The organism is Promicromonospora sp. NPDC023805 (genome assembly GCF_040639635.1).
Classification (GTDB): Bacteria; Actinomycetota; Actinomycetes; order Actinomycetales; family Cellulomonadaceae; genus Promicromonospora.
In genome coordinates, this window is sequence record NZ_JBFAAH010000030.1 from 1 (window position 1) to 55,415 (window position 55,415).

A 55,415-nucleotide genomic window follows, 5' to 3' on the forward strand; every position below is an offset into this window, starting at 1 on the left:
GAGGCGACGATCGGTGCTGGCTATTTGTGCCTTCCAGGGCCGGAAAGGCACAAATAGCCAGCACTCAACGAAGCGGGCGGGTCAGTATGTGCGGGTCGTCAGAGGGGTTCCCGTTGTCAGCGGGGCTACCGTGATCCTGTCGATGTCCGGGGCCCAGGCCGTCGGGTTGCCGAGCCTCAGCTCGCCGGTGCCCGTGGTCAGCGTGACCGGGATGGTCCGCTGCCAGAAGCTGTGCCACGAGTAGGTGTACCGGAAGTACGCGGAGCCGACGGGCGCCGCGTCGTCGCCCTCGGTGACCACCACCTGCCGGTCGACCACCTGCGGGTTGTAGTCGTGCTGACCGGAGGTCTCGGCGTTCGCGTAGTGGACCACCACGTCGTAATCGCCGGGAGTGTCGAACCCGGCGCCGCGCGGGACGGCGATGTGGTTGCCGTTCCCCTGGCCGACATATCCCACGTACCTGCCCCCGGAGGCGTTGGTGCCCGACGACGGGTCGAGGCTCGCCACCGCGGCGTCCCCGCGCAGGGTCAGCTCCTCGGCCTCGAACGTCGACGCCGCGGCGTCGCCCTCGGCGGCCCGGGTGACGGTCACCGACTTCACGCGGGCGCCGCGGCCCGACCGCAGCTCCAGCTCGTTGATCCCCTCGTTGAGATGGGCGCGGACGGTGGTGCGGCGGTGGCCGCCGTTCGGGACCCGCACGTCCGCGAGGACCCGGCCCCCGAGCTTCAGCCGCAGGTCCGACGCCCCGGCGGTGTGGTAGTCGACCGCGACGTCGTAGTAGCCCGTCTCCATGGCGGTGACGTACGCGTCGGCCCGCTGGCCCTTGCCCGCGACGGCGCCGAAGCCCCGCGTGCCGGACTGCCAGCTCAGGCCCGCCCCGCCGTAGTAGCGCAGGGTGCTGGCGGGGTACGTGGTCGGCTCACCGTCGGTGACGTCGGTCAGCACGAACTTGTCCAGCGTAATGTCCGAGTTCGGCAGGACCTGGCTGCCGTCCCGGCTCGCCCGGACGGACAGCACGTGGGTGCCCGCCGTGAGCTCCACCGCGACCTCCGTGCTGCCGCGGTACTGCCACCGGGCCGTGTCGGTGAGGGCCAGGTTGGCCGTGTACTGGATGTCGTCGCGGTGCGACCCGTCGACGAACAGCGCGTGCCTGCCGGGCTTGCCCGGCGTGGCACCGATGACCTGGAGCCGGTACGTGCCGGTGCGGGGCACGGTGACCGTCCAGTCGGCCTTCGAGGTCGGCTGGTTGAACGACCCGACGTCCTCCCCGCCCGAGGCGAGGAACTTCCAGCCGCCGGACCCCTGCGGGTCCTGGACGTACGTCTGGGCGCCGGTCAGCGCGGTGTCCTCGGCCTCGATGCTCGTCGTCCACACCTGGTCCACCGTGTCCGTACGGTCCTGCGCCGGGGTGACGACCACCTGGTAGGCGGCGTACCGGTCGTAGGTCGGCACGGTGAGGTCCAGCGTGCCGTTGCTCGCGACGCGCGCCGCGTCGACGGCGTGGACGACGCGCGGCGTGCCCGCCAGGCCCTCGGCGCCGGTGAGCGTGACCTCGCGGACCTCGACGTCGACCGACTTGCCGAAGACGGCGGGGGAGAGGCCCCGCAGGTCGAGGCGGACGTCGGAGTCGGTGCCGCCGTACAGGACCGTCGCCCGGCGGTTCGCCGCGTCGATCGCGCCGATGCCCTGCAGGGTGTCGGCGACGTCCAGCTCGGGCGGAGTCACCCGGACGGTCTGCGATCCGGCCAGGTCGCCGTACCACTTGAACATCCACCAGCCGCCGTTGGCGCCGTTGGGCCGGGCGCTGTTGTCGGAGAAGTTGCCGGCGTAGTTCCAGTAGGCGGTCTGCGAGTCGACCTTGGCGTCCTCGAACATGGAGAACCACTGGATGAGCTGGCCGGGCACGCCCATGTCGCGCAGCATGCCGTACTCGGTGATGTTGACGTGGATCGGCGCGACGCCGAGCTCACGCTCGAGCGCGCGGTAGTCCGCGAAGTGCGACCGGAACGTCGCGAGGTTCTCGATGCCGAGCTCGTGCCAGATGAAGACGTCGGGCAGCACGTCGTTCTGCTTCGCGAACGTGAGGAAGTCCCGCGACCGCTCGGGCTGCCAGCGCGCGTCGCCGGGGCCGCCGATCCGGGCGGGCGCCAGCCCGTGGCGGGCGTAGACCTCCTGGATCTTGTCGTGGACCGCCTTCCAGTCGGAGAGGAAGGTGTCCCTCAGGTTCGGCCAGTTCTGGTACCAGATGCCGTCCGGCTCGTTGAAGGGGATGAACAGGTACTCCTCGGGGTGGTCGGACTGCGTGGCGACCACCTCCACCATGAGCTCGACGACCTCGAGGTAGTCCCACACGCCGTTGGGCTCCTCGACGTACTCCCCGGTGGCCTGGTCATACGTGCGCACGTCACCCACGCGCACGCCCCGGTGGTACGGCCAGTCGGGGTAGTGGTCCTGGATGTAGATCGCGAGCTCCTCGCCGTGCTTGGCGAAGAAGCCGTCCTCGACCTTGAGGATGTCCCCGCTCGGGTGCTGCGTCCCGAACGGCGGCTTCTGCGAGGAGTTCGTGATGTGCGCGCCGTTGATGAGCGCCTGCGTGGGCGCGCCCTCGTCGCCGAACCCGTAGAGCGTGCCGGTGGCGCCGCCCCGGAAGGCTCCGGTCGTCTTCCCGAAGTCGACGGTGAGACTCTCGGGTTCGGCAGCCGCCGGCTGCGCGACCGTGAGTGTTGCCGCTATCAGAGCCGTCACCGCGATACCGCTCCATCCTCGTCGCTGTCGGGACCACTGCCATGATCGTTGACGGGACGACCGCCGCGATCGGTTCTGATCTGCGCTATCAGGAATGCTCACCTGTGTTCCACTCCTTCGTGGATCGGGACCGAGATCGCGTCAGAGACGCGGTGCCGGGACTATGAAAGCGCTAATCATCCGGGTTTGGCAAGGGCACCCTCCGGCAACTGCGAGGTTTGCACGTAGCCTGGCCCCGTGGAACCTGACCGCCCGATGAAGCCGCCTGTCATCGCCGACGTCGCGCGCGTCGCCGGCGTCTCCGTCCCCACCGTCTCCCGCGTGCTCAGCGGCTCGGTACCGGTGGGACCCGAACGCCGCGCACGCGTGCTGGCGGCGATCAAGGAGCTGGGCTTCCGGCCCAACGGGGCCGCCCGGGCGCTCGCGACGGGCGGACAGCCCATGATCGCCGTGTTCGCGGGCAACACGACGCGGTACGGCTACGCCTCGACGCTCCAGGGCATCGAGGAAGCCGCACGCCAGGCCGGGTACATGGTCGTCATCTCCGTGGTCGAGACCGACGACAAGCGCACGGTCGACGCCGCGATCGACCATGCGCTCGGCCAGCCGATGGCCGGCGCCATAGTGCTCGAGTACGACCCCCCGGGCGTCGCGGCGCTCGCCGCGATCCCGCCGTGGCTGCCCGTCGTCGCGGCGGCCTCGGGCCGGCCCGCGGACGAGCAGGTGGCGCATGCCTTCATGGACGACCGGTTCGCCGCCGCACGCGCGACCAAGCACCTCCTCGAGATCGGGCACCACACCGTGCACCACGTGGCGATCCCGTCCCCCGGCCGGCCGAGCGCCCGGCTGCTGGGGTGGCGCGACGCGCTCACCGAGGCGGGCGCCCCGGTCCCGCCAGTGCTGTACGCCGACTGGTCGCCGGACTCCGGCTACGACGCGGGCACCCGCCTCGCCCTCCAGCCCGACGTGACGGCGGTGCTCTGCGGCAACGACGAGCTCGCGATGGGCCTGACCAAGGGTCTGGCCGACGCCGGCCGGAGCGTACCCAGGGCGGTGAGCGTCATCGGGTTCGACGACCACCCGCTCAGCCACCTGTGGACGCCGCCGCTGACCACGGTGCGCCAGGACTTCGTCCGGCTCGGGCAGAAGGCGTTCCAGCTGCTCAACGCTCAGATCGACAGCGGGACCGTCCCGGCGTCGGTGCGTTTTGTCCCCGATCTGATCCTGCGTTCCTCGGCCGCGCCGCGCGCCGACCGAGTCCTCGACGTCGGCTGAAAGCGGTTGCGGCGCGCTAGCGCCTTGAAAACAGTCATGCCGGACGGAGTCTTGCGCTTGGTTCTGATATGCGCTTTCATAACGTCGTGCAAGGAAGCCAGCCGACTACGGCGAACCATCACTCAGCAGCGACGCGAGTAGCTCTCTGGTCCCGGGACGGGGCCGAGCTGGCGCTCGTCCTGCCCGCCGACGCCCCGGCGGCGCTGTCGACGGCAGGCCCGATCACGGACGCCGACGCCGACACGGCCGCGACAGCCGCCGGTGCCGGGACACCGACCCAGCCCCTGGTCGAGATCCTCGCGGTCGGGCACGGCCGGGCCAACGCCAACACCCGCAACACCGCAACGGCGATCGGCGCCCGGCTGCGGGTGCTGGGCCACGACGTGACGCAGGGCGACGGCTGGCGGACGGTCCGGGTCTTCCAGGGCGACGCCGTCACCTCGCTGCACGTCACCTCGCACCTCCGGATCCGCGAGGACGGCGCCTCGCTGCAGTCGTGGACGACGGTCCGGAACGACGGTTCGGCGCCCCTCGCGCTCCAGGCCGTGTCGTCGCTGGTGATCGGGCGCCCGGTCGGGATGGCACCCGTCGCCGAGACCCTGTCGCTGGAGGGCCACGGCGAGTGGGTGGGCGAGAACCGCTGGGCCTGGACGAGGCTCTCGGACCAGGCAGGGCTCGTCGGGCTCGACCTGCCCGCGCACCAGCACCAGGACGCCCGCGGCTCCCGCAGCCTGGTCAGCACGGGCTCGTGGTCGTCCGGCCGGTACAACCCGGCAGGCGTCGTCCTGGCCGACGGCGGGCCCGCGCTCGCCTGGCAGGTCGAGCACAACGGCGCGTGGCGCGCGGAGCTCGGCGTCCGCCTCGACGCCCGGGACGAGGAGGTGCTGGTGCTCGGCCTGTTCGGCCCGACCGACGACGACCACGCCTGGACCCGCGTCCTGCGGGCAGGCGAGTCGTTCGACACCGTGCCGGTATCCGTCGCGGCGTCGGCCGGCTGGCAGGAGTCGCTGGCCGAGCTGACGCGGCACCGCCGCGCGCTGCGCCGCAACCCACGCCGCCCCGTCATCGTCTTCAACGACTACATGAACACGCTCATGGGCGACCCGACGACCGCCAAGCTGTTGCCGCTCATCGACGCGGCGGGCCGGTCCGGGGCCGAGTACTTCTGCATAGACGCCGGCTGGTACGACGACGGCGGCGACTGGTGGGACTCGGTAGGCCTCTGGGAGCCCTCGGTCACGCGGTTCCCCGACGGCGGCCTGCGCCGCGTCGTCGACGCGGTCCGCGCCGCCGGCATGGTGCCGGGGCTCTGGCTCGAGCCCGAGGTCATGGGCGTGCGCAGCCCGCTGGCGGAGCGGCTGCCGGACGAGGCGTTCCTGCAGCGTCACGGTGTGCGGATCACCGAGCACGGCAGGCACCTGCTCGACCTGCGGCACCGCGACGTCGTCAAGCACCTGGACGAGGTGGTCGACCGCCTGGTCGAGTGCTTCGGCGTCGGCTACTTCAAGCTCGACTACAACGTCACGCCGGGGGCTGGCACCGACCTGGACGCCGACAGCCCGGGCGACGGCCTGCTCCAGCAGAACCGCGCGCACCTCGACTGGATCGACGGCGTGCTCGCGCGGCACCCCGACCTGGTGATCGAGAACTGCGCGTCCGGCGCCATGCGCTCGGACTACGCGCTGCTGTCCCGGCTCGACCTGCAGTCGACGTCGGACCAGCAGAACCCCCTGCTCTACCCGCCGATCGCCGCCGGCGCGCTGGTCGGCATAGTGCCCGAGCAGGCGGCGAACTGGGCCTACCCGCAGCCCGACATGACCGACGAGGAGATCGTCTTCACGCTCTCCACGGGCCTCGCGGGGCGGCTCTACCTCTCCGGGAAGCTGCACGACATGACGCCCGAGCAGGCGGCGCTCGTCGCCGACGGCGTGGACCTGGCGAAGCGGTGGACGTCCCAGCTGGTCGACGCCGTCCCGTTCTGGCCGCTCGGGCTGCCGGACTGGACCGCCCCGCTCGTGGCCTCCGGCCTGCGCGGCGGTGACGAGTCGCTGGTCGTCGTCTGGTGGCGGGGGACCGAGGGCACGGAGCTCGAGCTCGACCTGCCCGCAGGGGCCGTCGACGTCGCCTACGGGCCGCCCGCCGACGGGTGGCACGTCGTCCGCGACGGGGACGGTCCCGTCCGCGTGCGCATCCCCGCCGGCCCGCAGGCCCGCGTCCTCAGAGTCCGGCACACCGGCCTCGTCTGACCACCGGGGCCGCACGGCGGCCCCGCACGACCCGCAGTCGGTGATGACTGCGCAGATCCAAGGAGTCGATATGAAGAAGTATCTGACCATCCCGGCAGCGGCAGTCGCCGTCGGCCTCCTCGTCGCCGGATGCAGCGACCCGACGGCGGGTCCCGGCGGGGCCGAGCCGGGCGGCGCCACCGGGGCGGCCGAGTGGCCCGCGCAGGACACCGACCTGACCGGCACGAAGCTCACCATCTGGGCCGCCCAGAACTCCAACACCGCGCCCGACGCCGTCGTCGCCGGGTTCGAGGAGCTGACCGGCGCCGAGGTCGAGGTCGTCACGATCCCCGACCCGTACGAGCAGGGCGTGCAGACCAAGGTCGCCACGGGCGACCTGCCCGACCTGGCGTTCTGGCAGCCGACCGGCTCCATGCTCACCGCCCTCAACGCGCCGACCAACCTGCAGCCGCTCGACGGCGCACCGTGGGTCGACTCGTACGGCGAGGGGCTCGCCGACATCACCGGCATCCTCGACGACACCCGCTACGCGGCCCTCATCACGAGCCCCGCGGTGGAGGGCGTGTACTACAACAAGGAGGTCTTCGCGGAGCACGGGATCACCGAGACGCCCACCGACTGGGACAGCTTTCTCGAGACCGCCCGCACCCTGAAGTCCGAGGGCGAGACGCCGTTCTTCGAGATGGCCGCCGACCAGTGGGCCACGCAGTGGTGGGTCCAGGTCCAGCTCGCCGACGCCGCCAAGGACGGCCTGTGGGACCGCGTGAACACCGGCGAGGAGAAGTTCACCGACCCGACGATCCTGGGCGCCATCGAGACGTACAAGGGCCTGATCGACGAAGGCCTCTTCAACGAGGACATCAAGACCGCGACGTTCGAGGACCAGGCGGATGCCCTCCTCGCCGGCGACGCGGCGATGGCGGTCCAGGTCAACTCGTTCTTCGGCCAGCTCCAGGCCAAGGCGGACGCCGCGGAGCTCGACGAGAAGATCGGCTTCTTCCCGATCTCGCCCACCGGCAACGTCGGCACGTTCATCCCTGACCAGTCGAACGCCCTGGTCGCCTTCAAGACCGGCGACGCCGACCGCGAGGCGGCGGCACGTCAGCTCCTGTCGTACTGGCTGGGTGACGGCTACGCCGACTTCGTGGCGGACCGCGACACGATCTCGCTGCAGGACGGCGTCCCGACGCCGGACTCGGTGCCGCAGGCGCTCCTCGACGCGCACGCGTCGCTCGGCGAGTCCGTCGGGTCCATGCAGGCGCTCGCCGTGGCGAACCCCGACCTGTACATCTACCTCGCCGACATGATCCAGGGCACGACCACGCCCGAGGATGTCGCGCAGCAGACCCAGGACCAGTTCGCCCAGCTCGCCCGAGCCCAGGGCATCGAAGGCTTCTGACCAAGACCCGCTGGGTGCCGGGCTGCCGTGAGGCGGCCCGGCACCCACCGTCCGAGGACTGATCGTGACCGCACAGACCACCGCCATCCCGCCGATGCCACCCCCGCGACCCGCAGCGCCGCGCCGGGCGTCAGCGCGCACCAACCTGGGCCACCGCGCCAACCACCCGGCCGCCTTCCTCATCCCGGCGTTCGCGATCCTCGGGGTGTTCTTCTTCCTGCCGACGATCTTCAACTTCGTCTACGCGCTCACCGACTGGTCCAGCTTCAAGAGCGAGATCGGCTTCGTCGGGCTGCAGAACTTCCAGGACCTCATCTCGAGCGGCACGCTCCTGTCGTCCCTGCGGATCACGCTGATCTACGCGGTGCTGGTGGCGATCTTCCAGAACCTCTTCGGGCTGCTGCTCGCGCTCCTGCTCGAACGCGACACCCGGATCAACCGCTTCGCCCGGGTCATGTTCTTCATCCCGGTCGTCATGTCCGCGCTCGCGGCCGGCTACGTGTTCCAGGCGATCCTCAAGCCGGACGGCGCCGCCAACGCGATCCTCAGCGCCCTGACCGGCCAGCCGGTCACGATCCCCTGGCTGGGGGACACCACGTGGACGCTGGTCGTGGTCGCGCTGATCCACTCCTGGAAGTGGATGGGCCTGTCCATGCTCATCTACCTCGCGGGCCTGAAGACGATCAGCGAGGACGTGCTCGAGGCCGCCCGGCTCGACGGCGCCTCGGCCTGGACGGCCTTCCGGCACATCCGGTTCCCGCTGCTCGCACCCGCGCTGACCTTCAACGTCGCGACCGCGCTGCTGGGCTCGATGAACGGGTTCGACATCGTCCAGGCGACCACCGGCGGCGGCCCGGCCCGCACCACCGAACTGCTCAACATCTTTATCTTCCGCACGTTCGGACAGGGTCTGTTCGCCCAGGCCACGACCATGAGCCTCGTGCTCTTCGTGGTCGTCGTGGCCCTCGCGTTCCCCGTCATCCGGACCCTGCGCAAGCGAGAGGAAGTCCTGTGAGCTCCACACGGCACGTGAACAACAGGCACGGAGTCTGGCGGCGCGTCCAGCCGGTGGCGGCCCTCCTCGCCGTCGTCCTGCTGATCGGCATGCCGCTGTGGATAGTGGTGGTCACGGCGGGCAAGAGCCAGGGCGAGGCCCTGAACCCCGACCTGTCCCTGCCCACCACCTGGCAGTACGCCGAGAACTTCGCGGCGGTCTGGGAGGACGGCCGGGTGCCCGCCGCGTTCTTCGGGAGCCTGCTCGTCATGGTCCCCGCGGTCATCGGGGTGCTCGCGCTCGGGTCCCTCGCCTCGTGGGTGCTCGCCCGCCGCAGCTCCCGGCTCATGGCGGTGCTCTACGCGCTGGCGATCAGCGGCATAGTGCTGCCGCCCGCCGTCGTGACCGTCGTGCTGCTGCTGCGCCAGCTCGGCCTCGCGGGCACGGCGATCGGGATGATCGGCGTCTACATGGGCATGTACCTGTCGACGGTCATCTTCTTCGTCACCGGCTTCATCCGGACGATCCCGGTGGAGCTCGAGGAGGCGGCGCGGGTCGACGGCGCAGGTCCGCTGCGCGTGTTCGGCCGGATCATCCTGCCGCTGCTGGCACCCGTGCTGTCGACGGCGACGATCCTGATCTGCCTGTACGTCTGGAACGACGTGTTCTACGCGTTCTTCGTGGTCGGCGGGCGGCTGGACACGCTGCCGCTGAACCTGTTCCAGGTCGCCAGCGCGGGGCTGTACCTGGAGAACTGGCACCTGATCTTCGCCTACGTGGTGCTGATGAGCCTGCCGCTGCTGGCCGTCTTCGTCGTCGCCCAGCGCAAGATCATCTCGGGGATCACGTCGGGCGCGGTGAAGTAACGGCGCCGCCCCTTCGCTGGTCGAGACCTGCGGAGGGGGTGGTTCGACGGGCGAAGGTCAGGCGTAGCCGGCCTTGACCACGAGGACCGGCGCGGGGGAGTCGAGCAGCACCCGCTGCGTCGTCGACCCGACGAGGAACTTCCCGACCGTCGAGTGCTTGCGCGAGCCGATCACCACGAGGTCGGCCGAGACCGCCTCGGCCTGGTCGACTATCGCGTCGGCGACGTCGTCGTGCTCGGCGCGGAACACTATCGGCGCGACGGTGACGCTGCCGGGCACGGTGTCGAGCAGGTGTGCGAGCGCCGCGGGGACCTTGTCCTCCACCTGCGGAGTCAGCACGAGGACTGCCAGCTCCTGCTCACGTCGCGTCGCCTCGGTGACGGCGGCGCGCATCGCGGCCTCACCCTGGGGTGACTCGTTGTACGCCACGAGGACGGTCATCGGTCCTTGCACCTCCGGACAGTTTCGCCGGGTGTCACCCCTGCTGGTGAAACTCTCTCACATGTCCAGGTCACTGGCAGTCGTCCGCTGCCACGCGATACGACGTCGGCCAGAGAGCCGGTCGGTGAGTCGGTCGGTGAGTCGGGCAGTGAGTCGGCAGAAAATCAGCGGAAGAGGTCGAGCGGCACCGCGTCCGCCAGCGCCGACATCCCGGCGTCGTTCGGGTGGAGATGGTCGCCGCTGTCGTACTCGGCGCGCAGCGCCGTGGGTTCTGCCGGGTCGCGGACGGCGGCGTCGAAGTCGATCACGGCGTCACACTCACCGCTGGTCCGGATCCACTCGTTGAGCGCGTGGCGCGTGGCCTCGTTCCTCGGGGTGTCGTACCCGGGCGTTCCGCCGAACGGCAGGATCGTGCCGCAGTAGACGGCCAGCCCGGCGGTGCGGCCGCGGGCGACGATCTGGCGGTGGCCGTCGATCAGCTGCCGTGCGGTGACCGCCTTGTCGGCCGGCGAGGAACGGCCGCCGGCCTGCCCGATGTCGTTGACGCCCAGCAGGGTGATCACGTATCTCGCGCCGGGCTGAGCAAGCACGTCCCGGTCGAAGCGTCGCAGCCCGGAATCGCCGAGGTAGGCGGCGAACGACTCGCGCTCCTTGTCGGCGTCCGGGTTGGCGTGGAGCAGCCGGTTCCCGGAGATTCCCACGTTGAGCACCCCGCGGTCGGCGAGGCGGGGTGCGTCCCGCAGGCGATCGCTGAGCAGGTCCGGCCAGCGGTGGTTGGCGCCCACCTGGGTGGCCGCGCCGTCGGTGATGGAGTCGCCCAGCGCGACGACCGCCGCGGACCGGGTGGGGGCAGCGACGCTCACCCCGGACAGGAACAGCCACTGCTCCGGCTCCCGGACCGGGTTCACCGAGGTCTCCGCGGTCACGTTGCCCTGGGCGACGGCGTTCACCTGGAACGGGAAGTTGTGCACAGTGGTGACGGCCGTCGGCTCGGGCAGGTAGATGCTCACGACCAGATCGGCGTCGGGCGGGACCACCAGGTCCACGGGGTCGCTCACCAGCGGGGCGCCCGCCGGGACCGTCGCCGACGTCGCGCCGCCGAACGTGACGGTGCGGTCGGACGCCGGATCGATATCGGTCCCGTCCGCGCCGTCGCGCACCGCGACGTGCACCTCGCCGAGGACCAGCGGCTCCTCGCCGAACTCGTTGGTCAGGCGGAGCCGGACCTGGTCGCCGCCGATGCTGGTGTGCACCACCTGGCGCACCGTCACGTCCTCGAGCTGCTCGACGCCGGTCTCGGGTACCGCGGTCGGGGCCGTCGCCCAGCTGCCCACCCAGCTCGCCGCCGTGTCGGCCGGCGGCTGCGGCTGCTCCTGCGGCTCGGTGGTGGGTCCGGCGGCGGTAGGGCCGGCGCTGGGCGGTGCGGCAGGCCCGGGAGCCGCGGCGTCCAGGGACAGGATCCCGGCGGAGAGCGCCCCGCCCACCAGCAGCGTGGCCGCGACCACCACGGCGACGAGGCGGCGGGACGGACGACGGTCAGCAGACATCGTCGTCTCCCCGGTCGCTCGCACCGCGCCACCCGCAGCACACCCGTACGAAACTAGGCACGCCGGATCATGCAGGTCAAGACTTTCTTTCGTTCCCCGCGGCGCGCCGGACTTGTAGGGTCCGAGTGCTTGCAGCGTCCGGGCGAGCGTCCCGGGTAGGAGCAAAAGAGGAGCACGTCATGGGCCTGCTGGACAAGATCAAGGGCGAGCTGGTCGACATCGTCGAATGGCTCGACGACACGCGGGACACCATCGTGTGGCGGTTCCCTCGGTACGAGAACGAGATCAAGATGGGCGCGCGGCTCGTCGTGCGCGAGTCGCAGACCGCCGTCTTCGTCAACGAGGGCCTGATCGCCGACGTGTTCGAGCCCGGCACGTACACGCTCGAGACGCAGAACCTGCCGGTGCTCTCTACGCTGAAGGGCTGGAAGCACGGCTTCCACTCGCCGTTCAAGGCCGAGGTGTACTTCGTCAGCACCCGCCAGTTCACCGACATGAAGTGGGGCACCAAGAACCCCGTCATGATGCGGGACCCGGAGCTGGGCATGGTGCGCGTGCGTGCCTTCGGCGCGTTCTCGGCCCGCGTCGTCGACCCGCAGAAGCTGCTCCGCGAGCTGGTCGGCACCGACCCGCAGTTTCGCACCGACGAGGTGCACGAGTACCTGCGCCAGAACATGGTGAGCCACCTCGCGAGCGTGCTCGCCTCGTCCGGTATCCCCGTCATCGAGCTCGCCGCCCACCACGGCGACCTCGGCGACCAGCTCGCGGCCCGGCTCACCGACGAGCTCGCGGACCTGGGCATCTCCGTGCCCAAGTTCGTCATCGAGAACATCTCCCTGCCGCCCGAGGTCGAGCAGGCGCTCGACAAGCGTACCTCCATGGGCATCGTCTCGTCCGGGACGGTCGGCAGCATGGCCGCCTTCCAGCAGTTCCAGGCGGGCCAGGCGATGGAGGCGGCGGCCGAGGGCGGCGGCAGCGCCGGCGCGGTGATCGGCATGGGGCTCGGGCAGTCGGTCGGCAACGCGATAGTGCCGCCCACCCAGACGGCTCCTGCCCCCACCCAGACCGCTCCGGCCTCGGGCCCGCCGCCGATGCCCGGCTGGTACCTCGGCAACGGTGGCGCGCAGACCGGCCCGTTCGACGACGCCGCGCTCGCCGCCCAGGCCGCCGCCGGCACGCTGACGGCCGGCACGCTGATCTGGCGTGCGGGCATGGCCGGCTGGGAGCCGGCGTCGTCGGTGCCGGACGTGGCGAAGCACCTCGGCGCCACCCCGCCGCCCCTTCCGCAGGCCTGACGATGGCGGAGCTGACCGAGGGCGGCGTCACCGCGCACCGCTCCTACCCGTGCGAGCAGTGCGGGGCCAGCGTCGAGTTCGCCGCCGGGACCGGCGCGCTGACCTGCCCGTACTGCGGGCACGCACAGCAGGTGATGCCGACCGGCGGCCAGGTGCGCGAGCACGACTTCGCGTCCCTCGCCGCGATGCAGCGCCCCGCCGCGCCCGCCACCCACGAGTACCGGTGCGGCACGTGCGGGGCAATGACGACCAGCGACCACCTGTCGCAGAAGTGCGGGTTCTGCGGGTCGCCCATGGTCGCGGAGGTCGAGGGTCTGGGCCTGGTCGAGCCGGAGGCAGTGCTGCCCTTCGGGGTCGACCGGCCGGCCATGCAGGACGCGCTGCAGAAGTGGGTGCGCTCGCGGTGGTTCGCGCCGTCGGCCCTGAAGAAGGTGGTGTCCGCGGAGCAGGCCCACGGCGTCTACCTGCCGCACTGGACGTTCGACACGCAGACGCAGTCGGACTACACCGGGCAGCGGGGCGAGCACTACTGGGTCACCGAGTCGTACACGACCACCGACTCCGAGGGCCGCAGCCAGACCCAGACCCGGCAGGTGCAGAAGACGCGCTGGTACCCGGCGTCCGGCACGGTCGCGCGGGCATTCGACGACGTGCTCGTCGCGGGGACGCGGCGGGTCATGCCGGAGCACCTGGCCAAGCTGAGCCCGTGGCCGCTGGAGCAGGCGGCGGCGTACCAGCCGGACTACCTCGCGGGCTACGAGACCCTGCGGTACGACGTCGAGCCCGAGGCCGGGCTGGACGTGGCCAAGCAGGAGATGGCGCCCGTCATCGAGAACGACTGCGAGCGGGACATCGGCGGCGACGTCCAGCGGGTGCACCACGTGGCCACCAGCTACTTCGACGTGACGTACAAGCTCCTGCTGCTGCCGGTGTGGATCGCCACCTACCTGTACGGCGGCAAGCCGTTCCAGGTGCTGGTCAACGCGCGCACCGCCGAGGTGGTGGGCGAGCGCCCGTGGTCGGCCTGGAAGATCACGTTCGCGGTCCTCGCGGGGCTGGCGCTGATCGCCGGGATCATCTGGGCAGTGGTAGCGGCCCAGGACGACGGTGCCGCGAGCGTCGTCTACTCGGGGCTCGCTCTGTTGGGTGATCCGGTCTCTCGTGAGAGCGTGGGTCTTCACGCGGATCCCGGCAGCTGACACCGACGTCACGGAACCGCACGACCGGCTCGTCCGTTGGGTGACCGGCAGACGACGACCGCTAGGAGATCACACGATGCTGTGCCCCATCGACCAGACCACGCTCGTCATGTCCGAGCGCAAGGGGATCGAGATCGACTACTGCCCCACGTGCCGTGGCGTGTGGCTCGACCGTGGTGAGCTCGACAAGGTCATCGACCGCTCGGTGGAGACCGAGATCGCGGCGGAGAACCGGCCGGCACCGCCGTCGGCCCCGATGGCCCCGCCTGCGCCGAACCCCGTGCAGGCTGGGCCGTACGGTTCGCCGCAGCCGGCCTACGACCCGCGCTACGACGACCGCCGGCGCGACGACGGCCGCCGCTACGACGGCGACCGGGACCGGGACCGCCGGTACGAAGGCGACCGCAGGTACGAGGGCGACCGGGACCGTGACCGCCGGTACGACGGCGACCGCCGGCACGACGACCCGCGCTACAAGAAGAAGCGCAAGGAGTCCCTCCTGGGGGAGCTCTTCGACTTCTGACCGAGGGGAGACGCGCCCCTACCCAGTGATTCGGTCCGGACCTCCCACGGTTCCTGGCCGAATCACTGGGTGGGGGCGTTCTCGTTTTCCGGCTAGCCGCTTGACCTCAAGTTTGGTCGAGGTCTTAGCGTCGTCGCGGACAGGGGCCCGCTGGCCCTCGGATCTGCGTCGGGAGCCGTTGATGAGTGAGTTGGAGCTGGGGTCGCTGGGCCTGGTGCTGAACATCGCGGACGATCGCGCCCACATCGAGCACGCCGTGGAGGCCGAGCGGCTGGGCTTCTCCGCGCTCTGGCTGTTCGGCGGGCAGCTCGAGCTCCTCGAACCGCTGGCCGAGGTGCTCCGCGCGACGGAGAAGGTCGCCGTCGCGCCCGCGATCGTGTCGCTGGACGTCCACGGCGTCGACGACGTCGTCCGGCTCATCGAGGCGCTCGACGACGGCGAGGCCGAGCGGCTGGTCGGCGGCTTCGGAGCACCGCAGCAGGCGGCACGGCCGCTCGCCGGGCTGGCCGAGTTCCTGGACGAGCTCGACGGCGCGGACGTGTCGCTGCCCGCGGCGCGGCGGCTGGTCGCGGCCCTGGGTCCCCGCAAGCTGGAGATCGCGCGGGACCGTGCGGCGGGCGCGATCACCATGCTGGTGACACCCGGCTACACCGCATGGGCGCGCGAGGTGCTGGGGCCGGACGCGACGCTCGTGGTGATCCAGCCGGTGGTGCTGGACGCCGACCTCGACCGTGCCCGCCGGACCGTGCGGGGGCCACTGGGCTTCCTGCTCTCCGTCGGCGGGTACGCGGCGAACATGCGCCGGATGGGCTTCGGCGACGACGACATCGCCGCCATGAGCGACGAGCTGGTCGACGCGATCGCGACCGTCGGTGATGCGGACGCGATTCTCGCCGGGGTGCGGGCGCACCTCGATGCGGGCGCTGACCACGTGGCGCTGTCCGTGTTCTCGGAAGGCGACCAGCCAACCGCGATCGAGGTGGCCCGCGCGGTAGCCGCCGCCTCCACCCTGCCGAGGTAGCCGGCGTCAGGGGGGTGTCAGGGTCGTCGGCGCACGTGTCAACGTTCCGTCAAGGGCGCGGTCCGCCGGACGCCGTCGGGCATAGACCTGAGACATGACCGATCTGGCCTTCATCCTCCTGACCGCGGCGTTCTTCGCCGTGGTGGCAGTGGTGGCGCGTCGCGCCTCCTCGAACGAGTCGTCCGTCAGCCCTCTGGGGAGGCGGAAGTGAACCCGTTCGACGCCGTGGGCCTGGTGCTCACCCTCGCGGGCCTCGCGTACCTCTTCGTGGCGCTGATCCGCGCCGACCGGACGCGGTGATCGTCCGGTGAACACCGCAGTCGTCGCAGCGGCGGCACAGATCCTCGTGCTGCTCGCCGCCCTCGCCGCAGTGCACGCGCCCCTCGGCGCGTACATGGCACGCACCTACACCAGCCCCAAGCACCTGCGGATCGAGCGCCTCTGGTACCGCGCCGTCCGCGTGGACCCGGACGCCGAGCAGCGCTGGACCACCTACCTGATGTCCCTGCTGGGCTTCTCGCTCGTCTCGGTCCTCTTCCTGTACGGGATGCTGCGCCTGCAGGAGCACCTGCCGTGGAGCCTCGGCTTCACGGGGTTCGACCCGGCGGGTGCGTGGAACACCGCCGTCAGCTTCACCACGAACACCAACTGGCAGTGGTACTCGGGCGAGGCCGCTGCGGGACACCTGGTGCAGATGGCCGGGCTGGCCGTGCAGAACTTCGTCTCGGCGGCGGTCGGCATGGCCGTCGCGATCGCGCTGGTGCGCGGCTTCGCCCGGTCCGGGACCGACGCCCGCATCGGCAACTTCTGGAGCGACCTGACCCGCGGCGTGACCCGGATCTTGCTGCCGCTGTCCGTGCTCGCGGCGCTCGTCCTCATGGGCGCGGGCGTGATCCAGAACCTGGACCCCCACACCGCGCTCACCACTGTCGAGGGCGCCACGCAGCACGCGCTCGGCGGCCCGATCGCCTCCCAGGAGGCCATCAAGGAGCTCGGCACCAACGGCGGCGGCCCGTTCAACGCGAACTCCGCACACCCGTTCGAGAACCCGACGCCGTTCACCAACATCCTCGAGATCTTCCTGCTGCTGCTCATCCCGTTCACGCTGCCGCGCACGTTCGGCATCATGGTCGGCGACAAGCGCCAGGGCTGGGCGATCCTCGGTGCCATGGGGGCGCTGTTCCTGGCGTCGCTGGTGCTGACCACCTGGGCCGAGATGGCGGGACCCGGTGCGGCTCCGCAGGCGGCGGGCGCCGCCATGGAGGGCAAGGAGACCCGGTTCGGGCTCGCGGGCAGCGCCCTGTTCGCGGTCGCGACGACGGCGACGTCGACGGGCGCGGTGAACTCGATGCACGACTCGTTCACGGCGCCGGGCGGAGGCCTGGTCCTGTTCAACATGCTGCTGGGCGAGGTCGCACCGGGCGGCGCAGGCTCCGGCCTCTACGGGATGCTGATCCTGGCAGTGGTCGCGGTGTTCATCGCGGGCCTGATGGTGGGCCGTACTCCCGAGTACCTGGGCAAGAAGATCGGCCGCCAGGAGATGACGCTGGTCGCGCTGTACGTGCTGACGGTGCCCGCACTGGTGCTCGTGGGTACGGCGGTCGCCGTCGTCGTCGAGCCGGGCCTCGCCGGCATCCAGGAGTCCGGCCCGCACGGCCTGTCCGAGGTGCTGTACGCGTACGCCTCGGCCGCGAACAACAACGGCTCGGCCTTCGGCGGCCTGACCACCGGCACCCCGTTCTACGAGGTGACGCAGGGTCTGGCGATGCTCGCCGGCCGGTTCGTCCCGATAGCCCTCGTGCTGGGGCTCGCCGGCCGCCTCGCGAGCCAGACGGCGGTACCGGCGACGGCGGGCACCCTGCCGACGCACCGCCCGCTGTTCGTTGGCCTCGTGGCCACGGTGGCGATCGTCGTCGTGGGGCTCACGTTCATCCCTGTTCTTTCCCTCGGTCCCGTTGTGGAGTCCCTGTCATGACCATCGACACCCGGAACATCCCGGACGTCCCCACCCACGAGCCCGTCACGGACGGCGGGAGCCGGCACCACACGAAGCGCACGACGCCGCGCGCCCTGACCTGGGCGCAGGTGCGTGCCTCGCTCCCGGGCGCGCTGCGCAAGCTCGACCCGCGCGTCCTGTACACCTCGCCGGTCATGTTCGTCGTCGAGGTGGGTGCCTTCGTCACCACCGTGCTGGCGATCATCCAGCCGGGCGTCTTCGCCTGGTGGATCACGGTGTGGCTGTGGGCCACGGTGCTCTTCGCGACGCTCGCGGAGTCGATCGCCGAGTCCCGCGGCAAGGCGCAGGCCTCGACCCTGCGCGCCACCCAGAAGCAGACGACGGCGCGCAAGGTAGTCGCCCCCCAGGAGACCCTTGCCGCCACCCGCACCGGGCTGGACCTGCTGCCGACGGTAGAGGTCCCGTCCTCGACGCTCCTGGTGGGCGACGTCGTGCTGGTCGTGGCGGGCGAGACCATCCCCGGCGACGGCGACGTCATCGAGGGTGTCGCGTCGGTGGACGAGTCGGCGATCACCGGCGAGTCGGCGCCGGTGATCCGGGAGTCCGGCGGCGACCGCAGCGCCGTCACGGGCGGCACCGTGGTGCTGTCCGACCGGATAGCCGTGCGGATCACGGCGCCCGCCGGGTCCACGTTCGTGGACCGGATGATCGCCCTGGTCGAGGGCAGCGAGCGCCAGAAGACGCCGAACGAGGTGGCGCTGAACATCCTGCTGACGTCGCTGACGATCGTGTTCCTGCTGGCGGTCGCCACGCTGCAGCCGTTCGCGGTCTACTCGGGCTCGCGGCAGTCGCTGCTGGTCCTGGTGGCGCTGCTGGTCTGCCTGATCCCGACGACTATCGGCGCGCTGCTCAGCGCCATCGGCATCGCGGGGATGGACCGGCTGGTGCAGCGCAACGTGCTGGCGATGTCGGGCCGCGCGGTGGAGGCGGCGGGTGACGTCGACGTCCTGCTGCTCGACAAGACGGGCACCATCACCTACGGCAACCGCCGTGCCACGGAGGTGCTGCCGGTCGGCGGGGTGACGCCGCAGGAGCTGGCGGTAGCGGCTCGTCTGGCCTCGCTCGCCGACGAGACCCCGGAGGGCCGCAGCATCGTCGAGCTGGTGGACGCCGCCTACCCCTCCGCTGAGTGCGGGATTTTCGCCCCCTCAACGGGGTCCGAAGGGGCGAATATCCAGCACTCAACAGGTTGGGTGGGGGGAGAGCTGCCGGCAGGCGCCGAGCTGGTGGCGTTTAGCGCGCAGACGCGGATGTCCGGGGTGGATCTGCCGGCCGGATCGTTGGTTGAGCTTGTCGAGACCCTCCGGATCCGGAAGGGGGCCGGCAGTGCCATCCGGCGGTGGGTGCGGAGCACCGGCGCGCAGGTCTCCGAGCAGGAGACCGCGGAGCTGGACGGGCACGTCGACGCCGTCTCGCGCGCGGGCGGCACACCGCTCGTCGTCGCGGAGCAGGTCGGGGAGGGGCCCGCGCGGGTGCTCGGCGTCGTCCGCCTGAAGGACGTGGTCAAGGAGGGCATGCGCGAGCGGTTCGACGAGCTGCGCGCCATGGGCATCCGGTCCGTCATGGTCACGGGCGACAACCAGGTGACCGCGCGGGCGATCGCGGAGGAGGCCGGCGTGGACGACGTCCTGGCCGAGGCCACCCCCGAGGACAAGCTCGAGCTGATCCGCCGCGAGCAGGAGGGCGGCCGGCTGGTCGCGATGGCCGGGGACGGTACGAACGACGCCCCGGCGCTCGCCCAGTCCGACGTCGGCGTCGCGATGAACACCGGCACGTCCGCCGCCAAGGAGGCGGGCAACATGGTGGACCTCGACTCCGACCCCACCAAGCTCATCGAGATCGTGGAGATCGGCAAGCAGCTGCTCATCACGCGCGGGGCGCTGACCACGTTCTCCGTGGCGAACGACGTCGCGAAGTACTTCGCGATCCTGCCCGCCATGTTCGTGACCGTGTTCCCGCAGCTCGAGGTGCTGAACATCACGCGGCTGGAGAGCTCCGGCTCGGCGATCCTGTCGGCCGTCATCTTCAACGCGCTGATCATCCTCGCGCTGATCCCGCTGTCGCTGCGCGGCGTGCGGTACCGGCCGGCGTCGGCGTCGTCGCTGCTGACGCGGAACCTGCTGGTCTACGGCCTCGGCGGGCTGGTGGCCCCGTTCATCGGGATCAAGCTCATCGACATGGTCGTCTCGCTGCTCCCGGGCCTGTAGCCCGGCCTTCGTACTAGCTCTAAAGAGGAACTCAGATGGCAACTACAACAGTGGCGAGCGACCTCGCGACGCTGACCCGGCACTCGCTGGCGGGGCTGCGCATGCTGCTCGTCTTCACTCTCGTCACCGGGCTGGCGTACCCGCTCGCGATGACCGCCGTCGGGCAGGTGGCGTTCCCCTGGCAGGCGAACGGCTCGCTCGTCCAGTCCGACGGCGCCCGCACCACCGCGCGCTCCGACGCCGTGGGCTCCGCGCTCATCGCGCAGGGTTTCACGAGCCCGGAGTACTTCCACCCGCGCCCGTCGGCAGCGGGCGACGGCTACGACACCCTGGCCTCCGCCGGGTCCAACCTGGGCCCGCTCAACCCCGACCTGGTGGCGACGATCGAGGAGCGCAAGGCCGCGGTGGCGGCCCTGGAGGGCGTGGACCCGGCAGACGTCCCGGCCGACGCCGTCACGGCCTCGGCCTCCGGCCTGGACCCGCACATCAGTCCTGCGTACGCGGCGATCCAGGTGGCCCGGGTCGCGGAGGCGCGCGGCCTGCCCGTGGCCGACGTCGAGCAGGCGGTGGCCGAGCACACCACCGGCCGCGACGTGGGCGTCCTGGGCGACCCGCGCGTGAACGTGCTGGAGCTCAATCTCGCCCTCGATGACGCAAACTGAGGCCATGACCACCGGACGCCGGGGCCGCCTCACCGTCTATCTGGGGGCGGCCCCGGGCGTAGGGAAGACCTACGCCATGCTCGACGAGGCGCACCGCCGCCGCGCACGGGGCACCGACGTCGTGATCGGCCTCGTGGAGACGCACGGCCGGACGGCGACGGTCGAGCGGACAGGTGACCTCGAGATGCTTCCGCGGCGGCTCGTCGAGCACCGCGGCACGACGCTCACCGAGCTCGATGTCCCGGCCGTGCTGGAGCGGGCGCCCGAGGTGGCCCTGGTGGACGAGCTCGCGCACACCAACGCCCCCGGCTCGGAGCATCCCAAGCGCTGGCAGGACGTGCACGACCTGCTGGACGCCGGTATCGACGTGGTCACCACGGTCAACGTGCAGCACCTCGCCTCCCTGACGGACGACGTCGAGGCCATCACCGGCGTCCGGCAGCGCGAGACGGTGCCGGACAAGGTGGTGCGCGAGGCCGACCAGATCCAGCTCGTGGACCTCTCGCCCGAGCAGCTGCGGCGTCGGCTCGCGCACGGCAACGTCTACCGCGCGGACCAGATCGACGCGTCCATGTCGTCGTTCTTCCGCGTCGGCAACCTGACGGCGCTGCGCGAGCTCGCCCTGCTGTGGCTCGCCGACCGGGTGGACGACGCCCTGACCAGGTACCGCGCCGACCACTCGATCGGCGGCACCTGGCCCGCCCGCGAGCGCATAGTCGTGGCCGTCACCGGTGGCCCGGAGACGGAGACGCTGCTGCGCCGGGCGGCCCGGATCGCCCAGCGGGCGGCCGGTACCGAGCTGCTGGCGGTGCACGTGCTGCCGACCGACGGCCTGCCGTCGACGCCGTCGGCCACCATCGCGGCGCACCGCGCGCTCGCCGAGTCGCTCGGGGGCGTGTTCCACACGGTGGTGGGGGAGGACGTGCCGACTGCCGTCGTGGACTTCGCGCGCGGGGTCAACGCGACGATGATCGTGGTGGGCGTCTCGCGGCACAGCGTGTGGCGGCAGGCCCTGCTCGGGTCCTCCGGCGCGGAGATCGCCCGCCTCTCCGGCGCTATCGACGTGCACCTGGTGACGCACGAACGGGCACACGTCGGGACGGGCGTCGGGTCCCGGTACTCGTCGCTGTCCCCGAAGCGCCGGGCGGCGGGCTGGGGATCGGCCCTGGTGCTGCCTGCGGCCCTGACGGGAGTGCTGCTGCTGATCGGCCGGGACGACGTCGCTCTCGCGACGGACGCCATGCTCCTCCTCGCTGGGGTGGTCGGTGTGGCCCTGATCGGCGGGCTGTGGCCGGCGGTCGTGGCAGCTGTCGTGTCGAACCTGTGCCTGAACTGGTTCTTCGCGGCGCCGGTGGGCCGGCTGACGATCGCCGAGGGAGAGAACGTGCTCGCCCTTGCCGTGTTCCTGGTGGTCGCGGTAGCCGTCGCGTCCGTCGTCGACCTCGCGGCGCGGCGCTCCACCCAGGCCTACCGGGCGCGCGCCGAGGCGTCCACGCTCGCCGCACTGTCACGTTCCGTGCTGTCGGGGGACGACACGGCGCAGGCGATCGTGCAGCGCCTGGCGCAGACCTTCGCGATGGCCGAGGTGCGGCTCGAGGAGCGCGCCGACGACCGTGCGCCCTGGACGGTGGTGGCCCATGAGAGGTGGGCCACCGCGGAGGCTGGGTCGGGCGCCGGGTCGGGCGCAGGGTCCGGCGGGTCCGGCGGGTCCGCCGGGTCCGGCGCCGGGTCCGGCGGCGCGGACGACGGGCCCGTCACCGAGGTGGCGATCGACGACAGGCACCGGCTCCTGCTGGCCGGCCGGGTCCTCCCGGCGAGCGACCGGCAGGTCGTCGAGGCGTTCGGCGCGCAGGCCGGCATCGTGCTGGAGCACCGGCGGCTGCGGGAGCAGGCGGCCCAGGCGGAGGTGCTGGAGCGGACGGAGAGCACCCGCACGGCGCTGCTCGCCGCCGTCTCGCACGACCTGCGCACGCCCCTCGCGGTGATCCGCACGGCGGTGGACGGCCTCGCGTCGCCCGACGTCGAGCTCGACCGCGAGGACCGGGACATCCTCACTGCCACCATCGCGGACTCGACCTACCGGCTGGAGCGGCTCATCGGCAACCTCCTGGACCTGTCGCGCCTGCAGACCGGCGCCGTCCGCCCGGTCCTGCGCGCCGCGTCCCTGGAGGAGGTGGTGCCGATCGCCGTCGAGCCGTGGCTCTCCGACCTCGCGCTCGACGTGCCAGAGGACCTCCCGCTCGTGCACACGGACCCGGGCCTGTTCGAGCGGGTGGTGGCGAACGTGGTCTCCAACGCGGTGCGGCATTCGCCGCCTGGCGCGAAGGTGCTGTTCACGGCCTCCGCGACGCGCGCGGCGGTGGAGCTGCGGATCGCGGACGCCGGACCCGGCGTGCCCGACGACCGCAAGGCCACCATGTTCGAGCCCTTCCAGCGGCTCGACGACACGAGCGTCAACGGTCTCGGCCTCGGGCTGGCGGTCGCGTCGGGGCTCGCGGACGCCGTCGGCGCCCGGATCGCCGCGGAGGACACCCCCGGCGGCGGCCTGACGATGGTGCTCACCGTCCCGCGCGAACCGGCGCCGGATTCTGGTCTGGATGATGGGATGGTCCCGTGACGGGGGAGCCGGACGGCGGGGGAGAGCGGGCGGTGACGGGCAACCGCGTCCTCGTGGTGGACGACGACGGCGCGCTCGCCCGCGCCCTGGCCATCAACCTGCGGGCGCACGGCTGGGACGTGACGGTAGCGCCGACGGGTGCGGCGGGGCTGGACGCGGCGGCGTCCGCCAGGCCCGACGTGGTGCTCCTCGACCTCGGGCTGCCCGACATGCCGGGCCTCGATGTCATCGCGGGGATCCGCGGCTGGACGCGGGTGCCGATAGTCGTGCTGTCCGCGCGGCAGCTCGGCGACGACAAGGTGGACGCCCTCGACGCCGGCGCCGACGACTACGTGACCAAGCCGTTCGCGATGAACGAGCTGCTCGCGCGGCTGCGCGCCGCCGTCCGGCGGGCGGAGCCTGCCCACCCGGAGGAGCCGGTGGTCGTCGCGGGCGAGCTGCGGATCGACCTGGCGCGGCGGCAGGTCTCCCGCAACGGCGCCGACGTGCGGCTGAGCCCCACCGAGTGGGCGCTGCTGGAGGTGCTGGTGCGCAACCGCGGCCGGCTCGTGGACCGCAAGCTGCTGCTGCACGAGGTCTGGGGCCCCGCGTACTCGACCGAGACCAACTACCTGCGCGTCTACACGGCGCAGCTGCGGCGCAAGCTGGAGAAGGACCCGTCGCACCCGCGCCACATCCTCACGCATCCGGGGGCGGGCTACCGGTTCGAGGAGTAGCTGGCCATCCGGCGAGTTCGGTCCCTTGCACCGGAACATCCGTGACTTCGGTCGGTTGCCCTGAGATCGGTCGTTTGAATTACCGATCTCATGGCAACCGACCGAACTGAGATCAGCAGCCGTGCAACCGACCGAAGTCGCGAGGCGGACAAGGCCGACCGCGGTCTCTCAACGATCGCGAGTGTCGTCCAGCGACCCGGCGAGCGTGATGAGCACCCGCTCGAAGACCTCCCGGTCGGAGGCTGGTACGTCGCGAAGGAGGTCGTCCTCCATCTCGCGGATGTCAGCCCTGCAGCGTTCGAGGACCCGTCGCCCTTCGGCGGTGAGCGAGACGACGCGGTTGCGGCGATCTGCGGGATCGGGTTCGCGGTTCACGAGCCCCAGCTCCGAGAGGCGGTCGAGGTTGCCGATCAGCCGCGTCTTGTCTCGCCCGGCCTCGGCCGCAAGCTGAGCCTGCGTGGGTGCGTCCTTCCCGTCGAGAGCGCCGAGGACGGCGTAGTCCCACATCCGCAGCCCGGCGCGCTCGAGGATCGGCTCCTCCCGGGCGATCGCCGCCCGGATCAGCCGGGACAGCAGGTAGCCAAGCTCTGGTCGCTCCACGGTGCGATCCTAACCAGGCGACCATGATCTACAAGGGTGTATCGTCTACGCATGCTTACTTATTCAAAGATGCTCACCCTGCATGACGACGCCCTCGCCGACACCACAGCGCTGGTCGAGCGGGCGGCCCGCGGTGACCTCGGGATCGCCACACCGTGCGACGGCTGGGACCTCGCGGACCTGCTGTCGCACATGATCGGCCAGAACCTCGGCTTCGCGGCTGCGGTCGCTACCGGCGACGCGGACGAGGCCGCCTATGCGGGACCGGACGTCACCCCGGCGAACGCCGTCGGCGAGTGGCACGCGTCCGCCGAGGCCCTCCGGGCCGCGTTCGGGCCGGCTGACGAGACCGCCGTCGTCCGTCTCGCCGAGTTCGACATTCAGGTGACCCCCGCCGTCGCGCTCAGCATGCAGCTCCTCGACACCGCGGTCCACGCCTGGGACGTCGCCACGGCGCTCGGCGACACCTACCGGCCCGAAGACGCCGTCACCGAGCTGGTCCTCGACTTCGCCCGGCAGATCGCGAGCCGGCCCGGCGGATCGCCCGGCGTCTTCGGCGGGCCGCTGGCCGAGACCGGCGCCGACCCCTGGCTCGACGCCCTGCGCCTCCTGGGCCGGGACTCGCAGGCGGTCGAGGCGTGACCGCAACTGTCGCGACGCCAGTCTCTTCAATCCGACGTACCTAAGAGGTCTGGTTGGGGGCTTCTCGCGGGTGCGATCGTGGCACCTCGCAGCCATCCGCCCTGTCGGCTTGGGAACCGTGCTCTCCCACCTGCATCTCGCAACCTGCTGCGGTTTCGAGTGGTCCGGGAGCAGCCATCAGGCCCCCGTGGCCGGGGTAATGGCGCGCGGCACGGGTAATGAAGGTGTCCGAGATGCGCGATGGGGTGATGTTAGGCGCTCATGGCACTGCGGGCGTGGCACCGGGGCAGGGGGTCCCGCAAACGCCATGATCCCGACATGGGCATCGCATCGTGGTGGTACGGACCGGCGTCGATCAATTACGAGCCGTCGTCGGAGCTTATGCCGGAGACCCACGTCGACTTCGGGGGGCAGACACTGCTGCAATCGCACTATCAAGAGATACGTAAGGAGTTCGAGGCCGCATGCGACGAGGTCAGGCTCTACCGGATCCACAACGACAGTGGATACGCGCGTTCCGGAGAGGCTCTCGCGAGCCTGGCGCCTGATCCGAATGATGCAGACCAGGCTGTCCTGGAGGCGCTAACGCTTGTCGGATACATCGATGGTGTGCAGTATCCAGTCATCCGCTTCGATTTTGGGTCCAAGCGTCCTGGAGTGCTGTGGTGGGACCACTTCCAAGTCACCAATCCCAACGCCGAGCTGCAGGCCGGTCTAAGACGAAGTGCGCTTAGCGACGAACATGGCCTCCCGCCTGGGTTCGAGGACATGGTGGCCGAGAGGAGCGAGAAAGTCGCTCGGCGACTCTCGGGAGCGTATGAAGCGACTAAGCGGCGGGTCCTGGAGGCGGGGCATGGTCGCTCCACGCCATGGAGGCGCTGGGCGATGCTCGCCGGTGTTGGAAGTTGGGCCTTGGCTGCGGGCCTACTCTTGTGGTTGATCCTTGGTTCCGAGGCGCCATTGCCAGCGCTGTTGATCGCCGCCGTTGCCCTGGCGACAAGTGCGCGTTCCGTCCAAGTGCGAGTGCACAGCCGTCTGCGGGTGCGTCACCAATCCACGTGGCAACAGGGGCCGGTGCGTTTGCGTTGGACGACCCGCACTGCGGTGAGGGAGGCCCGGGCGAACAGTCGCCGCGACATATGGGTCGGCTTTATAGGTAGCTTGATCGGCGCGGCCCTTGCCTGGCTCACGTGGCTGGTCCAGCAGTAGCCATGAATCCCCGCAGCGCGCTAGGAGTGTCGGCCGGCGTCTGTGCAGCACTTGATCCGTACGTGCGTGTGTTCAGGCGCGACGGTCAAGGACCTTATTGCGCGGATGAGGCGCCAGTCCATGGCCGCCGCGCTGATCTATCTGCGCACGAACCGCGGAGGATCGCGCCGCTAAATCCCCCTATGCCATGGACCAATGGGCGCGGATCGCGGACCTGGCGTGGGGCGGGAACCGATCTCGTCAGCTGGTGGGACGAGCATCGGCAGGGCTGGCGTGACTAACCGTCGGCGAGCGGCGTTGACCATTTGAGCACGGTCGAGCCGTGGCTGACCTTGACGGCGACCTCGACAACTCGGCCATCGGTCAGGAACACCGTCCGGAGCACCTGAGTCACGATCACTGTGCCAGTGAGCCCGAGGGCCGTCCGCTCGGGGTCGGTGGCGAACCGGGAGGTTACTTCTTCGAGTACGCGCCCTTGGGCCACCCCAAGCCGTTCGGCGGCCAGCTCTCGTGAGCCACCCGTGGAGACCGGCTCAGCAAGTTCTGGTGCTGCCACCACGACGTACGGCGGGTAGTAGGACGACGACAGGTGAACCGGTGAGCCGCCGCGCTTGACGAGCCGTCGTCGGACTTGCGTTGGTGAGCCGGGCTCGACGCCCAGCCGCGCCGCTATGGCCTCGTCGGCGCCAACGGTGCTGACTTCCATGATTTCCGACGTTTCCCCGGTCGCCAGCGCACTGCCTGTAGCCGCGTGGGTCCGGACGCGGGCAGCGATGTTGTCGCTGCTGTAGCTCGCGACGACGGTTCCGGCGCCGGTGCTTGCGGCCGTCAGCCCTTCCTCCTTGAGGACCTTGTAGGCCCTGACAGCGGTGGCGTTGGAGACTTCCCACTCCTCCATGACCTTCCGCACGGTCGGCATCTTGTCGCCAGGGCGCATGGCGCCGTCGCGGATCAGATTCCGGAAGTGCTCGGCGATCGCGGCGTATCCCGCAGATTTGGCCATGTCGCGCTCTCTTCCCTCCATCGAGTGCTCTACTTTGTCTTGCTGTGCTCTACTTCTTGCTCTACTGTCGATAGCGGAGCACGCCAGGACATCCACACCAGCATAGCTCCGGCGAAGGCTGGAAGATGGCCTGTTTTGGCCAGCGTGCGGCCGGGTGAGACATCGGCACGTGGTTCCAGACAGCAGAGCAAGCCGCGCGACAACTCGATGCCGAGAATCTGTCGAGCGCACGAGGGGGACGGGATGGGGCTTGCGTACATGGTCGCGCTCGATATCGATGGGACGTTGCTCCGGACCGGGGAACCCGTGCCTGAGGTCACCGTGCAGGCGGTGAAGCGGGCCCGAGCCGCGGGGCACCACGTGATCCTGGCTTCGGGCCGGTCGCTCGTCGGCGTGCTGCCGGTGGCGAACCAGCTCGGGATCACGAACGGTCGAGTGGTTGCCTCGAACGGCGCGGTTACAGCGCGGTTGACCCCAGGAGCCTCAGCTGGATTCGTGCTGGAGCATGTGCTGCGCTTCGACGTCGGCCCGGTGATCGATCTCGCGTTGAGGCTGCTGCCTGGGGCGCGGATCGGCGTGGAGGAAACCGGCGTCGGCTACTGGGTGAACCATCTGTTCGAGCCCGACCAGATCAACGGCGCACAACGCATCGTGGACCGGGACACACTCGAGCGGTTGCTGTCCGCCCGCCTGATCGTGCAGGCCGACGACGTCCACTCGATCGTGGACGAACTCCGGGCCCTGCGAGTGACTGTCAACCGTGTCGGTGACGGGTGGCTCGATGTAACTCCGGCTGGCCGGTCCAAGGCCACCGCACTCGAGAAGGTCCGTGCTGATCTCGGCGTCCTGCCCGAGCACACGGTCGCCGTCGGCGACGGAATGAACGACGCCGAGGCCCTCGTATGGGCCGCTCACGGAGTGGCGATGGCGCACGCGCCTGACGCCCTCAAAGCCATTGCCGACCACGTCACCGGGACCATCGACGACCACGGCGTCGTCCCAGTCCTGCGCTCGCTGGTGTTCGGGACCGTGGATGGCCGTCGGCCGCTCTGCCGCCCGCTCTCCACATCTCTCACCTGACTGTCCGATCACTGCCAGAGGAGTACTGCCGATGCTTGAGACCGCGAACCGTGAAGCAATGCCTTGGCACAGGCCGGATGGGGTCAACCCAGGGCGCGCAAGGGGTGCGATCCGTCGCCTGTACGACCGGGAAGATCTCGCTCCGGGGCGGTTGTCCGCCCCGCTGCTGGTCCGTCCAGACGGCGAGGCAACAGGCGCACTGCCGGGCGAGGTCGATCTGGCAGGGCTTGAGCAGGAAGTGCGTCGCCTTGCAGACATGGGACTGGGCGGCGTGAAGGTGTTCGTGACGGGGCACGATCGCGATGCCTACGCCTCGGGCGCAAAGGCCGCGAGGAACCGCATGATCCTGGCGGTCGAGACGATCAAGGCGGCGGCGCCCGGCCTGGCGATCACCACTGAGGTGTGCGGATGCTCCTGGACGTCATCGCACGAGTGCGTCCTGCGCGATTCGGACGGGCGGATCGACCTGTACGGCACGTACGAGCTCATGGGCGAGATGGCTGTGTTGCACGCGCGTGCAGGGGTCGACGTCGTCTCTCCTACAGCGATGCTCGACGGTTCGATCCGGATTGTGCGCCGGGCGCTCGATTCCGATGGCTGGCGCGATGTGTCGGTGAACCCGAACATCGCAGTAGACACTGCCCTGTACGGGCCATTCAGGAATGTGATGGGTACCCAGCCGGCGTCTGGTCGTCGCAACGGTCTGCAGATCGATCCGGCCCGGCTCGTGCCCGATGTGATCGCGTGCGCTGACCGGTGGCTCGCCGAGGGCGCCGACACACTGACGCTGCAGCCGGTGATGACCAACACCGATGCACTGAGCGCGCTCGGTGGCCGAACTTCCGTGCCGGTAGTGGCGTACTCGACCTCGGGCGAGTGGGCTGCGCTACGTGACCTACCCGACCAGGTGGCTCTGGACTACCACCGGATGCTGTTCCGGCTGGGCGCGGATCATGTCTTGACCTTCGCTGCGGCGGCGATCGCCTACTCCCTCCAGGACGGAGCCTGACCGTGAACGACGAACCCCTGGCCCGTCCGGACCGGCTCGTTGTCGTCGAGGAGACGGCTGACCGGCTCGGGTTCCACATGTCGTGCGAGGACCGCACCGGTTCGCTCCTGGCAACCCTGGTGGCATCCAAGCCCGGCGGGAGGTTCCTGGAGATCGGCACCGGCGTCGGTGCCGGAATCGCGTGGATGCTGTCCGGGATGGATCTCGGTGCTCATCTGACGACCATCGAGATCGACCCACGGGTCCATGCGGCCGCGTCGGTGACGTTTGTCGACGACGCGCGGGTGGAGTTCGTATGCGCCGACGCCGGCCGGTGGCTGCAGGAGTACGAGGGCGACCCGTTCGACCTGGCCTTCGTCGACTGGAGGCCCGGCAAGTTCGATCAGCTCGATACGCTCGCCGACCTGCTTGCTCCGGGCGGGCTGTATGTCGTGGACGATCTGTTGCCACAGGACACCTGGCCCGCTGACCACCCGGAGCGCGTCGCTCAGTTCTGGCAGGCCTGGCCCCGACCCGACATGGTCGCGACTCCGATCGGGTGGGCCAGTGGGCTTCTTGTCGCGGCGAAGAAGGCCCCGGCGCGGATACCGTAGGCCTCATGTCTTCTCCCGTCCTGCGGATCGTGACCCGGTCGTCGCCGATGGCGCGCGCCCAGGTCGAGCGTGTCCGCAACCTCCTCGCCCAGACCTCACCGGACCTGGAGGTGGAGGTCGTCCCGGTCACGACCACCGCGGACCGGTGGACCGGCAGCCTGAGTGCCCTGGGCGGCAAGGAGAACTTCGTCCGTGAGGTCGACGCCGTCCTGGCCGCCGGAGCCGCAGACGTTGCGGTGCACTGCCTCAAGGACATGCCCGGCGAGAAGCCGCTCCCGCCGGGCATGACGATCGCGGGTTACCTCGCGCGCGACGACGTGCGCGACTGCCTCGTCAGCCCGGCCGGGCTTCGGCTGGCCGAACTACCTGCCGGAGCGAAGGTCGGCACCTCCTCGGTGCGCCGACGGGCTCAGCTCGCCGCCGTCCGCCCCGACCTGGACTTCGTGCTGTTCCGCGGCAACGCCAACAAGCGGTTGGAGAAGCTCGCCGGCGGTGAGGTGGACGCGGCGATCCTGGCTGTCAGTGGGCTGGAACGTATCGGCCGCGTCGACGCGATCACCGAGACCTTTGAGCCCGAGGTCATGCTCCCGCCAGTCGGAGCAGGCATCCTGGCTCTGCAGTGCCGCGCCCACGACGACGCCACCCTCGACATCTTGGCCCCGCTCAACGACCCCACGACGTGGCGCGAAGCCGCTGCCGAGCGAATGTTCCTGCACGTGCTGCAGGGCCACTGCAACAGCCCGATCGCCGGCTACGCGGCGCATGTCGACGACGAGCTGGTCCTGAGCGGTGCGGTCTACTCGCTCGACGGGAAGACCGCCCTGACCGCCGCGGAGGACTCGGGTGCCTTCACCCCGGCAGACCTGGGCATGAGCGTGGCACTCGCACTGGTCAAGCAGGGCGCTCGGGACATCATCAGCGCCGCCGCGCCGGCTCTCTGACCCGCAGCATCGCAGAGGTTCGCGTCCGGATCCTCGAAGGCCGCACGGGGCCGGTGCGCATCCCCAGCACGACGCCGACCACGACGACCGCGACACCCAGCCACACGACCAGCCCGGGTACGGGGCCGCCGAGCAGGACACCGCCCACGGCCGACGCGACGGGCACGACGCCGGTGAACAGCCCGGCGCGCCCGGGCCCGATCCGGCCGACCGCCGTGTACCAGAGCAGGAACGCCACGACGGTGACGCCCAGCGCGAGGTGCAGCATCGCGGGCACGTGCGCGGCCCGCAGGGTCCCGACTGCGCCCGGTTCCTCCGTCGTCAGGCTGAGCGCCCACAGCGCCACCGCCGCGATCCACACCGCGTGGAGCGACACACCGTGCGGCCCGAGCCGGCGCAGCACCGGGATCGCCAGCAGCGTGAACCCCGCCTCGCAGACCAGGGTCAGCAGCGCGTAGCCCAGTCCAGCGGCGTCGGCGCGCCCGCCACCGGTCACCAGGACGGCGCCCAGGGTCACCACTATCGCTGCGGTCACCACCACCGGCGTCGGCCGCGTCTGACCGAGCAGCGGCCCCACCAGCGCCAGCAGGATGGGCACCGCCGCGACGGCGACCCCGATCACCGCAGGCTCTGCATGCGCGACGCCGCGCACGACACCCACGTTGAACAGCACCAGCCCCGTCAGCGCCACGCCCGCGAGCCACGCCCACTCCCGGCCACGCGGTACCGGGACGGAGCGTCCGGTGAACCGCAGGACCAGGAACAGCACGACCGCGGCCAGCGTGTACCGGAGTGCCTGCACCGCGAACAGGGGAGCGTCGGCCAGCACGCCCGAGACCGCCACCTGGCTGCCGACGAGCGCCATCCCGATCCCCGCGTACAGCGGCCCGGACCACTGCCGCACCTGAGGGCGCGCGTCGGCGGCGTGCTCGGCGCCGGATTCGAGGCCGGGACCGATAGGGGTGGGCTCCGGGGCCCGCAAGCCCGGTGGCGTAGTGGTCGTCATGTCCGCGAGCCTGCTCGAACCTTGGTATATCTGACAGTGCCAAGCCCGCATCGATCGAGGGGACCAAGATGCCCGGGGCAGACTTCCTCCAGCTCGACCCCGCACAGGCCGGCCGCGGGAGCCTGACCGCTTGGCTGGTCGAGACGGTGCGGGACGCCGTGTCCGACGGCCGGCTCTCCCCGGGCGACCGACTGCCCGCGACGCGCGTCCTCGCCGACCAGCTCGGCTGCTCACGCGGCGTGGTGGTCGACGCCTACCGCCGCCTCACGGACGAGGGTCTGCTCTCCGGCCGGCACGGGGGCGGTACGACGGTCCGCGCCGCCTGGGCTCTGGCGCCCGAACCGCGGTCCGCTACGCCGTCCGCTCCAGCCGCGCCCTTCATCCTGACCGCGCAGTCCGGCCTGGCGGGCGATCTGCCGGAGCCGATCACACCGGGGCCACCGGGCTCCCCGCAGGCCGACCTGATCGACCTGTCGCCAGGCCTGCCTGACCTCTCGGCGTTCCCCCGCGCCGCCTGGGCCCGCGCGGAACGTGCGGCACTGTCCGGGCTGACGTCGAGCGAGCTCGGCTACGGCGACCCGCGCGGCCTGCCCGCCCTCCGCACGGCGCTGGCCGGCTGGCTCGCGCGTACCAGGGGACTCCGTGCGCACCCGGACGACATCCTCGTCGTCAACGGCGTCTCGCAGGGCCTCACGCTGCTCGCCCGGACGCTCGGTGCGCGCGGGCTGCGCCGGATCGGGTTCGAGGACCCGGGATCCTTCGGCGCCCGTGAGCACCTCCGGCGGTGGGACCTGGAACCCGTTCCGGTCCCCGTCGACCAGGACGGCCTGGACGTCGCGGCGCTCGGCAGGACAGGCGTGGACGCGGTGGTGGTCACCCCTGCGCACCAGTTCCCCACCGGTGTGGTGCTCGCACCGGACCGACGCCGGGAGCTGGTCGCCTGGGCACGCGCCGCACCGCCGTCGGCCCTCGCCGGCCTGGCAGGCCGGCTGGTCATCGAGGACGACTACGACGCCGAGCACCGCTACGACCGCCCGCCCGTGCCCGCGCTGCGCACGCTCGCGCCCGACCACGTGGTCCACCTCGGCAGCGTGTCCAAGTCGCTCGCCCCGGCCATCCGGATCGGCTGGCTGCTCGCGCCAGCCGCACTCCAGGCGGAGCTGGTCGAGGCTCGCTACTGGTCCGACCTCGCCGGTCCGGCGCTGTCCCAGCTCGCCCTGGCCCACTTCATCACCACCGGCGGGTTCGAACGGCACCTCCGCCAGGTCCGACGGCGGCACCGTGCCCGCCGCGACGCACTGCTCGCGGCGCTCGCGACCCATCTGCCCAGCAGCACCGCCCACGGTGTGGCCGCCGGCCTGCACCTGCTGGTTACGGTGCCGGGCATCGACGACGCCGCAGTCGTCCGGCGCGCGGGCGAGGTCGGTGTTCGCGTACAGCCCCTCTCGGCGCACCGGCTGGGCGACGGGCCATCAGGCCTGGTGATCGGCTATGCCGCGAGCACCCCCGACCAGCTCCACGAGGCGATGCGCCGGATCGCACAGGTTCTGAGGTGATCAAGAACGGCGTTCAACGTGTGGCGACGGAATTCGTGATCCGGTGTTCACAAACCAGTGAGGCCCTTTCCCGAAATTCGGGAAAGGGCCTCACCGGTAGCCTTTTGCGCCAGCCCCACCGTTCGCGAACAGCTGGCGGAAAAGACGTCAGATGCCGGCCGTACTGGCGACGTCCGGCAAGTTCGTCACATGCCCGGAAGAGGAAGGGGCAGAGGCAGGGGGAGGGGCAGGCCGAGGCCGCCCAGGAGCGAGCCGAGCAGGTCGGTGACCGTGGCGAGCAGGGTGTCCAGCAGGCCGAGGTCAGGAACCGGGAGCGGCACCGGGAGGTCCGGGACCGGAAGGTCAGGCACGGGGACGTCCGGCACCGGGAGGTCGGCCGGGACGTCCGGGACTGCTTCTACAGCAGTCGCGGCTTCGGGTACTGCCACGGCGTCGGTCGCGACATCAGGCACTGCCTCGACCTCGGTCGCGAGGTCAGGTACTGCCTCGGTCGCGGCCTCCGGCACTGCCTCGACCTCGGTCGCGGCCTCCGGCACTGCCTCGACCTCGGTCGCGGCTTCCGGAGCGGCCTCGGGCTCGGCCGCGACCTCCGGCACCGGATCGGCTGCGGTGACCGCGGCCGCAGGCGCATCGCCCTCGGCCGTCACCAGGGCGCTGGCCCCTGTCGTGGCTGCGCAGACCATGCCCGCCGAGACGGCCACGGTAACGACAGCTCGGCTAACTGCACGGAATCCTCGGATCATGGTGTTTCCCCTCGAATAGCTCCGTCGAAACTGCGGTGAAGCACACTCGTGTGTTCCAAGAAGAAGAGTCAGACGCACTTTTCACCCTGTCAATCGGAACGCATTGAGGCGCGCGCGGAATGAATCGAGACAATCCAGGATCGAACCTGGCGGCCGAGTGATAGGAAATGCCCGTAACCCCGACATCACAGTGGTGATACAGGACGGTCGTCCAGATCGGGTATCCGGTGTCAGGCGGTGGGCATCAAGCGGCAGGAATCAGGCGCCACAGGGAGGTGACCTCGCGCCGTCGTGCTTCGTGCAGCGGGTCGGCGGCGTCGTTCGCCCGGGGATGCCGCGGGCTCGTGTCGTGCCGCCCGGCGACCCGCAGCCCGGCGTCGGCGATGCGGGTGAGGAGCTCGTCGCGCGTCCGCAGCCCGAGGTGCTCGGCGAGGTCCGAGAGGATGAGCCAGCCCTCGCCCGCGGGCACGAGGTGCTCGGTGAGCCCGTCGAGGAACCGGTGCAGCAGGTCGGAGCCGGCGTCGTAGATGCCGAGCTCGAGAGCGGAGGTCGGGTGCGCGGGGAGCCACGGCGGGTTGCAGACGATCAGGTCGGCCCTGCCGCTGGGCCACAGGTCCGCCTCGACGACCTGCACCCGGTCGGCCAGCCCGAGCCGGCGCACGTTCGAGCGGGCGCAGGCCACCGCTCGTGGATTGATGTCGGTGGCGACGACCGTGCGCGCCCCGCGCCGGGCGAGGAGGGCCGCGAGGACGCCGGTCCCGGTGCCGAGGTCGAAGACCACCGGTGGCGCGGTCTCGCCGGTGAACGGCATGTCCGCGACGAGGTCGACGTACTCGCCGCGCACCGGCGAGAAGACGCCGTACGCGGGGTGGATGCGTTCGCCCAGCGCGTCGATCTCGACGCCTTGCTGGTGCCACTGGTAGGCGCTGAGCACGCCGACGAGCTCGGTGAGCGCCACGCAGGTCCCGCGCGGTTCGACGCCGGGTGTGCTGCCGGCGCCGTCCGCCGGGCCGTAGGCGTGGTCGCACGCCGCGCGGACGTCGGGCGCACGGCCCAGCTTCAGGGTGTGGTCCGGTTCGAGCAGGACCAGCAGGCTGCCGAGGAGCCTGGCGCGTTCGGCGCGTGCCGCGCGGTGGCTGTGGAAGAGCGCAGCGAGTCCGTCGCCGGTCGCGCCGACCGCCGTGCCAGGTCCGGTGCTTCGTCCGGTTCGGCCGGAGCTCGACCGTTCGTGCAGGCGGTCCATGGCGCGAAGCAGCTGCCGCGCATTGTGGAAGTCGCCCCGCCACAGGAGCCCGGCGCCGCCGCGCGCCATGCGGTAGGCGGCCTTGGCGGTGGTGCGGTCGTCGACGACGACAACCCGCCCCGGCGCGGGCGCATCGTTCTCGGAACGCCAGCGTGCGGCGAAGGAGGCCTCACCCTCGGACCAGTGGACAGCTGCCATGACTTGCTCCCGAACGGGTCGAAGGTGCCGGAGTCGGCGATGCTTCGAACCGGAATATGCGCCCGTATCTTCTCACGGTGCCGTCGCGACCGGCGAAGCCGGAAATGCCTCGTCGAGCATCGTGGGTGGTTGGCATGATCGCCGCATGACACGCGTTCGACCGACCTGGCCCGACCTCCCGGCGCACGTGCGCGACGCCGTCGCCGCGCAGCTCGGCGGTCCGGTCACGGGCTGGACCTCGCACGACGGCGGCTACTCGCCTGGCTGGGCGCTCACGCTGCAATCGGCGCGCGGCAGCGTCTTCGTCAAGGTCGCCTCGACCGAGTACGACGTCGCAGCGCGCCTGCACCGCCAGGAGGCGACCCGTGGGGCGGCGCTGCCCGACGGCGTCCCCGCGCCGGCCTTCCGTTGGATCACGGAGCTGCCCGAACCAGGGGAGACGAAGCCCGCGTGGGTGGTCGTCGCGTCGGACGTGGTCGAGGGCCGGGTACCTCGGACCGAGCCGTGGGACCTGGACGACCTCGACCGCCTGCAGCACCTGGCGCGGCGTATCGCCGAGTACGAGGTGCCGGACGGCGGCGCGTTCCCCACCTTCAGCGACCATGTCTGGCCGGAGTCGGCTCAGCTTGTCGACGAACGTCCAGCGGGCCTGGCCACCTACGACCCGTGGTTCGCGGCGAACCTCGACCTTATTGCCGAGATCGCGTCGCCCGAGCGGCAGGCCGAGGCGTTCGCCGGCTCGCACCTGGTGCACGCCGACCTGCGCGCGGACAACGCGCTCGTCGTCCGCCGGGCCGACGGCGCGGAGGAGGCGGTGGCCGTGGACTGGCCGCACGCCGTGCGCGGCCCGGCGTACCTGGACCAGACCGGCATGCTCCCGGCGGTGCAAGCCACGGGCGGGCCCGCTCCGGAAGAGGTCCTGGAGCGGACGCCGCTCCCGGCGGGGGTCGACCCCGAGGCCGTCACCGTATGGACAGCGGTGCAGGCCGCCTACTTCGTGCACACCTCGCTGCAGGACCCGCCGCCCGGGATCCCGCACGTGCGCGCCTTCCAGCGGATCCAGGCGGAGTCGTGCATCCCGTGGCTCCGCGCCCGCCTGGGCTAGGTCAGACCTGCGCGGCGGCCAGCTGCTCGCGGACCTGACGCTTGGCGCGCGTCAGCATGCCGGCCATGCCGTTGAGCCGCAGCAGGCTGACGACCTTGGTCAGGCCGAGCTGGAGCGGGAAGTCCTCCGGCACGTCCAGCACCTGCTGCGCCGTCAGACCGGTGAGGCCCTGCGCGAGGATCGACGCGAAGCCCCGCGTGGTCGGTGCTTCCTCCGGGGCGCTCGCGTGGAAGGCGACCACGCCGGCGTCGTCCACCTCGGCGAAGGCGTAGACGGGGGACTGGCACTCCTGGACCCGTTCGAGCCGCTCGGGTGCGTCCGCGTACCTGGCGGGCAGCGGCGGAAGCTCGCGGGAGACCTCCAGCAGGAGCTGGAGCCGGTCGCGCTCGGGCGTCTCCAGGAAGGCGTCCCGCAGCTCGGCGAGGGCCTCGGGCAGGTCGACGTCGTTGGTGCTCATCCGTTCATCCTCCCACCGCGCGCGAGGCCCGGGCGAGCAGCCGGGCGGCGTCCGTCAGGCACCGACGGTGCCCGGCTCGGTGCCCGTCGCCACCGGTACGCGCACGGCGTTGCCCCACTCGGTCCACGAGCCGTCGTAGTTGCGCACGTTCGTGTAGCCGAGCAGGTGGGTGAGCGCGAACCAGGTGTGGCTCGACCGCTCGCCGATCCGGCAATACGTGACGACGTCGTCGGCGGGGCTCATGCCCAGGCCCGCGGTATAGATGGCCTCGAGCTCCTCGCGCGTCTTGTACGTGCCGTCCTCGGCGACCGCCGTCGCCCACGGGACGTTGCGCGCGGTCGGGATGTGGCCGCCGCGCAGCACGCCCTCCTCCGGGTAGTCCGGGATGGCGATGCGCTCACCCGTGTACTCCTGCGGCGAGCGGATGTCGACGAGCGGGCCGTTGCCGAGGTGGGCGAGGACGTCCTCGCGGAAGGCGCGGATCGCGGTGTCGTCCCGCTCGACGACGGGGTACTCGACGGGTGCGGGCGCCGGGACGTCCGTGGTGAGCTCGCGGCCCTCGGCGCTCCACAGGCCGCGGCCGCCGTCGAGCAGGCGTACGTCCGAGTGCCCGAACAGCGTGAAGACCCAGGCCGTGTACGCGGCCCACCAGTTGTTCTTGTCGCCGTACAGCACGATCGTCGTGTCGCGCGAGATGCCCTTGGCGCCCATGAGGGCGGCGAACGCCGCGCCGTCCAGGTAGTCGCGCATCTCGGGGTGCTGCAGCTCGGTGTGCCAGTCGACCTTCACGGCGCCCGGGATGTGGCCGGTCTCGTAGAGCAGCACGTCCTCGTCGGACTCGACCACGACGATCCCCGGGTCCTTCAGGTGTTCGGCCAGCCACGCGGTGCTCACCAGTCGTTCCGGGTGGGCGTACTGCGCGATCTTGTCCGAAGTGTCGATGGGCGCGGGCATGGGGCCTCCTCGTAGAGCACGTGCACTGACAAGTAGGGAACACGCGGCCCCGCCGAAAAGATCCCGGCTCAGGACAGGCGCCGCTCCAGTACGCGCAGGTGCGCCCAGGCTCGCACCGACTGCGGCCCGCCGGGCGGCGCGAGCCGGGCCAGCCGCGTCCAGGCGGCGTGGTCGTCCGCCCCCTCGCTACGGGCGGTCCACTGTTCGACGGCGGCCGCGTCGTCGCAGGCGTGCACCGCCTCGCGCACCTCGGCCTCGAGCTCCTCGCGCAGCCGTTCGACGCCGGGCGCGACGGATCGCCGCAGCAGGGGTTCGGGACAGGCCGAGAGCGCGCCGCGCACGTCGCCGCGCCGGAGCCGGGAGCGCACCGTGCCGACGTCGGACCGCAGGGGCCGAGCGAGCCGGTACGGGCGGGAGCCGGCGAGCAGGGGGCCGCCGAGGGCGGCGTCCGCGACCCGGCGCAGCCGGGAGATCTCCGCGCGCACGGCGACCAGGGACAGGTCTCCGGGGTGCAGCAGCACCGCGAGCTCCTCCGCGCCGAGGCCGCGAGGATGCTCGGAGAGCAGGAGCAGGATCTCGGCATGCCGCAGCGCCAGCCGGCGCCCGCGCAGCGTGGGCGGCCCGAGCAGCCGGAGGTCCGGCGGCTGGTCGGCCGCGCCGGCACCGCGGGCCCTGGTGGCGGCGCGGGTGGCGAGCTCGCGCTCGACCATCGCGACGGTGGCCCGCACCAGCGCGCGGGCGACGTGGCTCCCGGCGACGCTGCCGCCGGTCAGGTCGAGGACGCCGACGATCCCGCCCGCCGCATCGCGCACAGGGGCCGCGGTGCAGCTCAGCCGCTGGGCCGGACGCATGAAGTGCTCGGCGCCGAGCACCTGGACCGGGCGCCGCGTCGCAAGTGCCGTGCCGGGCGCATTGGTGCCGACGGACTCCTCGCGCCACACCGCACCCTCGACGAACCCGACGTGGTCGACCGCTGAGCGCACCGGTCCGCGGCCCTCCACCCAGAGCAGCCGGCCGACGTCGTCCGATACCGCGACCACCAGGTCGTCACCCGTCGCTCCGCCCACCAGGTCCCGGACCATGGGCATCGCGACGGCCAGGGGATGGCTGCGGCGGTAGTCCTCGAGATCGCCCGACGCCGCGACGGCGACCTCGCTCGGCTGGTCCGGGTCCACACCGTTACGGAGGCTCCTGCGCCAGGAGGCCGCGACGACGGGGTCGATCCCCGTGGGCTCCTGCGAGCCGGCGGAACCGACGAAGCTCTCGTATGCCGCGCGTACCCACTGCGCGTCCCGGTGTGGCACCTTCGCCATGCTGCCCCAGACCTCGTTCGGACGCCGTCGTCGAACCGGGCCAGTCTAGGCGCCAAGCCTCGCCGTTGACAGGCTGCCCGCCCTCGAACACGGACCAGCCACCGAGCCGAACGACTTTCCACAGATCACAGGTGTATTACGGTCTCGCCGTGCGCTACTCAAGAAGTAGTTCTAGCGTCATTCTCATCGGTAGTTAATAGGGCTAACAGCCCGACACGTTGTTTTCATGGGATCTCTCTTTGGGGGAAGAGTTGAACACCATCGCCCTGGTGAAGGCGGAACCTGCGATATCCGAGAGCGACGAGCAGCCGAGCGACAGAGCGGCCCGACTTCCAGCGGTCGACACGGCAGAGTTGCCGCCGCTCGACTCGCCGGCACCGGAGCCGGAGCCTGCGCTCGCCGACCTGGCCGGCGCCCGCGGACGGCGCCCCTGGGTCTTCGGCGCCGCGATCGTCACGAGCGTCGCCGTCGCCGTCACTCTCTGGGCGGCCTCGGCGAACGCCGACAAGGCCAGCCACCTCATGACCCTCGGCTCCCAGATCGACATGCAGGTCAGCACCACGGTGGCCCGGTCGCACGACCTGACGGCAGTGATGGCCATGGCCGAGCGGGTCTACGAGCACTCCGACGGCCAGGTCGCGGACCCGGCCACCCGCGACGTCCTCGCCCAGGCGATCGCCGACGCCCGGTCGGCCGCGGCGCAGCGGGTGACGGACGCCCCGCCGTCCTCCGTGACGCAGGCCCAGACGCTGCTCGCCCAGGCGACCCACATGGAGAGCTCCCTGGACTGGGCCACCGAGGATCTGCGTATCGCCGTCGACATGGTCCAGCAGTCGCAGGGTGCGCAGCTGGCCCTGGACTCCCGGGATCCCGTTGGTGACCGGACGGTCCTGACGTCTCTCGAAGGTTCCTGAAGCGTATTCGTCGGCATTTGCCGACGGCGTAAAGTTCCGGCGCTCTTCATGCGTCGAAACCTCTTTCCACGATTTCCGGGTCTCTTTGTCACCGCGCACCGCTCTCGACCGAGCTTTCCGGCCGCGCCAATGCTTTGAGCGTCTATGCTCACGGCAGTGCATTTGATGCGTAGCAGCGATCACGTAACCCGGCGGTAGGCGTCGACCAGATCGACGAACTCCGCCCGCAGGCCGCACGGGTCCCGGCCCAGAGCGCTCGACGCACGTTCCCTGACGGTGTCGAGGCTCGCGTCGGCGCGCTACTAGAGGTCACCGTCCGGTTGCAACCCCGATGCAACGCCCCGCTGCCTAACCTCGGCCCACCCGGCTGCACCGCCGCATCCGGGCGTGACCCCGCCGTCGGGCAGCCGCCGTCGGGCACGAGAGAACCTGCGAGGAGGCAGACCATGACCGTGTACGCAGCCCCGGGTACCGAAGGTGCCATCGCCACGTTCCGGCCCAGGTACGACCACTGGATCGGGGGCGAGTACGTGGCCCCGGCGAACGGCCAGTACTTCGAGAACCCCAGCCCCGTGAACGGGCGGACGTTCACCGAGGTCGCGCGCGGCGACGCCGACGACATCGACCGGGCCCTCGACGCCGCGCACGGTGCGGCCCGCGCGTGGGGCCGGACGTCGGTCACGGAACGGGCGCAGGTGCTGAACAAGATCGCCGACCGCATCGAGGAGCACCTCGAGGAGCTGGCGGTCGCCGAGACCTGGGAGAACGGCAAGCCGGTCCGCGAGACGCTGGCCGCCGACCTCCCGCTGGCCATCGACCACTTCCGCTACTTCGCGGGCGCGATCCGGGCCCAGGAGGGGTCGATCAGCGAGATCGACGGCGACACCATCGCCTACCACTTCCACGAGCCGCTGGGCGTGGTCGGGCAGATCATCCCGTGGAACTTCCCGATCCTGATGGCCGTGTGGAAGCTGGCGCCGGCGCTCGCGGCGGGCAACGCGGTGGTGCTCAAGCCGGCCGAGCAGACGCCGACGTCGATCCTGTACCTGATGGAGCTCATCGCGGACCTGCTGCCGCCAGGTGTCGTGAACGTCGTCAACGGGTTCGGCGCGGAGGCGGGCAAGCCGCTGGCGAGCTCGCCCCGGATCCGCAAGATCGCGTTCACTGGTGAGACCACGACGGGCCGCCTGATCATGCAGTACGCGTCGCAGAACATCATCCCGGTGACGCTGGAGCTCGGCGGCAAGTCGCCGAACATCTTCTTCAGCGACGTCGCGGCGGCGAAGGACGAGTTCTACGACAAGGCGCTGGAGGGTTTCACGATGTTCGCCCTCAACCAGGGCGAGGTGTGCACGTGCCCGTCGCGGGCGCTGATCCAGGCGGACATCTACGAGTCGTTCCTGGCCGACGCCGTCGTGCGGACCGAGGCGATCAAGCAGGGCAACCCGCTCGACACCGACACGATGATCGGGGCGCAGGCGAGCAACGACCAGCTCGAGAAGATCCTCAGCTACTTCGACATCGGCAAGGCGGAGGGCGCCAAGGTGCTCACCGGCGGTTACCGGGCCGAGATGGAGGGCGACCTCGCGGGCGGGTACTACGTGACGCCCACGATCTTCGAGGGCAAGAACTCCATGCGGATCTTCCAGGAGGAGATCTTCGGGCCGGTCGTGGCGGTCACGGAGTTCGGCGACTTCGACGACGCCATCAAGGTGGCCAACGACACCCTGTACGGGCTGGGCGCGGGCGTGTGGACCCGCTCCGGTGCGGACGCCTACCGCGCGGGCCGGGCGATCGAGGCCGGCCGGGTCTGGACGAACTGCTACCACGCGTACCCGGCCGCGGCGGCGTTCGGCGGGTACAAGGGTTCGGGCGTGGGGCGCGAGAACCACAAGATGATGCTCGACCACTACCAGCAGACCAAGAACCTGCTGGTGAGCTACGCGCAGGGCAAGCAGGGCTTCTTCTGATCCCCGAGGTGCCAGACGTACAGGGCGCTGGGTGACCCTGTACGTCTGGCATCCCGGCCACCGCCACCAGGAGGTCTTCATGTCCGACGACGTCCGCTCGCCCCAGGCGTCTACCGCGCCACCCGCACGGGTCGCCCTGACCGAGGCAGCGGCCGCGCTGCTCGTGCGCCTGCGTGACAAGCACGGCGAGCTCATGTTCCACCAGTCCGGTGGCTGCTGCGACGGTTCGTCGCCCATGTGCTTCCCGGACGGCGACTTCATCACCGGCGACGCCGACGTGCGCCTCGGCGACCTCGCCATCGGGGCGGACGGCGCCGCGTTCACCGTCCCGGTCTGGATGAGCCGTAACCAGTTCGAGTACTGGAAGCACACCCACCTCACGATCGACGTCGTCCCCGGCCGCGGTGCCGGGTTCAGCGTGGAGGCGCCCGAGGGCGTGCGCTTCCTCATCCGGTCCCGGCTGTTCACCGACGAGGAGTGGGAGCTGCTCCGGGACTGACCCGGGATCCGCGCGCACCCGTCAGTCCGGCGTGAGGGGACGGACCCCGTGCGCCGTCGCGAGGAAGAATCCGGCGAGCGTGATCCCGTGCTCCGCCGCGGCCGAGCGGAGGGCCGCGCGCCAGGCGAGATCGTCGAACGAGGCGACCGCCGGGCCCGGCCGTTCGAGCATCAGCACCACCGAGGAGCCAGGCTCGTCCCGCAGGATCTCGTGCCAGGCCTGACCCAGGTTGCTCACCATGAGCACGTCGGGCTCGTCCGGCACGTGGTCGATCGGCACGATCACCGGCAGCGGGCGGCGCTGGTGGTCCAGCATGACGAACCACAGCGTGCGGCGGCGTGGTGTGACGCCGTCGTGCAGGAACCTCACGAACGCGAGCAGGGCCGCGTCACCGGCCAGCGGTTGATCCGGAATGATGTCGCTTGATGTGGTCATGAGTTCAGTATTGACCGGTGCGCGCCGGAGCGAACCGAGTTATCCACAGGCGGCGATGGCGCCCTCGCCAAACTTCTCGCGATCAGGTCTTGAAGTTGACGCGGCGTCAACCTCTACCGTGATGGACATGCACTGGTCCATCCAAGAGATCGCGCGGCTGACCGGCGTCACCAGCCGGACGCTGCGGCACTACGACGCGGTCGGGCTGCTGCCCGCCGTCCGGCCGACGGCGAGCGGACCACGCCGCTACGACCGCGCCGCCCTCGTGCGGCTGCAGCGGATCCTCATGCTGCGGGATCTCGGGCTCGGCCTCGGCGACATCGCCGAGGCGCTCGACAGCGAACAGGACGAGGCGAAGGCGTTACGCCGGCACCTCGACTCGCTGCGGGCGGAGCAGCACCGGCTGACGCGGCAGATCGCGTCGGTCGAGCGAACGGTCGCGGCTCTCGAGAAGGACCCCGAAGCGAAGGAGGACATCATGGCGCAGGACATGCTCGACGGATTCGACCACACGCAGTACGAGCAGGAGGTGACCGAACGCTGGGGCCGCGACGCGTACGTGAAGAGCGACGCGTGGTGGCGCGGGCTCGGCAAGGAGGGGCAGGACCGGTTCAAGGCGGAGGTGCAGGCGTTGAACACCGCCTGGATCGAGGCAGCGGAAGCCGGCCTGGACCCCGCGTCGGACGAGGCTCAGGCGATCGCCACCCGGCACGCGGCGTGGCTCGTCGCCGTCCCGGGCACGCCTGGCCACGAGCAGGGCCGGCCCGACCGTGGCTACCTGCTGGGACTGGGCGACATGTATGTGGCGGACGACCGGTTCGCCGCGAACTACGGCGGTACCGAAGGGGCCACATTCGTCCGTGCCGCGCTGTACGTCTACGCCGAGCGGGCCTACCCGGAGGGCGTGGCCTGAGCTCGGTAGAGGTCACGCAGGAGGCAGATCTCGGCACCGTGCGCCATGGCCTCGCGGCTGAGGTGCGTCGCGAGCGCGGCCAGCGGGAACTCGGCGTACTCCGCGCCCTTGGGGCCGATCGGGCGCAGCAGGCCCGTGTCGTCCTGGCGCTCGATGCCTGCCCGCCACGACCGGTACCCCTCGTCGAGCATGGCGAGGCCGCCCGCGGCGGTGATCGGAGTCTCCGGCCAGTGCCGCGGGTCGAACATGGCGGCGTCGGCCGGCGCGTCGGTAGGTCCGAACAGGGCCCGGGCGCGCCGGCCGAACACGTCCCTGCCGAGGTGCACCATGCGCCACGCGATGGTGGTGACCGGCGAGATCTCCGGCTCGGGCACCTCGTGCTCGAGCCGGGGCACGCCGCCCGGCCCACGGCGCACGCTCCAGGCCGGCGAAGCCGGTTCCCAGAGGTACTCGTCGTCGGTAAGGCCTTCCAGTCGCGGCCAGAGGTGGAAGTCCCAGTAGAAGCTCAGCTGGTCCAGCAGGAGATCGCGCCACGTCGTCGAGGGCGCGGTGGGGGACGGCGTCGGCCCGGTAGTGGTCATCTTCGGACCGTATCCTCGGTCACTGACACTGAGTTTCACAGGTAGCCTCTGCACATGCCCGACGTTCCAGCAAAAGTCAACGAAAATACGCCCGTGACCTGCTGGTTTGCCGGTCTGACGACGCTCGATGTGATCCACCGCAGCGCCGTTCGGCCGGGTCCGAACCAGAAGATCACCGCCGTTCGCCAGGACGTCTCCGCGGGCGGCCCTGCTGCGAACGCCGCGGTCACCGCCGCAACGCTGGGCGCGCGGGCCCTCCTGATCAGTGCGCTGGGTTCGGGGCCGGTCGGATCGGCGGCGCGCGGCGACCTCGAGCGGCACGGTGTCGAGATCTACGACACCGCCGAGGGGCACGAGATCCCGCTTGCCGTCTCGGCGGTGATGGTCGACGACGCGACGGGCGACCGGTCAGTGGTCTCGCCCGACGCCATGCTGACCGACAGGGTCGACGTCGCGCCCGGCGGTCTCGACGCACTGCCGCGACCAGCGGTGGTCCTGCTCGACGGGCATCATCCGGATCTCGCGCGGAGTGTGCTCGCGTACGCGAACACCCTGGAGCCGCGCCCTCTGATCGTGCTCGACGCAGGCCGCTGGCGGCCCGTCTTCGCCGATCTGATGGGGCACGCGGACGTCACTGCCCGGTCGGCGGACTTCCGGGCGCCGGCCGACGTCGCGCCTTCGCGGGCCACGGTCGCCACGCACGGGCCGGACCCCGTGACCTGGTGCGACGCCGACGGACGGCACGGCACCACCGGCGTACCGAAGGTCGACGTGCGCGACACGCTCGGCGCCGGGGACGCGTTCCACGGTGCACTGGCCGTGGCGCTCGCCCGCGGTGCGGACCTGGAGGCGGCCGTCGAGGAAGCGGTGCGGGTGGCGTCCCTCCGTGTGCAGTACGTCGGTCCCCGTTCCTGGCTGGAGAACCTGTCGTGCGCCTGACCACAGCCGAGCTCGTCGGGCGGGCGGCAGAGCTCGCGAACGACGCCGCCCGCACCGGCCGGGCGCGGGTCCTCGGCATCACCGGACCGCCCGGCGCGGGAAAGTCGACGCTGGCCGCCGCGCTGGTGGACGGCCTGGCACCCGGCACCGCCGTCGTGGTCGGGATGGACGGCTTCCATCTCTCGAACGCCGTCCTGGAGGCGCTCGGTCGCCGCGACCGCAAGGGCGCCGTCGACACGTTCGACGACGCCGGGTATGCCGCACTGATCCGCAGGCTCGCGGACCGGCTCCCGGGTGACCCGCCCGTCTACGCGCCGGAGTTCCGCCGCGAGATCGAGGAACCCATAGCCGCGGGCACCGTCGTCGCCGACGAGCCGCTGGTGATCACCGAGGGCAACTACCTGCTCGCCCCCGGCGGCGCCTGGCCGACGGCCCGCGCCCACATGGCGGAGGTCTGGTACGTCGACCTGCCGGACGCCGAGCGCCTGCGGCGCCTCGTCGCCCGGCACCAGGCATACGGCAAGCCCCTGCCCGACGCCGAGGCGTGGGCCGGCGGCACCGACCAGCGCAACGCGGACCTCATAGCGGCGACCCGGGACGAGGCGGACCTGATCGTCGAGTGGGTCTGACCGGCCGGCTCTGGGTCAGGCTCTGGGTGTCGGCTCAGCCGATCTCGAGGACCGCTACCCGCCAGACCCCGCGCCGCGCCTCCAGCCGGACCGCCGCCGCCCGGACGCGGCCCTCGTCGTGCAGGATCACCGCCGCCTCGGCGGACGAGGTGCCGAGCCGCACCATCCGGACGCGTCGGACCGTCGCGGCGTGCGCCTTGGGCCGCGGCGGCCGGTTCTGCTGCGCCTCACGCATGAGCCTTCCGCGTTCCAGGAGCTGGTCGTAGACCTGCGGGGTGACCCAGCGCGCGAGCTGTGCCGCGGGCCGTTCGCCGCGCAGTACCTCTACGGCCGCGCGGACCACGCGGCACACCTGCGCGGTCGGGTCGGGGAGGGTCGGGTCCGGCTCGGGGGTCGGTCGGCCGGTCACCGCCTCGAGGGCCGCTGCCGCGTTCTGCAGCTCCGGGTACGGCGTCCCGCCGATCCGCATGCGCCGCAACCGCCGGCCGATGCCGGGCCCGGTGACCGGTCCGACCGGCGGCGTGGCGGGCCGACGGATCGGCGTGGCCGGGGCCGTGGCCGCCGCACGGGCCGCCGGTGTCCGGCGGGCGGGTGTGGTCGGTCGCACCTGCCGGGTGGAGCCGGGTGCGCCCTGTGGCGGTGGATCCTGCGGAAGTGTGGTCATGGGGTCTCCTGGGGCGAGATGGAACGGGAGGTGAGCGCGGGCGGTCTGGCGATGGGCCGGCCGGCGTCCGGTCAGGGCTGGCGCAGCACCATGCCGGGGCGGATCAGGTCGGGGTCCACACCAAGCACCTGACGGTTGGCGTGGTGCCACCGAGTGACGGCGGCGGCGATCTCGGCGTCGGCCACAGGCGTGCCGGTCTGTTCGGCGGCGAGCCTGCCGGCCGCGATCGCCCAGAGCGTGTCGCCGGGTTCGACGACGACCACCGGCTCGCGTCCGGTTCCGGTGTGCTGGCCGCGGTTGACCAGTGACAACCGTTCGGGTCTCGGCCGCTGGTTCGACGAGGCCGAGCGGTCCGCCGCACGGGCGTCTGTCCGGTCCGCCGCCAGGCGCTCGGTCGGCTGCCAGCCGAGGTCGAGAACGACGGCGGCGCCGCCGTCCCCGGACGGATCTGTCGCGGAAGCCAGGTCGGACGCCATGGCAGTAGGCACCGTGAGGGCGAGGCCCACGCCGGCCCCTGCGGCTACGCGGGCGAGGCGGCGGACGAAGGTCGGCGCGTGCTGTGCGACGGCTTGCTCGCCCGCCGCCCAGCGTGGACCCCAACGGCCCGCGACTACACAGGCCAGGGCCAGGAACGCATGCAGGCCGACCCAGCCGGCCACCAGCGTGCCCGCCGCGACTGTCGCGAGCTCGACGATGTCCTCGACCGGGAAGAGCGCGGCACCCAGGCCTGAACCGACCTGCCAGGTGCGTATGCCGAGCGCGCCGGCGGCGCCGGTGAACGCGACGGCCAGGGTGACCAGACCGGCCAGACCACGCCGAGCGCTCGCTGATCGCGCGGGGCTCCCCGTGCGCTCCCCGGGACGGGGCTTGGGGCGGTACCCCGACGGAGTGTCCGGGAGGACGGTGTTCGACATGGTTCCCCCTGCGATGGTCGGCTACGGATCCGATCGGACGCTTCGGATCTGTTTGATAGCGGTTGGTGCTGTCCGATGCTCGATATTCAACCTCGGTGCCGCTGGGGTGTCCACCGGAGAGCGGGATGGCTGTGGATGACGCAGGGTGGCCTCATGGCATTCATGCACCCGGGTGGTCCCACTCGCTGGGAGGCGCTCTTCGGGGACCTCGAGGCGCAGGCCCACGCGCAGTCGGCGGCCGAGTCCGATGCGCTGGTCTCCGAGATGACGCGCGCCGAGCACGCGACGATGACGCTCGCCGACCGGTTCCGCGCCGTCGTCGGGGCGGTGGTGACGCTGGAGCTGCTCGCGGGCGCGCCGCTGCGCGGCGTCGTCCGGGAGGCCGCGGACGAGTGGGCGCTGCTGCAGGGCGTCCGGCCCGAACCGGTCGGTCAGCACCTCGTACCGATGGCGGCGCTCACCGGGGTGCACGGGCTGGCCCGTCAGGCGGCGCCGGCGACGTCGCGGCGTGCCGCGCTAGGACTGGGCCCGGTGCTCCGGGCGCTGCAGCGGGACCGGGCACGGGTCACCGTCCGCACGCTGAGCGGCATAGTGGGCGGCCGGATCGCGCGGGTCGGACGGGACCACCTGGACGTCGATGTGCTCGATGACCGTGGAACTCGCCTGGTTCCGTTCAGTGCCTTGCTGGTCGTGAGCGAGGCGCCCTGAATCCTTCAGGAATGCCGTAAATGGAGAACGGGACCGGTGTCGCTCCGCATCGAGTGCGTCCGGTCCCGTCGGTGTACAGCTGAGGGCTTTCAGGCGTCCGTGGTCGCCGAGCCCTTGAGTCGTTCGCGGCTCTTTGCGTACATGCGCTCGATGTATGCCTCGAGCTCTGCGGCTTCGACGCGCCAGACCTTCTTGGGGCCCACCTGGATGGCGGGAAGGTCGCCGGTCCGAACCAGTGCATAGCCCTGGGCCATCGAGATGTTCAGGGTCTCGACCACGTCGGCCAGGGAGAGAAAGCGCTTTTCCATGGCACCAGTGTGGCACGAGACACCGACATGAGGGGGTTATCCACAAGAAGTGTCTATCTGATGCCGGATCGGCGACGTTCGATCACTATGGTTCCGGCGCTCTGCCTACGCTGTGCGCCATTCTGTCCGGATCGTCGCTTCGACTCGTACGCGAAGTTGTACGCGAAGGTCTAACCAAAGTCCACTAAAGTACGCGGAAGGTTCGAGATGACGTATGCCCCGGCACCCCCGGGCCCGGGTCAGGCTCTCCCCGAGCCGGTGGCCACGCGGCTGCGCCGACCTCGTTGGCGTGACCCGCGCCTGCTGACCGGCGTCGTCATCGTCGCGGTGTCGGTGGCCCTCGGCTCGTGGGTGGTCTCGTCGGCGAGTCGCACCGTCCCTGCGTTCGTCGCGGACGGTGCGCTGACGCCTGGTGAGCCCCTCACGGCCGACGGGCTCCGTGCCGTGGACGTCCGGCTCGGTGCCGGGACGGGCCGGTATCTCCCCGCGGACGAGCCGCTGCCCGCCGACCTCGTGGTGCTTCGTGTGGTGGACGACGGCGAGCTGGTCCCGCTGACCGCGCTCGGCGCCGATGCCGGCGTCCGGTCCGTGGCGGTGCCGGTCGCCTCCGGCCTCTCGGACCGGATCCGTGCCGGCGCGGTGGTGGACCTCTGGTTCGTGCCGGACGCCCCGATCGCGCCGGACGCCGCCGCCGACAAGCCGGCGCCGAGCACGCTCGCGCGGAACGTCGTCGTCGAGCAGGTGGATGCCGACGAGGGCGGGATGATCGTCGACGGCACCGTGACCCTGCACGTCCTGGTCCCGGCGGACTCGCTCCCGACGGTGCTGAGCGCGCTGTCGGACGCCGGCACGGTCGCCGTCGTGCCGGTGGCGGGTGACGTCGGATGAGCGAGGAGCGGGCGGTCACCGTGCTCGTGGCGGTGCACGCGCCCGAGGTGGAGGCGGACGCCGTCACCGTGCTCGGCGCGCAGCCGCGGGTGACCGTGGCGCGCCGGTGCGCGGAGCTCGCAGAGCTGCTCGCGGCGGCAGAGGCCGGGGCGGGGACGGCCGCCGTCGTCTCCGGGGACCTGCCGGGCCTGGACCGGGAGGCGGTCGCACGGCTGCGCGGCGCGGGCCTGCGGGTCGTGGCCCTGGAGGACCGGGCGACGCCCGCGGGACGCCTCGCGGGGCTGGGGTGCGACGTCGTGGTGGCCGAGGGGGACGCGGAGAACCTCGTCGCCGCGGTGCGTGGCGACGCCCCGGAGGTAGCGGCACCCGTCGCCGCCCTGCCGGACCTCGGAGGCAGGCCCGGCACTATCATCGCGGTCTGGGGTCCCGTCGGGTCGCCCGGCCGGACCACCACCGCCATCGAGCTCGCCGCGGCCCTCGCCGGGGTCGGGACCGCCGCGCCGCGCCGCTCCGGCCTGCTGCGCCGGCCGCGTCCGGCGGCGCCGCCGAACGGCGCTCGTTCGGTCCTGCTGGCCGACGCCGACACGTACGCGTCGTCGGTCACCTCTCGCCTCGGCCTGCTCGACGACGCACCGGGGCTCGCCGCTGCGGCCCGCGCGGCAGGTCAGGGTGTGCTCGACGTCGTGACGCTCGCCCGGCACAGCCCGGTGGTGCTGCCTGGCGTGCGGGTCCTGACCGGCATCACCCGCGCATCCCGGTGGCCGGAGCTGCCCGCGGCCTCGCTGGACATGGTGTTCCAGCGGTCCCGCGAGCTCGCTGCGTGGACCGTCGTCGACTGCGGCCCGGTCCTCGAGACCGACGAGCACCTCATGTACGACACGCGTGCGCCCCAGCGCAACGGCGCGACCCTGAGCGCCCTGCAGGCGGCCGACATCGTGGTGGTGGTCGGCGGGGCGGATCCGGTCGGTCTGCAGCGCCTGGTGCGAGGGCTGGAGGACCTGCGCGACGCGGCCGTGCCCGTGCCCGCGGCACGGCTCGTGGTGGTGAACCGGGTACGCGACTCCGCCGTCGGGCGGCGGGCCGAGTCCCAGGTCCGTGACGCGCTCGCGCGGTACGCGGGGGTCGACGACGTGCACCTCGTGCCCGACGACCCGGCGGGCCTGGACGCCGCACTGCTGGCGGGACGGGTGCTCGCCGAGTGCGCCCCCGGCTCCCCGGCACGGGCCGCGTTCGTGGGGCTCGCGAGCCGGGTGCGGGAGCTGGTGCCCGCCGCGGTCTGACGGCCCCGGCCGGGACCTCTTCTCGGGAGCTCCCGCGTAACGATCGGCCCGATCGGCGCGGCTCGGCGGCGGAAAAGTGACATCCGGCGCTAGGTTGTGGGCGTGGCCGCCATGACGAAGGACAACTACGCCGACGACCTGCGTCTGGCGCACGTGATCGCCGACCAGGTCGACTCCATCACCATGTCCAGGTTCAAGGCGCTGGACCTCAAGGTCGAGACCAAGCCGGACCTGACGCCGGTGACCGACGCCGACCGGGCGGCCGAGGACTTCATCCGCGGTCAGCTCGCTCGTGCCCGCACGCGCGACGCGATAGTCGGGGAGGAGTACGGCTCCGCCGGCAACGGTGCGCGGCGCTGGATCGTCGACCCGATCGACGGCACCAAGAACTTCGTACGCGGCGTTCCCGTATGGGCGACGCTGATCGCCCTCGCCGACGGCGAGGACGTGGTCGTCGGCCTGGTCAGCGCGCCGGCACTGGGCCGCCGCTGGTGGGCCGCCAAGGGTTCGGGCGCGTGGACGGGCAAGTCCCTGGCCGCCGCCTCGCGGATGTCCGTCTCCGGCGTGTCCCGGATCTCCGACGCGTCCTTCAGCTACGCGTCCCTCGGCGGCTGGGAGGAGCGCGGCTCGCTCGACGGGTTCCTCAACCTGACGCGGGCCTGCGCGCGCACGCGCGGGTACGGCGACTTCTGGTCGTACATGCTGGTGGCCGACGGCGCTGTCGACATCGCCGCGGAGCCCGAGCTCGAGGTGTACGACATGGCGGCACTCGTGCCCATCGTCACCGAGGCCGGCGGCACGTTCACGTCCCTCGAGGGCAAGCCAGGGCCGTGGGGCGGCAACGCGATCGCCACGAACGGCAAGCTGCACAAGGAAGCGCTCGACTACCTGGCGTGAGCGGTGGTCGGCTCTGGCTGGGGCGGCCGCGGTATCTCGGAACCCGCGGCCTTCGCCGTCAGGTCGCGTCAGGCGCGCGGGATGTTCTTGATCTCGCTCCAGTCGTACCAGAGCAGGTCCCGGTCGGTGACCCGCTCCAGCGCCGCGTCCAGCGCGGTCTCCGACTCCGCGCCGACGTCGGCGGTCGCCTCGGCGTCGCTCTCCTCGTCCGCTGCCGCGAGCACGTCCGCGATATCGGCGGCGGCTTCGAGCTCGTCGACGTGCACGCAGACGATCGCCACGTTCTCGACCGTGCTGAGGACCTCGATCTCCGAGGCGACCGCCTCGTCGTCGTCAGGGTCGCCGGAGCCCTGTACCGGGCCGACGGCCGTGTCCGGCACCTCTACCGTGATGACCACGCGCTGGTGCGCGGCGTCAGGACGGCCGGCGATCAGGGCCAGGGAGTCGTCGGCGGCGTTCAGCGCGGCGATGTACTCGAGCCCCTCGCCGTCCTCGTCGGGGAGGCCGGCCTCGAGGTCCTTCGTGACGGCGTGCACGCGGCGCGGGGCGACGGTCCAGCGGGCAGCCCTGGAGGTGTGGGTGACGGCGTCGAGCTCGTCGAGCGTTGCGGGCACGTAGATGCGCATGTGCTCAGTCTGCCGTGTGCTGAGCCGAGCGCGAGCCCCGGCGGGCACGCGGGTCCGGTGGCGATGTCGGCGGGTGCCCGTACTCTCGTGTGCGGCGCCGTGGCAGGGGCGCCGAGGGCAGGCACTGCAGTCGAGGGCAGGAGACGAGATGGGCGCCAAGACAGCGATGCTGGTGTACGCGGACGGCGACGTGGCAGAGGGGCTGGCGGACGCGGCGGAGTTCGCCGACGAGGCGGGTGCGGCCGAGCTGCTCGGGCTGCTGTGGCCGCCCGCACGGATCCAGCCGGACGGTGAGGGGCTGTGGGAGCTCGGCGACGCGGTGTTCCCGCCGCAGGGTCGGGCGTGTGCACTGTCGACGCCGGCGGTGGACGTCCTGTGCGACCAGGCGCTCATGCTCGACCGGCCGTCGCAGCTGCCCGCGCACCTGGTCGACGCGAGCCTCGGCCGCACGCTCTACCTGCACGCCATGCACAGCGCCGTCGACTGGTTCGCCTTCGCGGTGTGGCGGGACGGCGCGCTGGTGCGTTCGCTGAGCCTGTCGCCCGACGACGGGGTGCTCGAGGACACCGGGGACCGGCTCGCGTTCGAGGAACCGTTCTGGGCGGGCAGGCATCCGGCCCCGGCCGGCACCGCGTACCCGTTCCCCTTCCACCCGCTGGTCCTGGGGGAGCACGCGCTGCAGGAGTTCTTCGGTTTCAGCGGCGACGGCGCCGAGGACGGCGGTCCGTCCGCCGGACGGCTGGACCCGTGGGCCGTCGAGCTGTTCGGCTTCCAGGTCGTGTAGGCGTCGCGCAGGCAGGCACCGGACAGACCCGCTCGACAGATCGCCGAAAGACTCGTACATTTGTTCGAGAGCGAGGAGGTCTGTCATGTCCGAACCCACTGTTACTACAGAACCCGCAGTCATCCCCATGCTGTCCTACCAGGACGGTGTCACCGCCATGGACTGGCTCATCGAGGCCTTCGGCTTCATCGAGGCGGAACGCTGGCTGGACGACGACGGCCATCTCTCCCACGGTGAGCTCGACGCCGGTGGCGGGCGCGTGATGCTCTCGGAGCTCGCGTCCTACGAGGGCCCCGCGGCGCACCGCAAGCACTGCACGGCGGCGGACGCATGGCTGTCGACGCCCTGGGTGATCGACGGGGTGCTGGTCCGCGTCACCGATATCGACGCCCACTTCGCCCGAGCGCAGGCGGCCGGCGCCGGACTGCTCTCCGACATCGAAGAGGCCCCGTACGGCAGGCTGTATCGCGCCGAGGACGTGGAGGGCCATCGCTGGATGTTTCTCGAGCCGTGAGTCCAGCCATGAGCCCAGCCGGGAGCCTCAGGCGACGGGTACCGCCCCACGCGCCAGCCGGTCGACGCGGCGCAGCGCGTCCGGGAACCGCGCCTCGCCGGCCATGGCGCGTACCAGGGCCGCGGCGTCGTCGACCGGCATGCCCGACGCCGTGACGTACAGCGGCCGGGCCGAGAGGCCGCGCAGCACCTCGGCGGCATGTGTCGCAGTGCGGAACCGGGTCTTGGCGACACCGACGACGACGCGAGCCAGGCCGGCGGAGGCCACGTGGGCGCCCAGCCCCGGGCTCCCCTCGGGGTCGAGGTCCACGTACCCGTCGACGATCAGCAGGTCCACCGGTGCGACGCCGGACAGGACCCGCTCAAGGGCCGGCAGCTCGCGCTCGTAGAACCTGCCGGGCCGGTACGCCGCCACCTGCTCGACGAGCACCGTACGTTCGTCGACGAGGGTGGTGAACGCGGCGTCCTCGGCGACGACCAGCGCGGCCCGCGCCCCGCCGTCGTCCAGGTACTGCACGTCCACCGCGCCGTAGCGCGAGCTGTCGGTCACGGTCAGGCGTCCGAGCCGGTCCGGGACGAGAGCAGACGGCGGAACGAGGTGAGCCGGGCCGCGCGGGCAGGCCGTTCGTCCTCCGGGGAGGCCTCTATCCAGTCGTCGAGCGCGCAGTCCGGCGCGTCCTCGAGGTGCGTGCAGCCTCGCGGGCACTCCTGGGCCACGTCGTCGAGGTCGTCGAACGCCCGCAGCAGGTGCGAGACTTCGACGTGGGCGAGCCCGAAGGAGCGGACGCCCGGGGTGTCGATCACCCAGCCGTCGAAGGCATCGGAGAGCTCGTCGGACGACGGCGACACGGGCAGGGCGAGCGCGACAGCGGACGTCGAGGTGTGCCGGCCGCGGCCCGTCACGTCGTTGACCACGCCGGTCGCCCGCTTGGCCTCCGGCACCAGGGCGTTGATCAGCGTGGACTTGCCGACGCCGGAGTGGCCGACCAGCACGGACACGAGGCCGCGCAGCTTGCCGCGGACCTCCTCGACGGACTCGGGGGCCAGGATCATGCCGCCGGCCGACTGACCGGCGACGTTCGCCCGGTCGGCCTCGTCGCTGGACGCCTCCCTGCGGGTCACGACCACCTCGACGCCGAGCGGCTCGTAGAGCTCGCGCAGCACGTCAGGGGAGGCCAGGTCGGCCTTGGTCAGGCAGAGCAGGACCGACATGCCGGCGTCGTAGGCGGCGACGACGCAGCGGTCGATCATGCCGGTCCGCGGCTCGGGCTGGGCCAGCGCCGTGACGATGACCAGCTGGTCCGCGTTGGCGACGACTATCCGTTCGTACGGGTCGGTGTCGTCGGCGGTGCGGCGCAGCGTCGACGTCCGCTCCTGGATGCGCACGATCCGGGCGAGCGAGCCCTCGCCGCCCGACACGTCGCCCACGACGTCCACCCGGTCGCCGACGACCACGCGGGTGCGGGTCAGCTCCCGGGCCTTCATCGCGGTCACGATCTTCTCGCCGGACGTCCCGGCCGCATCGGAGTCC

The 55,415-nt window shown here is 71.4% G+C and carries 54 protein-coding genes (1 of these 54 running past the window's edge); 35 read left to right on the forward strand and 19 right to left on the reverse strand.

Features of this window, described 5'->3' with window-relative positions; all coding sequences use genetic code 11:
* Positions 1-81: 81 nt before the first annotated feature.
* The gene (locus tag AB0F70_RS23350) at positions 82-2,745 is read right to left on the reverse strand and encodes a hypothetical protein (protein ID WP_357454110.1); all 2,664 of its coding nucleotides are present in this window, start codon (positions 2,743-2,745) and stop codon (positions 82-84) included.
* A 237-nt stretch (positions 2,746-2,982) separates the two neighbouring features.
* Here AB0F70_RS23350 and AB0F70_RS23355 point away from each other — a divergent pair, with 237 nt between their 5' ends.
* The 5 genes from AB0F70_RS23355 (at position 2,983) to AB0F70_RS23375 (ending at position 9,525) form a co-directional block, all read left to right on the forward strand.
* On the forward strand, positions 2,983-4,020 hold the full coding sequence (locus AB0F70_RS23355) for a substrate-binding domain-containing protein (protein ID WP_357454113.1): 1,038 nt from the start codon (positions 2,983-2,985) through the stop codon (positions 4,018-4,020).
* Positions 4,021-4,106: 86 nt separating this feature from the next.
* Entirely contained in the window at positions 4,107-6,266 is a 2,160-nt protein-coding gene (locus AB0F70_RS23360) for a glycoside hydrolase family 36 protein (protein WP_357454117.1), read from the forward strand.
* A gap of 70 nt (positions 6,267-6,336) precedes the next feature.
* Positions 6,337-7,665, forward strand: coding sequence for an extracellular solute-binding protein (locus tag AB0F70_RS23365; protein WP_357454120.1), 1,329 nt, complete (start codon positions 6,337-6,339; stop codon positions 7,663-7,665).
* A 64-nt stretch (positions 7,666-7,729) separates the two neighbouring features.
* Positions 7,730-8,680 carry a sugar ABC transporter permease gene (locus AB0F70_RS23370; protein WP_357454123.1) on the forward strand — a complete coding sequence of 317 codons (951 nt, stop codon included), beginning with the start codon at positions 7,730-7,732 and terminating at the stop codon, positions 8,678-8,680.
* Positions 8,677-9,525 carry a carbohydrate ABC transporter permease gene (locus AB0F70_RS23375; RefSeq protein WP_357454125.1) on the forward strand — a complete coding sequence of 283 codons (849 nt, stop codon included), beginning with the start codon at positions 8,677-8,679 and terminating at the stop codon, positions 9,523-9,525. The genes AB0F70_RS23370 and AB0F70_RS23375 overlap by 4 nt, the downstream gene beginning before the upstream one ends.
* Positions 9,526-9,582: 57 nt before the next feature.
* Here AB0F70_RS23375 and AB0F70_RS23380 read toward each other — a convergent pair whose 3' ends face one another.
* The gene (locus tag AB0F70_RS23380; protein ID WP_357454128.1) at positions 9,583-9,966 is read right to left on the reverse strand and encodes a universal stress protein; all 384 of its coding nucleotides are present in this window, start codon (positions 9,964-9,966) and stop codon (positions 9,583-9,585) included.
* A 164-nt stretch (positions 9,967-10,130) separates the two neighbouring features.
* Complete coding sequence (locus AB0F70_RS23385) at positions 10,131-11,513, reverse strand: SGNH/GDSL hydrolase family protein (RefSeq protein WP_357454131.1); 1,383 nt, start codon at positions 11,511-11,513, stop codon at positions 10,131-10,133.
* Between the two features lie 179 nt (positions 11,514-11,692).
* Here AB0F70_RS23385 and AB0F70_RS23390 point away from each other — a divergent pair, with 179 nt between their 5' ends.
* The 10 genes from AB0F70_RS23390 (at position 11,693) to AB0F70_RS23435 (ending at position 23,770) form a co-directional block, all read left to right on the forward strand.
* Complete coding sequence (locus tag AB0F70_RS23390; protein ID WP_357454134.1) at positions 11,693-12,808, forward strand: SPFH domain-containing protein; 1,116 nt, start codon at positions 11,693-11,695, stop codon at positions 12,806-12,808.
* A gap of 2 nt (positions 12,809-12,810) precedes the next feature.
* On the forward strand, positions 12,811-14,007 hold the full coding sequence (locus AB0F70_RS23395) for a hypothetical protein (protein ID WP_357454137.1): 1,197 nt from the start codon (positions 12,811-12,813) through the stop codon (positions 14,005-14,007).
* A 76-nt stretch (positions 14,008-14,083) separates the two neighbouring features.
* Positions 14,084-14,530 (forward strand): zf-TFIIB domain-containing protein, encoded by a 447-nt coding sequence (locus tag AB0F70_RS23400; RefSeq protein WP_357454140.1) that lies wholly within the window; start codon positions 14,084-14,086, stop codon positions 14,528-14,530.
* A gap of 181 nt (positions 14,531-14,711) precedes the next feature.
* Positions 14,712-15,551 carry a TIGR03620 family F420-dependent LLM class oxidoreductase gene (locus AB0F70_RS23405; RefSeq protein ID WP_357454143.1) on the forward strand — a complete coding sequence of 280 codons (840 nt, stop codon included), beginning with the start codon at positions 14,712-14,714 and terminating at the stop codon, positions 15,549-15,551.
* A gap of 207 nt (positions 15,552-15,758) precedes the next feature.
* Entirely contained in the window at positions 15,759-15,851 is a 93-nt protein-coding gene (locus AB0F70_RS23410) for a potassium-transporting ATPase subunit F (RefSeq protein ID WP_116673876.1), read from the forward strand.
* Between the two features lie 7 nt (positions 15,852-15,858).
* Positions 15,859-17,526 (forward strand): potassium-transporting ATPase subunit KdpA, encoded by a 1,668-nt coding sequence (gene kdpA / locus AB0F70_RS23415; protein ID WP_357454147.1) that lies wholly within the window; start codon positions 15,859-15,861, stop codon positions 17,524-17,526.
* Positions 17,523-19,775, forward strand: a complete 2,253-nt coding sequence (locus AB0F70_RS23420) for an HAD-IC family P-type ATPase (protein WP_357454150.1) — start codon at positions 17,523-17,525, stop codon at positions 19,773-19,775. The genes kdpA and AB0F70_RS23420 overlap by 4 nt, the downstream gene beginning before the upstream one ends.
* A gap of 35 nt (positions 19,776-19,810) precedes the next feature.
* The gene (kdpC, locus tag AB0F70_RS23425; protein ID WP_357454153.1) at positions 19,811-20,437 is read left to right on the forward strand and encodes a potassium-transporting ATPase subunit KdpC; all 627 of its coding nucleotides are present in this window, start codon (positions 19,811-19,813) and stop codon (positions 20,435-20,437) included.
* 4 nt (positions 20,438-20,441) lie between these two features.
* Entirely contained in the window at positions 20,442-23,054 is a 2,613-nt protein-coding gene (locus AB0F70_RS23430) for a DUF4118 domain-containing protein (RefSeq protein WP_357454157.1), read from the forward strand.
* On the forward strand, positions 23,051-23,770 hold the full coding sequence (locus tag AB0F70_RS23435; protein WP_357454160.1) for a response regulator transcription factor: 720 nt from the start codon (positions 23,051-23,053) through the stop codon (positions 23,768-23,770). Before AB0F70_RS23430 ends, AB0F70_RS23435 begins: the two co-directional genes overlap by 4 nt.
* 168 nt (positions 23,771-23,938) lie before the next feature.
* Here AB0F70_RS23435 and AB0F70_RS23440 read toward each other — a convergent pair whose 3' ends face one another.
* Complete coding sequence (locus AB0F70_RS23440; RefSeq protein ID WP_357454163.1) at positions 23,939-24,370, reverse strand: MarR family transcriptional regulator; 432 nt, start codon at positions 24,368-24,370, stop codon at positions 23,939-23,941.
* A 51-nt stretch (positions 24,371-24,421) separates the two neighbouring features.
* Between AB0F70_RS23440 and AB0F70_RS23445 the strand changes: the two genes are divergently transcribed.
* On the forward strand, positions 24,422-25,012 hold the full coding sequence (locus AB0F70_RS23445; RefSeq protein ID WP_357454166.1) for a TIGR03086 family metal-binding protein: 591 nt from the start codon (positions 24,422-24,424) through the stop codon (positions 25,010-25,012).
* Between the two features lie 318 nt (positions 25,013-25,330).
* Positions 25,331-26,221 carry a hypothetical protein gene (locus tag AB0F70_RS23450; RefSeq protein ID WP_357454169.1) on the forward strand — a complete coding sequence of 297 codons (891 nt, stop codon included), beginning with the start codon at positions 25,331-25,333 and terminating at the stop codon, positions 26,219-26,221.
* A gap of 277 nt (positions 26,222-26,498) precedes the next feature.
* Here the strand turns inward: AB0F70_RS23450 and AB0F70_RS23455 are convergent, their stop codons facing one another.
* Positions 26,499-27,224: a GntR family transcriptional regulator gene (locus tag AB0F70_RS23455; RefSeq protein WP_357454172.1), complete on the reverse strand. Its 726-nt coding sequence runs from the start codon at positions 27,222-27,224 to the stop codon at positions 26,499-26,501.
* 144 nt (positions 27,225-27,368) lie between these two features.
* Between AB0F70_RS23455 and AB0F70_RS23460 the strand changes: the two genes are divergently transcribed.
* Genes AB0F70_RS23460 through hemC form a run of 4 tightly spaced genes read left to right on the forward strand, consistent with a single transcriptional unit; the run spans position 27,369 to position 30,847 of the window.
* Complete coding sequence (locus AB0F70_RS23460; protein ID WP_357454329.1) at positions 27,369-28,304, forward strand: HAD hydrolase family protein; 936 nt, start codon at positions 27,369-27,371, stop codon at positions 28,302-28,304.
* A gap of 31 nt (positions 28,305-28,335) precedes the next feature.
* Positions 28,336-29,313 (forward strand): hypothetical protein, encoded by a 978-nt coding sequence (locus AB0F70_RS23465; protein ID WP_357454175.1) that lies wholly within the window; start codon positions 28,336-28,338, stop codon positions 29,311-29,313.
* Between the two features lie 2 nt (positions 29,314-29,315).
* A complete protein-coding gene (locus tag AB0F70_RS23470) occupies positions 29,316-29,906 on the forward strand; it encodes a class I SAM-dependent methyltransferase (protein ID WP_357454178.1) in 591 nt (196 codons plus the stop codon).
* Between the two features lie 5 nt (positions 29,907-29,911).
* Positions 29,912-30,847 carry a hydroxymethylbilane synthase gene (hemC, locus tag AB0F70_RS23475; RefSeq protein ID WP_357454181.1) on the forward strand — a complete coding sequence of 312 codons (936 nt, stop codon included), beginning with the start codon at positions 29,912-29,914 and terminating at the stop codon, positions 30,845-30,847.
* Here the strand turns inward: hemC and AB0F70_RS23480 are convergent.
* A complete protein-coding gene (locus tag AB0F70_RS23480) occupies positions 30,822-31,853 on the reverse strand; it encodes a DMT family transporter (RefSeq protein WP_357454184.1) in 1,032 nt (343 codons plus the stop codon). The genes hemC and AB0F70_RS23480 overlap by 26 nt on opposite strands.
* 68 nt (positions 31,854-31,921) lie before the next feature.
* Between AB0F70_RS23480 and AB0F70_RS23485 the strand changes: the two genes are divergently transcribed.
* Entirely contained in the window at positions 31,922-33,409 is a 1,488-nt protein-coding gene (locus AB0F70_RS23485; protein WP_357454187.1) for a PLP-dependent aminotransferase family protein, read from the forward strand.
* A gap of 185 nt (positions 33,410-33,594) precedes the next feature.
* On the opposite strand, the gene AB0F70_RS23490 is transcribed toward AB0F70_RS23485, so the two are convergent.
* Both AB0F70_RS23490 and AB0F70_RS23495 read right to left on the reverse strand, forming a co-directional pair.
* Positions 33,595-34,110, reverse strand: a complete 516-nt coding sequence (locus AB0F70_RS23490) for a hypothetical protein (protein WP_357454190.1) — start codon at positions 34,108-34,110, stop codon at positions 33,595-33,597.
* A gap of 286 nt (positions 34,111-34,396) precedes the next feature.
* Positions 34,397-35,593 (reverse strand): class I SAM-dependent methyltransferase, encoded by a 1,197-nt coding sequence (locus AB0F70_RS23495; RefSeq protein WP_357454193.1) that lies wholly within the window; start codon positions 35,591-35,593, stop codon positions 34,397-34,399.
* Between the two features lie 145 nt (positions 35,594-35,738).
* Here AB0F70_RS23495 and AB0F70_RS23500 point away from each other — a divergent pair, with 145 nt between their 5' ends.
* Complete coding sequence (locus AB0F70_RS23500; protein ID WP_357454196.1) at positions 35,739-36,698, forward strand: hypothetical protein; 960 nt, start codon at positions 35,739-35,741, stop codon at positions 36,696-36,698.
* A 1-nt stretch (position 36,699) separates the two neighbouring features.
* Here AB0F70_RS23500 and AB0F70_RS23505 read toward each other — a convergent pair whose 3' ends face one another.
* The 3 genes from AB0F70_RS23505 to AB0F70_RS23515 all read right to left on the reverse strand — a co-directional run bounded on the left by AB0F70_RS23505 (position 36,700) and on the right by AB0F70_RS23515 (position 39,422).
* Entirely contained in the window at positions 36,700-37,155 is a 456-nt protein-coding gene (locus AB0F70_RS23505; protein WP_357454199.1) for a SufE family protein, read from the reverse strand.
* Between the two features lie 54 nt (positions 37,156-37,209).
* Positions 37,210-38,109, reverse strand: coding sequence for a sulfurtransferase (locus AB0F70_RS23510; protein WP_357454202.1), 900 nt, complete (start codon positions 38,107-38,109; stop codon positions 37,210-37,212).
* A 68-nt stretch (positions 38,110-38,177) separates the two neighbouring features.
* Entirely contained in the window at positions 38,178-39,422 is a 1,245-nt protein-coding gene (locus AB0F70_RS23515; protein WP_357454204.1) for a transcriptional regulator, read from the reverse strand.
* Positions 39,423-39,691: 269 nt separating this feature from the next.
* On the opposite strand from AB0F70_RS23515, the gene AB0F70_RS23520 reads away from it, so the two are divergent.
* The 3 genes from AB0F70_RS23520 to AB0F70_RS23530 all read left to right on the forward strand — a co-directional run bounded on the left by AB0F70_RS23520 (position 39,692) and on the right by AB0F70_RS23530 (position 42,805).
* Positions 39,692-40,336, forward strand: a complete 645-nt coding sequence (locus tag AB0F70_RS23520; protein ID WP_357454207.1) for a hypothetical protein — start codon at positions 39,692-39,694, stop codon at positions 40,334-40,336.
* Positions 40,337-40,782: 446 nt separating this feature from the next.
* Positions 40,783-42,306: an aldehyde dehydrogenase family protein gene (locus tag AB0F70_RS23525; protein WP_357454210.1), complete on the forward strand. Its 1,524-nt coding sequence runs from the start codon at positions 40,783-40,785 to the stop codon at positions 42,304-42,306.
* Positions 42,307-42,385: 79 nt separating this feature from the next.
* A complete protein-coding gene (locus tag AB0F70_RS23530; RefSeq protein WP_357454213.1) occupies positions 42,386-42,805 on the forward strand; it encodes a DUF779 domain-containing protein in 420 nt (139 codons plus the stop codon).
* A gap of 21 nt (positions 42,806-42,826) precedes the next feature.
* Here the strand turns inward: AB0F70_RS23530 and AB0F70_RS23535 are convergent, their stop codons facing one another.
* A complete protein-coding gene (locus AB0F70_RS23535; protein ID WP_357454216.1) occupies positions 42,827-43,240 on the reverse strand; it encodes a hypothetical protein in 414 nt (137 codons plus the stop codon).
* A gap of 127 nt (positions 43,241-43,367) precedes the next feature.
* On the opposite strand from AB0F70_RS23535, the gene AB0F70_RS23540 reads away from it, so the two are divergent.
* The gene (locus tag AB0F70_RS23540) at positions 43,368-44,153 is read left to right on the forward strand and encodes a MerR family transcriptional regulator (RefSeq protein WP_357454219.1); all 786 of its coding nucleotides are present in this window, start codon (positions 43,368-43,370) and stop codon (positions 44,151-44,153) included.
* Here AB0F70_RS23540 and AB0F70_RS23545 read toward each other — a convergent pair.
* On the reverse strand, positions 44,132-44,734 hold the full coding sequence (locus tag AB0F70_RS23545) for a DinB family protein (RefSeq protein ID WP_357454222.1): 603 nt from the start codon (positions 44,732-44,734) through the stop codon (positions 44,132-44,134). The genes AB0F70_RS23540 and AB0F70_RS23545 overlap by 22 nt on opposite strands.
* 93 nt (positions 44,735-44,827) lie before the next feature.
* Here AB0F70_RS23545 and AB0F70_RS23550 point away from each other — a divergent pair, with 93 nt between their 5' ends.
* Positions 44,828-45,673, forward strand: coding sequence for a PfkB family carbohydrate kinase (locus AB0F70_RS23550; protein ID WP_357454225.1), 846 nt, complete (start codon positions 44,828-44,830; stop codon positions 45,671-45,673).
* Complete coding sequence (locus AB0F70_RS23555) at positions 45,664-46,302, forward strand: nucleoside/nucleotide kinase family protein (RefSeq protein WP_357454228.1); 639 nt, start codon at positions 45,664-45,666, stop codon at positions 46,300-46,302. The genes AB0F70_RS23550 and AB0F70_RS23555 overlap by 10 nt, the downstream gene beginning before the upstream one ends.
* Positions 46,303-46,336: 34 nt before the next feature.
* Here the strand turns inward: AB0F70_RS23555 and AB0F70_RS23560 are convergent, their stop codons facing one another.
* Positions 46,337-46,966 (reverse strand): Rv3235 family protein, encoded by a 630-nt coding sequence (locus AB0F70_RS23560; RefSeq protein WP_357454231.1) that lies wholly within the window; start codon positions 46,964-46,966, stop codon positions 46,337-46,339.
* 71 nt (positions 46,967-47,037) lie between these two features.
* On the reverse strand, positions 47,038-47,880 hold the full coding sequence (locus tag AB0F70_RS23565; RefSeq protein ID WP_357454234.1) for a LysM domain-containing protein: 843 nt from the start codon (positions 47,878-47,880) through the stop codon (positions 47,038-47,040).
* Positions 47,881-48,033: 153 nt separating this feature from the next.
* On the opposite strand from AB0F70_RS23565, the gene AB0F70_RS23570 reads away from it, so the two are divergent.
* The gene (locus tag AB0F70_RS23570) at positions 48,034-48,588 is read left to right on the forward strand and encodes a hypothetical protein (RefSeq protein ID WP_357454237.1); all 555 of its coding nucleotides are present in this window, start codon (positions 48,034-48,036) and stop codon (positions 48,586-48,588) included.
* Positions 48,589-48,677: 89 nt separating this feature from the next.
* Here AB0F70_RS23570 and AB0F70_RS23575 read toward each other — a convergent pair whose 3' ends face one another.
* Positions 48,678-48,896 carry a helix-turn-helix domain-containing protein gene (locus AB0F70_RS23575; protein WP_116673897.1) on the reverse strand — a complete coding sequence of 73 codons (219 nt, stop codon included), beginning with the start codon at positions 48,894-48,896 and terminating at the stop codon, positions 48,678-48,680.
* A gap of 207 nt (positions 48,897-49,103) precedes the next feature.
* Between AB0F70_RS23575 and AB0F70_RS23580 the strand changes: the two genes are divergently transcribed.
* From AB0F70_RS23580 to hisN, 3 genes are all read left to right on the forward strand, one after another.
* Positions 49,104-49,784 (forward strand): hypothetical protein, encoded by a 681-nt coding sequence (locus tag AB0F70_RS23580; protein WP_357454241.1) that lies wholly within the window; start codon positions 49,104-49,106, stop codon positions 49,782-49,784.
* Positions 49,781-51,064, forward strand: coding sequence for a hypothetical protein (locus AB0F70_RS23585; RefSeq protein ID WP_357454244.1), 1,284 nt, complete (start codon positions 49,781-49,783; stop codon positions 51,062-51,064). Before AB0F70_RS23580 ends, AB0F70_RS23585 begins: the two co-directional genes overlap by 4 nt.
* Positions 51,065-51,175: 111 nt before the next feature.
* On the forward strand, positions 51,176-51,961 hold the full coding sequence (gene hisN / locus AB0F70_RS23590; RefSeq protein ID WP_357454331.1) for a histidinol-phosphatase: 786 nt from the start codon (positions 51,176-51,178) through the stop codon (positions 51,959-51,961).
* A 68-nt stretch (positions 51,962-52,029) separates the two neighbouring features.
* Here hisN and AB0F70_RS23595 read toward each other — a convergent pair whose 3' ends face one another.
* The gene (locus AB0F70_RS23595; RefSeq protein ID WP_357454247.1) at positions 52,030-52,587 is read right to left on the reverse strand and encodes a hypothetical protein; all 558 of its coding nucleotides are present in this window, start codon (positions 52,585-52,587) and stop codon (positions 52,030-52,032) included.
* A 148-nt stretch (positions 52,588-52,735) separates the two neighbouring features.
* Here AB0F70_RS23595 and AB0F70_RS23600 point away from each other — a divergent pair, with 148 nt between their 5' ends.
* Together AB0F70_RS23600 and AB0F70_RS23605 are read left to right on the forward strand one after the other, a co-directional pair.
* A complete protein-coding gene (locus tag AB0F70_RS23600; RefSeq protein WP_357454250.1) occupies positions 52,736-53,371 on the forward strand; it encodes a hypothetical protein in 636 nt (211 codons plus the stop codon).
* Positions 53,372-53,456: 85 nt separating this feature from the next.
* Positions 53,457-53,885, forward strand: a complete 429-nt coding sequence (locus AB0F70_RS23605; RefSeq protein WP_357454253.1) for a VOC family protein — start codon at positions 53,457-53,459, stop codon at positions 53,883-53,885.
* 27 nt (positions 53,886-53,912) lie between these two features.
* On the opposite strand, the gene AB0F70_RS23610 is transcribed toward AB0F70_RS23605, so the two are convergent.
* On the reverse strand, positions 53,913-54,434 hold the full coding sequence (locus AB0F70_RS23610; protein ID WP_357454256.1) for an endonuclease V: 522 nt from the start codon (positions 54,432-54,434) through the stop codon (positions 53,913-53,915).
* Positions 54,435-54,436: 2 nt separating this feature from the next.
* A protein-coding gene (locus AB0F70_RS23615; protein ID WP_357454260.1) for a ribosome small subunit-dependent GTPase A crosses the window boundary here: on the reverse strand, positions 54,437-55,415 show its 3' portion. Its footprint extends 152 nt past the window's final position; 979 of the gene's 1,131 nt are visible here — the last part of the coding sequence; the start codon falls outside the window, past its right edge; the stop codon is at positions 54,437-54,439.

What these genes read in the sequence shown, in the direction of transcription:
- AB0F70_RS23365 (WP_357454120.1), top strand. Translation starts at nt 6,337, where the DNA reads ATGAAGAAGTATCTGACCATCCCGGCAGCGGCAGTCGCCGTCGGCCTC.
- AB0F70_RS23380 (WP_357454128.1), bottom strand. Translation starts at nt 9,966, where the DNA reads ATGACCGTCCTCGTGGCGTACAACGAGTCACCCCAGGGTGAGGCCGCG.
- AB0F70_RS23385 (WP_357454131.1), bottom strand. Translation starts at nt 11,513, where the DNA reads ATGTCTGCTGACCGTCGTCCGTCCCGCCGCCTCGTCGCCGTGGTGGTC.
- AB0F70_RS23390 (WP_357454134.1), top strand. Translation starts at nt 11,693, where the DNA reads ATGGGCCTGCTGGACAAGATCAAGGGCGAGCTGGTCGACATCGTCGAA.
- AB0F70_RS23395 (WP_357454137.1), top strand. Translation starts at nt 12,811, where the DNA reads ATGGCGGAGCTGACCGAGGGCGGCGTCACCGCGCACCGCTCCTACCCG.
- AB0F70_RS23400 (WP_357454140.1), top strand. Translation starts at nt 14,084, where the DNA reads ATGCTGTGCCCCATCGACCAGACCACGCTCGTCATGTCCGAGCGCAAG.
- AB0F70_RS23405 (WP_357454143.1), top strand. Translation starts at nt 14,712, where the DNA reads ATGAGTGAGTTGGAGCTGGGGTCGCTGGGCCTGGTGCTGAACATCGCG.
- AB0F70_RS23420 (WP_357454150.1), top strand. Translation starts at nt 17,523, where the DNA reads ATGACCATCGACACCCGGAACATCCCGGACGTCCCCACCCACGAGCCC.
- kdpC (WP_357454153.1), top strand. Translation starts at nt 19,811, where the DNA reads ATGGCAACTACAACAGTGGCGAGCGACCTCGCGACGCTGACCCGGCAC.
- AB0F70_RS23430 (WP_357454157.1), top strand. Translation starts at nt 20,442, where the DNA reads ATGACCACCGGACGCCGGGGCCGCCTCACCGTCTATCTGGGGGCGGCC.
- AB0F70_RS23445 (WP_357454166.1), top strand. Translation starts at nt 24,422, where the DNA reads ATGCTTACTTATTCAAAGATGCTCACCCTGCATGACGACGCCCTCGCC.
- AB0F70_RS23450 (WP_357454169.1), top strand. Translation starts at nt 25,331, where the DNA reads ATGGGCATCGCATCGTGGTGGTACGGACCGGCGTCGATCAATTACGAG.
- AB0F70_RS23455 (WP_357454172.1), bottom strand. Translation starts at nt 27,224, where the DNA reads ATGGCCAAATCTGCGGGATACGCCGCGATCGCCGAGCACTTCCGGAAT.
- AB0F70_RS23465 (WP_357454175.1), top strand. Translation starts at nt 28,336, where the DNA reads ATGCTTGAGACCGCGAACCGTGAAGCAATGCCTTGGCACAGGCCGGAT.
- hemC (WP_357454181.1), top strand. Translation starts at nt 29,912, where the DNA reads ATGTCTTCTCCCGTCCTGCGGATCGTGACCCGGTCGTCGCCGATGGCG.
- AB0F70_RS23480 (WP_357454184.1), bottom strand. Translation starts at nt 31,853, where the DNA reads ATGACGACCACTACGCCACCGGGCTTGCGGGCCCCGGAGCCCACCCCT.
- AB0F70_RS23485 (WP_357454187.1), top strand. Translation starts at nt 31,922, where the DNA reads ATGCCCGGGGCAGACTTCCTCCAGCTCGACCCCGCACAGGCCGGCCGC.
- AB0F70_RS23495 (WP_357454193.1), bottom strand. Translation starts at nt 35,593, where the DNA reads ATGGCAGCTGTCCACTGGTCCGAGGGTGAGGCCTCCTTCGCCGCACGC.
- AB0F70_RS23500 (WP_357454196.1), top strand. Translation starts at nt 35,739, where the DNA reads ATGACACGCGTTCGACCGACCTGGCCCGACCTCCCGGCGCACGTGCGC.
- AB0F70_RS23505 (WP_357454199.1), bottom strand. Translation starts at nt 37,155, where the DNA reads ATGAGCACCAACGACGTCGACCTGCCCGAGGCCCTCGCCGAGCTGCGG.
- AB0F70_RS23510 (WP_357454202.1), bottom strand. Translation starts at nt 38,109, where the DNA reads ATGCCCGCGCCCATCGACACTTCGGACAAGATCGCGCAGTACGCCCAC.
- AB0F70_RS23515 (WP_357454204.1), bottom strand. Translation starts at nt 39,422, where the DNA reads ATGGCGAAGGTGCCACACCGGGACGCGCAGTGGGTACGCGCGGCATAC.
- AB0F70_RS23525 (WP_357454210.1), top strand. Translation starts at nt 40,783, where the DNA reads ATGACCGTGTACGCAGCCCCGGGTACCGAAGGTGCCATCGCCACGTTC.
- AB0F70_RS23530 (WP_357454213.1), top strand. Translation starts at nt 42,386, where the DNA reads ATGTCCGACGACGTCCGCTCGCCCCAGGCGTCTACCGCGCCACCCGCA.
- AB0F70_RS23535 (WP_357454216.1), bottom strand. Translation starts at nt 43,240, where the DNA reads ATGACCACATCAAGCGACATCATTCCGGATCAACCGCTGGCCGGTGAC.
- AB0F70_RS23540 (WP_357454219.1), top strand. Translation starts at nt 43,368, where the DNA reads ATGCACTGGTCCATCCAAGAGATCGCGCGGCTGACCGGCGTCACCAGC.
- AB0F70_RS23545 (WP_357454222.1), bottom strand. Translation starts at nt 44,734, where the DNA reads ATGACCACTACCGGGCCGACGCCGTCCCCCACCGCGCCCTCGACGACG.
- AB0F70_RS23560 (WP_357454231.1), bottom strand. Translation starts at nt 46,966, where the DNA reads ATGACCACACTTCCGCAGGATCCACCGCCACAGGGCGCACCCGGCTCC.
- AB0F70_RS23565 (WP_357454234.1), bottom strand. Translation starts at nt 47,880, where the DNA reads ATGTCGAACACCGTCCTCCCGGACACTCCGTCGGGGTACCGCCCCAAG.
- AB0F70_RS23570 (WP_357454237.1), top strand. Translation starts at nt 48,034, where the DNA reads ATGGCATTCATGCACCCGGGTGGTCCCACTCGCTGGGAGGCGCTCTTC.
- AB0F70_RS23575 (WP_116673897.1), bottom strand. Translation starts at nt 48,896, where the DNA reads ATGGAAAAGCGCTTTCTCTCCCTGGCCGACGTGGTCGAGACCCTGAAC.
- AB0F70_RS23580 (WP_357454241.1), top strand. Translation starts at nt 49,104, where the DNA reads ATGACGTATGCCCCGGCACCCCCGGGCCCGGGTCAGGCTCTCCCCGAG.
- AB0F70_RS23585 (WP_357454244.1), top strand. Translation starts at nt 49,781, where the DNA reads ATGAGCGAGGAGCGGGCGGTCACCGTGCTCGTGGCGGTGCACGCGCCC.
- hisN (WP_357454331.1), top strand. Translation starts at nt 51,176, where the DNA reads ATGACGAAGGACAACTACGCCGACGACCTGCGTCTGGCGCACGTGATC.
- AB0F70_RS23595 (WP_357454247.1), bottom strand. Translation starts at nt 52,587, where the DNA reads ATGCGCATCTACGTGCCCGCAACGCTCGACGAGCTCGACGCCGTCACC.
- AB0F70_RS23600 (WP_357454250.1), top strand. Translation starts at nt 52,736, where the DNA reads ATGGGCGCCAAGACAGCGATGCTGGTGTACGCGGACGGCGACGTGGCA.
- AB0F70_RS23605 (WP_357454253.1), top strand. Translation starts at nt 53,457, where the DNA reads ATGTCCGAACCCACTGTTACTACAGAACCCGCAGTCATCCCCATGCTG.